Below are 57671 nucleotides of genomic sequence, written 5' to 3'. Positions count from 1 at the left end.
CATGCCAAGCCCCATGTTCGAATCGGTGAAGTGCTCATCCACGAACTGATCCATGTCCTGCAGAAGCTGGGCGCTGTGGCCGCTCTTGTCCGCAACCATGCTCTCCGCCAAAATTTCATACAGCCGCTTCATCCGTTTGTGCATTCCTTCGGCCGTTTCATATGAGAAGATGTCCTTCACCAGATCGATATCGGGTCCGAGAATGTCATTCTGGTCCACGCCCGTGGCGTTCATAATTTTTAGATATGTACTGGTGATGTTAAAGAACAGGCATTTCCCGTATTCCGGCGTAATGCTGCCCGATTCGAAATTCATCGCGTAAATCGTGTCCAGCAGCTGTAGGGCGTGGTCGGCGTCGCCGCTCCTAACGAAATTAATCAGCTGTACCTCAATATCGACCGGGTAGTAATAATGGGAGTGCACATCCGTAATATCCTGAAAATAAATGATCGTCCCGCCGCCCTTAACAATCCGGAATTCTAGGGCAGACGCCGCTTCCGCATAGCTCTCGCTGATGCTCTTCGCACCGCTGTGAGGCAGGCCCACCGCCACGGTAACATCGATCTTGAAGCGTTCCTCGATCATGCCTTTGAGCGCTGTGGCCAGCTCACGGGTCACCCTCTCGCCGCCCTCGGCCTGTTCCGCGGCAAAGTTGCACACGATCGCCACCCGGTCCCGGTCCAGCTCAACGGCAAACGCCTTGTGCGGATACTCGATCAGATCCGTGCCGATATTGGATACGATAAAACGGGCAAGCGCCCACTGCTCCTCGCTCGGCTCTGCGTTGAACCTTGCGATGCTGTCCAATTGCACGACCATGACCGAGAAATCGTCACTGACGAACGTGATATCCATAAACCGCAGCGACTGGCCGCCTTCCCGGGACGCGTCGACATCCATCTGCCCACGGAGCAGGCGCAGCAGAAAGTTGGAGCGGATGACGGGCGTCTGCTGGGCGAGCAGGCTGCGTAAATTTTTTTCGGTATGCAGGGAGCCTTCAATGGACTGCAAAATCAGCTCGTATTCGTTGACCTGCGGCCTTCCGCTCCATTCATTGCCCCTGAGAATGGCATTGACCGTTTTACGCAGCGGACTGTAATTTCGGTAAGCGAAGATGAAGGCTGCGGTCAGTCCTACGGCCAGACAAAGGGCGAACAGGATCAGCGCCCACTGCTTGATTAGAATGATCTGCTGCATGAAGACGCTTTTGGGCGTAACGAGAACGTATTTCCATCCTTCTTTTTCGGATGAGGTGTACGATACCATTTTCTGATCGCCATTAATCGTTTGGTTGAACAACCCGCCGGTCCCGTTGATCCGGGACAATAATTCGCCCGGCAGCGGCTGGCGGTCCGTCGCCATGATTGTACGGCCGTCCGAATTCACGATGTAGATCGAGCTGTCACTCGCGGATTCAATCTGGGCAAACATTTCCTTAATCTGACTCTCGTCGATCAGAATGACGAAGGTCCCCGTAATATCGCGCCGGTCCCGCCCGGGAAGCGACTGGGCGAAGGTGATGACGTTCAGCGGCGTTTTCTCGATGCTCTGCATCGGATCATACTCGGCGGTCCGCAGCAGCGTGGCTGATGGAAGGTAATCCATCGTATGGAAGCTTGTGAGCATGCTTTCCCGCCAGCGGTCGTAGCTCATGCCCTGATAGCTGTAATACATATCGTAAAATTTGTGCGAATCGGTGAGAAGCCCGGGCCTCAGCACCAGATCGCTGTTGCGGAAATAGACATAGTAATCCAGGATAAAGTTCGTCAGGCTCCCCTGTCTTGACATCGTGTTCCTCATAAATTCGATGAACTGGTACCGGTCGGGACCGCCTGCATTCTGGTCCAGTTTGAGCAGGTACTCCAGCTTCGGATCGAAAATGATCTGTTGGGCCAGCTTTTCCACTTCGCTTAATTTGCTGTCCAGGGACAGCTTGAGCTGCTCCAGCATCGCTTGATTGGAACGGTTGGCACCGCTTTCCAAACTTGCTTCGACTTTGGTGTACAAGAAGGCTCCCATAGAGACCGGGATGAGCAGCAGAACCAGATTGGAAATCAGCATCGTCATCCACACGCTTCGCAGATGACCGATTCCAAGCGGACGAAGCAGCCGTTTCACCAAGCATTCCCCCTACCTTGTTCATGTATCGACCGACATGCGCATCAATGAAACTTGTATGTTCATTATAATGCAAGGGACAGGGCTCCGGGCAGTTTTTTATTCCTTGATGGCGCCGATCAGCACCCCTTTGACGAAATACTTCTGCAGGAATGGATACAGGCAGATAATCGGCAGGGTCGAGACGATGATGGTGGCGTATTTGATCGTTTCGCCGATCGCATACTTGTCGTCCGCAGCCACGCCGGTGGACATGGAATCGGTGGAATTGGCGATGAGGATTTCGCGCAAAACGAGCTGCAGCGGGTACATCGTCCGGTCACGCAAATACACCAGCGCCGGAAAATACGAGTTCCAGTGCCCAACCGCATACCAAAGAATCATGACCGCGATGACCGGCATCGAGAGCGGAATAACGATTCGGAACAGAATGGTCATCTCGCCGGCTCCGTCGATTTTGGCCGATTCTTCGAGCGACACGGGTACGCCCTGGAACGCCGTCCGCATAATGATCAGGTTAAACGTGGAGATCGCTCCCGGAATCAGCAGCGCCCAGGGCGTATTCATCATGCCGAGCTTGCCGACGAGGATGTACGTCGGAATCAGTCCGCCGCTGAACACCATCGTCAGGACGATCGCAAACATCATCAGGTTTTTAAAATACAGGTTCCGGCGCGACAGCACATAAGCCCCCAGAGCCGTCATAAACAGGTTAATGGCCGTTCCTGCGGCCACGTAAAACAGCGTATTCCGGTACCCGCTTGTGATCATCGGGTTCTTGAAGACGGCTTTGTAAGCATCAAAGTTAAATCCAAGCGGGCGCAGGAGGATGCCCCGGTGCTGTATAAAGCTCGCCGCGTCGCTCAAGGAAGCGAATAATACATATAGGAACGGGTACAGTGTAACGAAGCAGAGCAGCAGCATCAGCAGCGTATTGATCACGCCGAATACCTTTTCGCCGTTCGTTTGTGCAATCATCGGATGATTCCTCCTACCACAGTTTGTTTTCGGACACGCGTTTGCTAATGGCATTCGCCGACACGATCAGAATCAGGCTGATGACGGAATTGAACAGGCCGACCGCCGCGGTAAAGCTGTAGCTCGCCTCCAAAATCCCTTTTCGATATACATAAGTGGAAATAACATCGGCCGTTTCGTAAGTCAGCGGATTGTACAGAAGAAGCACCTTCTCGCTGCCCACAGACAGCATGTGTCCCATGTTCAGAATGAGCATGATGACAATCGTGGGCATAATGCCCGGAATGGTAATATGAAACGTTTGTCTCCAGCGGCTTGCACCGTCGATTTTGGCCGCCTCATACAATGTAGGATCGATATTGGCGATCGACGCTAAATAGATGATGGAGCCCCAGCCGATGCCCTGCCAAATGCCGGACGATACGAAGATGAAACGGAACCAGCCGGCCTCCTTCAGAAAATCGATCGGATCGACGCCGATGAACCCCAACAGCTGATTGATCAATCCGTCACGGCTTAGAAAGTCAAACATCATCCCCGCGACCACGACGATCGAAATGAAATGCGGCAAATAGGAGATCGTCTGCACGAATCGCTTGAACGCCATTTTGCGGATCTCGTTCAGGAGCAGCGCCAGCAGGATCGCCGCCGGAAAACCAAATAGCAGATCATAGAAATTAATCAGGACCGTATTGCGGATAAGCCTCCAGAAATAAATGCCGTTAAAAAAGCTGTCAAAATGCTTGAAGCCGACCCATGGGCTTCCCCAGATCCCTTGTGCCGGCGAGTAATCCTTAAAGGCGATCAGGAGACCGTACATCGGTCCGTAATGAAAGATCAAGTAATACGCAATGACGGGGAGCGCCATGAGATAAATGATCCAGTTGCGGCGGAGATCCTTACGGATGGTTTGCCCCGTGGTTAGATCGGTCCGGCTGCGCAGCGGGCGCTTCTTCATCAGTTTCTTATCGGTTACCTGCCACATGTAACCCCCTGCCTTTCCTGCGGAATGTGGTGTTGGAACAAGGGGCGAGCCGGGAAGCGGACATCCTCTGCCCGGCATCTTCGCCGCCTTATGCTTTTGGATTAACGCTTATTGAACCGGTCAAGGGCGGACTGCTGGATTTTGATCGCGTCGTTAATGCCCATCGCCTCGATTTTCTTCACGTACTTATCGAAGTTGTCGATCGGCTCCGCGCCCATGATGAATTTGAGGAACATCTCGTCCTTGTACGTGTTGATGTCCGTCATGATCGAAGCGAATTGGGAGCTCTCGTCCTTGGTCGGCGTCACGAGCGGCATTTTGCGTTCCCCGGTCGGCTGGGACCATACGGTCAAGGCATCCTTCTGGTTCGGGAGGGCCAAATACTGCATCTGGAATTCATCGCTCAGCACGAACGGAGCGCTCCACGTCGAACGGTTATGCTTTGCAAAGGATTGCTGGAGACTGACGCCGCTAGGCGGGTTCAGCACCTCTGGCAGGAAGACCGGCTTGCCGTCCTTCATCGTATACGCTTCTCCTTCTTTGCCGTAATTGAACAGGAGATTGCCCTGTTCTCCGTAGGCATAGTCCAGCCACTTGACCGTTTCGGTCGGGTTCGTATTGCTGGTCGAGATGGCGGCGCCGATGCCGTTCGTGGCGAAATCCTTTTGTCCCCAAATCGGCTTATCGCCTTTGTTCAGTACCGGATACGGAGCGGCCATCAGGTTGAATTTCGGATCCTTATCCTTCATCAGGTTGGCGTACTTGCCGATGCCGCCGCCATTATACGTTGGAGCGGCGCCCAGCTGGTTGCCGGTCATTTTGGCATCGAACAGCTTGTCGTTCGGAGCGGCGAAATCCTTGTCGAGCAGCCCTTCCTTATACCATTGGTTCATCGTGGCCAGGAATTCCTTGTACTCCGGCTGGATCGGTCCGTATTTGACGCTGTTGTCGATCTGGTAGAAGCCGTAGTTGATGCCCCATGCGCCAAGGAAAGGCGCATCCGTGCCGATATCGTCCTTCGTAAAATACAGCGGAATTTCGTCGGCTTTCCCGTTGCCGTTCGGATCCTTCTCCTTAATCGCCTTGAGCACTTCATGCCATTCGTCGATCGTCGTCGGCATCTGAAGGCCCAGCTTATCGAGCCAATCCTTGCGGATCGACGGGCCGTAGAAGACACGGACCTTATCGCCGCCGCGGAAGAACGGGAACATATAGAGGCTTCCGTCGTCGGTGGTCACCTGCTTTTTCCAGTCGGGATGCTCATCCAGCAGTTTTTTCAAATTCGGTGCATATTGGTCGATCAAATCGTTCAGCTTAATAATTTTGTTGTCCTGGATCGCTTTCTCCGGTCCCCCCGGATACCCGATCCATGAAGTTTCGATCACATCCGGCAGTTTCTCGGAGACCATCATGAGGTTGAACTGCTCCTGAGCCTGAGTGGAGTCGGTCGGCGGATGCTGGAAGTCCACTTTCACGCCAGTGATCCGTTCCAGTTCCTTATACATGCCCATTTCCGCGTACGTTTTCATTTGGGCGGCTGCAGCGGGGTGCATGCTGACCCAATAGGTCAGGTGGGTTAATTTTTCCGGTTCGGCTGTTTTTCCGCTAGTGGATGCCTCCCCTTTCGCCTGATCGTTTCCCGAGGTGCCGCCGCAGGCCGCAAGCGACAGAACCAGGGCGGCTGCAAGCACCGCAGTGCCCCATTTTTTAGCTGCTTTTTTTCTCATGTAAGCGCCTCCTTTTTGAAATCAATCCAGTTGACCGGACTCTGATTTAATGTGAAGCTGCCGGTACCCAAAGTATAGGGAACCTGCCTGTTCCTGCGATACTGCCGCTTTGAAAGGAGCGCAGTATTTTCGTAAGATGACGGACTGATCTTTTTAATGCTGCCTTAACTTTTCTTCATCCTGGCGGCTAATCCTGGACCCGCACAAGCCTTAGGGCACGCAGCTTTACCGCGTCGGCATGCCAGATTTCCGTGAATTTAGGAGACGGGTCCTTCAGTTTGGAAGAACGGAGCGTCAGCCTATGGATTCCCGGTTCCAGCCACGTCACTTGTCCCAATCGGGACTGTATCGGGATGTAGGGATGCTGGCATGATGGAGAATCCGGATCCTCCCCGTCTTCCGCCGGATCGGTAACCAGGCAGCTTCCATCCGTCTCCAAGACGACCGGTTCCGGATACAGCCCGGGCCAATCCTGATCGTGCCGCTTGAAGCTGATCAGCATCAGTTCATAGGTGCCCGGCTGAACGAGCTTGAAGGTCCACTCCGCCTGCCGCAGCGCCGGAATCCCCTCTGCCTCGTCTTCCTCACTGACAAGGGTTACGCTGGCTTGGGGGACATCCAGCTGCAGCCGGCCGCCGTCAAGCTGCGTTAACGTCCGGTCGAAATCAGGCTCTCCGGCCATTTCCAGGGCAATAACCGTCACATGCTCGTCAGCCGGTTCGGTTGGAAGCTCCACTTTGAGCACATGCAAATCGAGCCCCTCGTCAACCGATTGCCTAAACGCCAGTTCTTTTTTCTCCGGATCGGCCAGGCAGTATATACGCGATACCTCGCCGCGGATACCGTGCATCACCAAGCCGCCCGCAGGCCATTTGTCGTTATGAACGTGCACATACACTCGTCCCGGGCGGGTTGTCACCGCTCCAAATTCCAGCTCGGCCGGAAACGGACTGCCTTCGGTGCCGTAAACGGCGTCGCTGTTCCGCCGCGTCCATTCTCCGACCTCCCGCAGTCGCTCCGCGGACAGCTCCGGAATCGTTCCTTCCGGCGTTGGACCGACATTCAAGAGCAGGTTGCCGCCCTTGCCGATGACGTTTACCAGCTTCTTGATCACCGCCTCCGCCGTCTTCCAAACCTGGTCCCGGTCCGTGTAGCCCCATGACTGGTTCAGAGTCATCGGCGTTTCCCACGGCCGCTGGTCTTCACCGCTCATCCCGATCTCGTTATCGCCCTTGGAGACATAATCGCCCATGCCGATAAAGTGCGACACCCTGGAATTAATAAGGCAGTCCGGCTGCAGTCCTTTCACAAAGGCCACCATATCGCGGCTGTCCGCTTCCGATAACCCGCCTGCCGTATCAAACCAGAGCAGGCCGACCGGCCCGTAAGAAGTAAGCAGCTCCTTCAGCTGCGGCTTCGCCTTGCCTTCCCAGTATTCGGGAAAGTGCTTCTCCGCCAGATGGTAATCCCAGGTGTTGTTATGCTCTTTGTGCAGCGAATGGGGATGGTGCCAGTCAATCACATGCGAATAGTAAAAGCAGAGTACGATTCCCGCCGCGCGGCAAGCCTCGGCAAGCTCCTTCATCGGATCGCGCCCAAACGGTGTCGCGTCCACGATGTTGAAGGGATCGGCCTTGGAATGGAACATCGCAAACCCGTCATGATGCTTGGCCGTGATGACGATATATTTCATCCCTGCGTCTTTGGCCAGCTGTGCCCAGGTTGCCGCGTCAAACTGCTGCGGATTAAAATCCCCGGCCAGTTTCTCGTACTCGCGGACGGGGATCTTGTCGGCGTACATGACCCATTCGCCCTTGGCCAGCGCTGCGTACAGTCCCCAGTGGATGAACATGCCAAACCTCGCATCCGTCCACCATGCCGTGGCCGGATCGCTTCTCTTGTGCACTTCTTGCTCTCCCATACGTGTTGCCCCCTTCTACCAATACGGCTTCCAGTCCCGGGTTACGCGAACCAGCGCCTCGTACATGTAATAATCGCCCCAGATGCAGCACTCGTCGACGCCGTTTCCGCCCGGCTTGCTGTATACGGCATGCAGCAGAATGCCGTTCGACTCCGGCTCGTGCCAAGTCATATAATGATCGACCAGGAATTTCAAAATCCGCAGTGCGGCATTTTCGTACAGCCGTTTCAGCGGATCGGTCAGCGGCAGATGCGCCGCCGTCTCAATCAGACCGCAGACCGCAATGGCCGCCGCGGAGCTGTCCCGCTCCTCATCCCCTTCCGTAAATACAAGATCCCAGTAGCACACCTCGTCCTGCGGAAGCCGGTTCAGGAAGTAATTCGCCAGCCTGGCCGTCAGCTGCAGATACCTGTGATCGCCGGTATAGCGATAGGAGAGCGGAAAGCCGTAGATCCCCCACGCCTGTCCGCGCGACCAGCACGAATCGTCCGCATGCCCCTGCGCGGTGGAGCCGTACTTCGGCAGTCCCGTGGCGATATCCATATAAAAGGTATGATAACTGGACGCGTCCTCCCGAATGAGGTGTTCCGCCGATTTCCGGGCGTGAGACTCGGCCGCAGCCTTATATTTGGGGTTACCGGTCACGTCCGATGCCCAGTACAGCAGCGGCAGATTCATCAGGCAGTCAATGATGATCCTCCCCTGCTGCCTCGGATCCTGCAGGTTCCCCCAAGCCTGGATGATCCCCGCCTTGTCCCAGTAACGCTCCATCAGCAGATCGGCTGCCTGTACGGCGAGCGTCTTGGCATCCTCGTTGCCGGTCAGCTTGTAGGATGCGACGCAGGACAGCGTATAGAGGAATCCTAAATCATGTGTGTCCGTATAGCGCCGTTCCTCCACTCTCCTGCGGTAGCTGTCCAGCTGGCCTTCCGCGGCGGCGCGGTATTTGGCATCGCCGGTCGTTTCGTAAGCGAGCCACAGCATCCCGGTCCAGAATGCCGGCGTCCACTCCGTGTTTCCGGTCTGCCGGTATACCAGATTCGTGCTGGCCTCCGACGGAAACGTGTCTTGAAATGTCTGGAGATTCCGGTCCACCTGCCGCCGAATAAATTCCATAGCCTCCAGGCACCTTTCCCGCGTAAGCCCGGAGTCCTCCTTATACCTCCCTGAATTCTTGATGACCTCGTCCTTCACCTGCTTCATCGCTGCCACCCTCTCTGATTGTTGATATTGGCGTTCGTCATGAACTGAATTGTAACCAGGCCATGCTCCCTTCACAATCGCCGTTATTCGTGGTCGCACTGCCGTTTTTACTGGTTGCAGCAGGATATGAAAATTCGTCGGTCTCCGAAAAAAACGTCAGGAAGGTCATCAAGCCAGGATCGAAACCGGTGTCTACAAGGTCTACAAGCTTGCAGCGGCATCGAGCCGAGCACGAAAAAAAACGACCCGGCAGCGGCGGCTCGTTACTGAGCCGCAACACACGGATCGTTTGAAATTCAGGATCAAGGGATCTCGATATGAAAAGTCTCCCGCAGTCCGCGGACCCCCTCATCGGTAATGCGCAGCGCGCGCGTCCCTTCCATGCGCCGCAGCCATTGCAGCTCGAGCAGCCGCTCAAGCAAAGCGCTGCCCAGCGAGCCGGCCAAATGCGGCGTCCGCTCGCTCCAATCCAAGCATTTGCTGCAGAAGCTGCGCCGCTTTTTCCGGACCGCTCCCACGTCGATGCCCAGATGTTCGAAGAAGGCGGCCCCTTCCCCGGTAATCGCAAAGGCGTCTGCTTCCTCGCGGATGACGCCGCCCTCGATCATCGCGTCCCTCAGGCGGATGCCCAGGTCTCCGGCGACATGATCGTAACAGGTTCTCGCCCGCCGCAGGTGGCGGTTTTCCTCGGATTGCCTCAGCGACTTGATCTCAACCGGCGGCGCAAGCAATAGCAGCGTCTCTACGACGGCAGCCACGTCATGGCTTTTCAAGCCGTAATACCGGTGCCTTCCCTGCTTGTGCATGGCGACCATCCCCGCTTCTTCCAGCTTGGCCAGATGGTAACTCGCCGTCTGCGGCGTGATCCCCGCCATATAGGCAAGCTCGCTCGCCGGATGGAACCTTCCGTCCATCATGGCGGTCAGCATTGCCGCACGCGAAGGATCGCTGATCATGGCCGCGGGATGAGCCGCAATCGGTCCTGCCTTCATCCTGCCCCCTCCTTTGCATTCCACATTTCGATGAACATTGTAATATGAACCGGTTACAATGTTCAAGTACATCTCAACAAGGAGGCGTTTGCCAAATGACCGCAGCAGAACCGCAAACCCGTGCCATCACACCGAAGATTTTATATTATGGCATGCCTGTCATTCTGATCACCACGCGTAACGAAGACCACACATCCAATATCAGCCCGATCTCTTCTTCCTTTGCGCTGGGGGACAACATCATCCTCGGCATTTCAACGAGCAGCAAAGCCTATGACAATTTGACCCTTCACCCAGAGTGCGTCATCAATCTTCCTTCCGCCCCACTGTGGGAGAACGTGGAGCGAATCGCCCCCTATACTGGGAAGACCGTTGTCCCTGAGTTCAAAGAAGCCTTGGGGTTCACGCACGAAAAGAATAAGTTCGCCGCAGGCGGCTTCACCCCCCATCGATTCCGAGGCCGTGCAGCCATCGCGCATATCCGAATGCCCGATCCAGATTGAAGCACAGGTTCAGCGGATGACGGTGCCGGAATACGATCCGTTCTTCGCGATCGTGGAAACCCGTGCCGTCCGGGTCCATGCCCATAGCGACATCCTTATTGGAGAACATCATATCGACCCGCGGCGCTGGAATCCGCTCATTTACAATTTCCGTCACTACTTCGGTCTGGGAGATCCGTTGGGAGCGACTTTCCGATCGGAAACGTAAGCCCTTTTTGCCACCATGTTTATTCAACCGGATATCTCTAAACAAAAAAAGCCCTCAAAGACGCACTGTCTTTGAGGGCTTGCCGGCCGAAATTCTAACGTATGCCTGCGTTTATTGCTTATTTCCTATCAGCGGCAGCAATCGGAGCAGCATACCGCCGTCCCCGTCTGGCCCTGGCGGTTCTTCCGTCCCGGATCATCCTTGATGATATACAGCTGACGGAAGCCGACCCGTTTCAAGAATCGGGCCGCCTGTTTGCTCTGCCGACTGCTGCCGCCCAGAATCACAACCGGCTCGGAGGTGGACAGTTCCTTTTTCCAAAGATACGGCAGCCGGCCGAGCGAAATATTGACCGTGCCATTCTCATGCTCCCGCAAATAATCCACCGGATCTCTCACGTCCAGCATTTTGATGTCTTCCTGATCCCTGGCGATGACCTTCAAATCGTCGGGACGGATGGGCGTAAGACCATGGACAGGCAGGATATTCCGGAGCAGCCATACTCCAATGACGATAACGGCTGCCAGCAACAACCAAATCATCCGCTTTCCTCCCTGGTTATATTGTAGCGAGGGATCATGTCCTTAGCCGCTTCACAGCAGCATAGTGCTGCCATACAGCAAAATGATGCGAATCGGACATGCATCCATTAACATTTTCTATAAGCCATTAACAAATTTGATTATAACCCCGGGGAGGAAATTGTCAATGCAGGATATGAGCTAAACCAGTTTAGTTATGGCCCGTATACTTCAAATTCCCAAATGGAATAACCGTATTGTGTTGCCCTGGCGATGCCATACATCCTGACGTATCGCGCGTTTGTTTCCGCGAAGGGGATGGTTTCAAGACCTCCCTTTCCTTCGGTCGTGGAGTATACATCTCTCCAATTCGCTTCGGAGGACGGATCGTCGGCCACTTGGATTTTATAGCTCTTTCCATAGGCCGCTTCCCAATACAGCCTCACTTCATTGATCGCTTTGCGCGCTCCCAAGTCTACGTAGATCCAGCCCGGGTCCACCCCGCGTTTGGTTCCAAACCGAGTGGTCATGTTTCCGTCGGTAGCGTAAGGGGCCGTGTCCACCGTTCCATCGTTCGACGATCCGACAGCGGGCCGGCCCAGGGCCAGATTCGTCCGGGGGAGCGGCTCCTCATGCTGTACCGGCAAAATCGTCACATCGCTATAATAATCTTTGCTCAGAAAGTTCATTTCTTGAAGCGTGGCGGCGGGCGTGCCGCTTCCCGGCATATACACGTTATCGAACAGCAGGCCGGTAATCATGGCTCCATCCTGCCCGTTGATTTTGGCGAAGCTTTCGCCCGCGTCACGGACCGTAATGTCCTTGACAGTGACGCCGCTGATCGGCCCCACGCCAAGATTCCCTCCGTTAACAGTAAACATCGTCATCCATGCGCTATTATCCTCATTTTTGCCGCTGATATCCTCGACGTCCATCCGTTCAAACTTGACGTTCTCGACCATTCCCGTACCGTATTTATGGTGAATGGCAAAACCCACGGCCGCTTTATAGACGACACCGTCCCGGAAAGTGATGTTCCGCTGGTCCTGAAGAACGCCCTGGCCGATCTTGAATCCGTAGCATTTCGTCCAAGCCACGGCATCCTCGATTAAGACATTCTCAACGGGTTCGGGTTGGCCCGGCCAAGGCACCTTTCCCGATGCAATATCAGTATTCTCCGCCCACGCTTTCGTGGAGTAAGGGTCATCCAACGAGATGCCGATGGAATGGCGGACCACGACGTTTTGCGACTCCGTCACGTCAATACCGTCGTTTTCTCCCATATTCAGGCTGTTGAACATTTTTAAATTGGTAAAAGTCAGATCGTTGGAACGAACCGGTACCACCGCCCAGGCGGACGACTCCCGAATGAGTACCCCGTCCATCGAAAAGTGGGACGTTGCGATCGGAACGACCAGGTTATTGATCATTCCGGTGCCGTTTGTGCTCTTATCGTCATGGAGAGCCTGCCCGTTGCCGTCGATCGTACCCCGGCCGTAAATCCGGATGTTGGTCGAATGGAAGGCTGTTGAAATCCACCAGGTTGCGGGCCGGCCCATCGAATCTTTAAACCAGTGCTCGACATAATCTGCCGTCCTGCCCGTACCGACGAACGTTGCGCCTGGTTCCATGTATAGTGCCGTGTTGCTCTTCAGTGTAAGATTGCCTATATAATACGTACCGGCGGGAATGTAAACAATACCCTGTGCGCCGCCCCCTTGACAGGTCCCATACGCGCTTGCATCGTCGATGGCCTGCTGAATAGCAGCCGTTCTATCCGCAACTCCCGTGATCTGTCCGTCGGTAACCACTCCGTATGGAGCCTTTGAGATATTGAAGATCCCCTTCCCTTCCTTGTTAGGAACATCGGTTTCCGCCGGATCGGCCGCGATGACCATCCGGGTAGCCCGATTGTTCATCATAACGATTAGATACTCGTCGGTTTGTGCTGTGAAGGTCATCGTTGTTCCGACAACTTTATCCGCCGCAATGCCGAGTTTCTTCGGACTGATCGAGTATTCATGCACCTTGTCCGTATTCAGAATCGTAAGCTCATACGTAACCGGACCTTTGGACATGGAGAAATGGGCATAGTCATAATCTCCGTACCCCTTGACCACGGGAATCTCCACGCCGTTGGCTTTAAGCGTATAGTTGACCGATGCGGCATATCGCTCAGAGGGCGTATATTTATAGATCGTCGCTGGCGCCGTTACGCCAGTTTTAACCCTCTCCATATTTTTTTCCGCCCGGACATTCGTCCCCGTCATCCATAACGAAACAACCAACGTGAGCACCGATAAAGCGTAAAACCATTTCTTAATCTTGGCCACCGAAATTCGCCTCCTTCATTTGTCCGTGAACCCTTTCCATATGATGGACACATCTGTTTGCGGTTTGAGTGCTTCTGTTTGCCTGTTTATAAAGCCCTCAGCGTTTCCAGCACAATCTGCGGAACATCCGATAGCCCAAACCTGACAAAAGCATATCGCTGCGCATAAATCGAGGTGCTGGGATCGAGATCCTTGTCTGTCCATCCCGGTGTATTTTTAAAGCTGTCCGGTCCTACCTTATACACCTCGCCTTTGATATGGTGATGAGGACCCAGCACATTCCGGCAGCTGCCCGTAAGCTCCAATTCGATCCGATTCTCTCCTGGCTGCAAGTACGGTGTAATATCGGCCTCGTATGGCTCCCACACGAAAGCGCGGATCTCCTTCCCGTTGATGCTCAGACGGCTGACAATGGCATCCGGTGGTTGCCGGAACTGCCAAAGGGCCCGAATCCAATCGCTTTGCGGCAAAACGACGGTCTGCCCCAGCGTGACGGTGCCTGCGAAAAAAGGAAATCCCTGCCTGGTCAGGTCATCGGCATAAATCTGAACGGGCTGTTCGGCCAAGAAAAATGGCCCCTCGTTTAAAACGGCACGGCGTTCGCCGAACGTCCACGGTGATGCGGATTGAACCGAAAAATCCCCCAGCAAATAGATGCTCTCGAGCTCCGTCTCCAGCGTGAGCTTGTTGCCTTCGGTTTCGAATTGTTCTGCACGCTCCAACGCCCTGCTTACCTCAGCGGAATGAAGGAAGGTTGTTCTCAGACCGATTCGGTTGATCCCCTGTACCGTCAGGCCCCGGATATCCACCTTTTTAAAGGAGGTATCCATCCACCAGCCTGCAGCTGCAGGTTCAAGCGGTTGACCGTTGATCGTCATCTGAAACTGTTGGGGATTTTCTATGGCAAGATACAAGGGCTGATCTCCCGTTGGGCTTACCTGACTAAAGAATTCGAATTCCAGGTCAACCTGAACGGAACGCCCGATTTGAAGTACATGATCCTGAACATGAAACATCGGCACCGGATCGGACCAATCCCCGTTTTCGACCCGAAAACGGCATGTGTCCAGCGTCAGACAGTTCATGCCCGCTGCGGTGATCTTCCACGGCTCGTTTAGCCGGATAATTGCCTCTTCCACCGCTTCTCCCGCCGTCTTCACGGGCACCCGAAGCTGCTGCTTCTTTGCCGGGTCCAGCTTGATCACCAGCGATCCAGCCGCGTGCAGCGGCAAGGTCACCTGCACGCCGCCGTCCATGACCTCCCAGCTAACAGGCCGAACCTCCCCGCTTTCCAGATCGACCAAAGATAATTTACCAGTACGATAAATGCGGACTTTCACTTCACCATAGCTTTTCTCGTCCGAATTGACCAAATAAAACAAAGTGGAAGCGTCTAACTCCAATTCCTGAACGTTAATTCCATCGGATACAAAAGGCAAACCCGATAAATCTGTCAGGCCAATGCTCTGAGGTGTTATGCGGAATATATGCTGCGCCAACGCTTCCCGGTTCCAGGCAGGCTTCAGCGCCTGGGCGATCCACTTCCCGGCTTCCGGTCCGGGTTCTCCGCCGACCAGCCGCGGAAAAGGCTCGAAGGCCAGCACGGTGCCACCTTCCTGAACAAATCGCTGCAGAAGCTCTGACAAAGCCGGTCCGACGGTGACGGATGGCGGAACGATAACGACGCTGTATGCGGCTGCTCCTACCTTAAAGCGGCCTCCTTGGACCTCGCCATGACGCTCAATAATAAATTCGCTTCCGTAGTCGTGCCCGATCAGCGATTGGCACAGCCAGCGCGACAATTGCGCAAAGGCGTCGTGGTATGGATCGGTCGCGGAAGCATCCGTGCCCGTCTGAAGAACCCAAGCCGACCGGGCCGGATGAAGCAGCAGCACCTCCGCCTGCCGTTCGCCCTCCGACAGCAGCATGGACAGCCTTGCGAAATAGTCATTGAACAGCTGGTAATCAGGCCACCAGGGCTGCTGATAGAAGAGTGAAGGAGGGTAATCGCGTTTGCGCAGGCCTTGCAGTGAATAGCTCTGCAAATGCGGACACAAAAGGTTGATCCCGTGCACGAACTGCCATTCCCCGATCCGGCGAAGCTCCTCCAGGCTGACGTTCCAGCCAGAGCAGCCGAAGCTTTCCGTAATCGCTCGGCTTTTGCCCAGCTGCCTAGCGACCGAGCTCACCTGCTTCGGAACGACCGGGTCTTTGCCGACGAACCGTCCCAGCCAGTCACAGCCCGGAATTTGCAGGTATTCGTAGAAGGACATCGGATCGCCTACCGCGGTCACCTGATCCATTAGCGTCTGCTCATCGACGACATGTCCCGTAGCGGACCATCCCCTGCTCCCGCACCATTCGCCGATTTGCTTGGCATAAGCTTCCGTGAACATTTCCGTAACACAGAGCCAATAGTCGTATCGGACTTTACGGCAGCCTTCCGTTTCGATAAATAAGGCAGGCAGGTGGGCAAGAAGGGAGTAGTTGAACTTTTGCTCAAAACCAGCGGCCAGCTCGAACGACCACGGCAGGTGCCGGCGGGCGAACTGCGGTTCATCGGTAAATACACCTCGAATCACCGACCCGTACGATTCCCCGAACCGCTCCCAATATGCGTCATAAATCTCTCGTATAAAAGCGCCGACCGCCTGCTTGCTCAGCGTATCAATATAACAGGGATTCACTTCGTAATACGCGCGAGCGTCAGCTTTGTCGAGTTCATCCGAATCCAGAAGGTGGAATCCTTGATCCGTCCGCTTGTATAGCGCAATCGTGCCCTCGGTCCCGCGATCAAACGGAGCGTATTCAACAGCCAGTCTCTTTTGCTGGTACTCCACCCCCAGCGCGGGAATTTTGCCGTCTCCAAATCCGCTTGGCCAGCCGTTCTCGTCGTACAGCCAAGGCTCCATGCCGAGCTCTCGGCCCTTCTCAATGCAGATGCGGACCGCTTCCATCCATTCCTCCCCCATGTAAGGCGTCTGGAGGCCGCCCCGGGCATGCATGAAAAAACCTCCGATGCCGGCGCGATGCATCTCCTCGATCTGCCGAATGAGTTCCTCCTGATCCAGCTTGTCATTCCAGGACCAAAGCGGCACCGGACGATATCGGGACGGCGGACTCTCCAGGTGCTCCCATACTGTCACATTCCATCCCTCCCTTTTAGCTGTCCAGGCACAGTTTCAACAGTTCATCGATATGGGCGGAAGCCAGGCATTCTACCGTATCTGCCGCGCCGTAATATATTTTCACTTCGCCGTCATCCTCCAGCACCATGCCTCCCGGAAAAATAACGTTGTTGCGAAAACCGCCGTCGGTCTCATATTCGAGTTCGGGGGCGAGCAGCGGTTCGCTGTACATGCCGACGATCTTCCTTGGATTCTCTAAATCGAGCAGCATAAGTCCAGCCGTGTAGCGCTTCTTCCAAGCGTCCTCCCATCCGTTTTTGCCTCGCCCCGGATCGATGTCAACTGCATGAAATGTCGTAAGCCATCCTTTCGGCGTTTTGACCGGCGGGGCAGCCGGCCCAATCTTGTCGTTGGCGAACGGGACCTGCTCAACTGACATCAGCAGATCGGAATTGCCCCAATATTTGAGGTCTGGCGATTCGGAAATCCACATGTCGAACCGGTCGATTCCGCCCCGGCTGTACACGGTGAACGGCCGCTCCAATCGGACATAGTTGCCCCCGATTTTCTCCGGAAACAGCACCATGTTGCGCAGATCCGGCGTGGACAGGCTCAGGATTTCAAAATCGATAAAATCGTCCGTGACGGCGACCCCGCCGCGGATGCCGTGATGGGTATCGACAGCGAAGCACATGTAACAGCGCCCGTCGATCACCGTCAGACGCGGATCGTAGGCTCTCACGATTTCCTCATCGCGAAGTTTAAAGCACGGCTTCGGCTGCACTTCCCAATGGATGCCGTCACTGCTGAACGCGACGCCGAGATCCGTTGTGTGATGCGGCTCGAGCGTCTGCTCCTCCGGCGATCCGTAATCATTGCGGAATACCATTACGTACCGTCCATTAAACTTGGTCACGCCGGCATTAAAGACCAGCGCCGTCGGGTAGGGCACGCGCGCTGCATCCAGAATAGGATTCAGCGGGTGGCGCCGGATGACGGAACTGGATGAGAGCTTTCCTATAATCGGCATACGTAAACTCATATTGAATACAACCTCCTTGATTCAATTGGCGCCGTTATCCCTTCAGGGAGCCGGCGGTCATCTTCATAAACGACTTGTTGGCAAACAGATACACGACGAGGATCGGCAGGATCGACAAACAGGCTCCCGCCATCATATAGTGCGTTTGCGATGCCGCCGAGACGCCGTATTTCAGGTTCGCGAGTCCTACGGTCAGCGTTTGAAGCTCCGGCTTGCTCAGCGTAAACACGAACGGCAGGAGGTACTCATTCCAGGCCCCGCGGAAAGCGAACAGCGCGCAAACGCCCAGCCCTGGCGTAAGCAGGGGCAGGACGATCGTCCAGAACGTCCGCCCCCGCGAGCAGCCGTCGATCCGGGCCGCTTCATCCAGCTCGTTGGGGATGCCGGTCATAAAGCTCTGCAGGATGAAAAAGGCCGACGCGTGTGCGCTGATCAGGATCAGGACGACTCCCCACAGCGTATTGTGCAAGTGCAGCTTAATCATAAGCTCGAACTGCGGACGCAGAACCACCGCGCCGATGGCGACGAACATCGTAAACGCCTGCATGCCCACATAAGCTTTTTTACCTGGGAACTCCATCCGGTTGACGACGTAGGCGGCCATCGATGAAACGAACAAAATGCCAATGGTCGAAGTGACGGCAACGAAGAGGCTGTTCACCGTGTAGGTCGAAAAGTTGGCCTGCTTCCATGCTTCGGCATAATTGCTGAACTGCCAGATCGTCGGCATGACCGTAGCGCCTGCAGTCAGCTCGGCATTGGTCTTGAACGATCCCAATATCGTGATGAGCACCGGGAACAGCGTCAGGAACGCGACCAGCAGCAAAAACACCCACATCACGGCTCTCGATGCGATTTTCATAAACGCGTCCCTCCTATTCGTATTGGCTCATTCGCTTGGAGCCGTAGAAATAAAGAATCGTAATCAGGCCGACGATGACGGCCGTGACGAAAGCAACCGCACTGCCATACCCCATCTCCTGGATCTGGGTCGCGGCACCCGATCCGGCTGTAGGGAAGAACAGCTTATAAACGTACAGAAACATGACGTTGGTTTTTCCCACGGGGCCTCCGTCCGTCATGACCATAATGCTCTCGTAGCCTTTGAGCGCATTGATGATGGCCAGCATAATGATCATCTGCATGACCGGTCCAAGCATTGGAATGGTAATATAGCGAAACTGCTGGAGCTTACTCGCTCCATCCAGGGCGGAGCTTTCATACACGTCCTCGGGAATGTTCTGCAGCCCGGCCAGAAACAGGAGCATATAATTGCCGACGGCGCCCCATACCGCCACCAGGATGACCGTCAGCATCGAGTAGTCGACGCCCAGCCAGTCCACGGCGCTGCCAATCAGTTTATATTTCATCAGAAATTGGTTGAGGATGCCGTTATACGAATTAAAGATCGTGAAGAACACCACCGCCATGACGGCGGTACTGATAATCGTCGGCATAAATATAATGGCCCGAAGCACATTTCTGCCCCGAATTTTCTGATTTAACAGGACGGCCAGAATGAGTGCAAGCGGAATCGAAAGAACCAGCTTGCCGCCGGCATACACGAACGTATTCACGACGGAATTCCAGAACTCATGGTCCTTGAACACGCGCGTAAAATTATCGAGCCCGATGAATTTTTCGGCTCCGTAACCTTTGTAGTCATAGAACATATATCGCATGGCCCAGGCAATCGGATAGATGCCAAGAACAACCGTTAGAATAAAGCTTGGCAGGATATAGCTATAAGAAAAGGCGAGGTTCTTCGCTTTATTCATCTACTCTCACTCCTTGTGATCTATTCCGCCCGGATAGGAAAGGGATGGGGCTCCCCCCATCCCGCCGGACGTTTGTTTATTTGGTGTATTGTCCGGCCAACTTCGCAGGGTCGAAATCGGGCATCGGTTCGGCCTTGACTTCACCGCTGGCTTTGGCGGCATCGAGTGCCGAATTATACCGTTGATTCAGATCCGCTATGATCGCATTCAGGTCCCCTCCACTGACGATGTACTTAAAGAAGGCGTCGTCAGACTTGGTGCCTTGAACCGCTACAGTGGGAGCGACCGGCCACACGCCGTCATATTTGTTCGGGAGGAAACCTTCAATCCCTTTAACGCTCGGAGTAGCCGCAACTTCGCTTACGGACGGCACCATGGCGATGCCAAAGCCCTTCTCCTGATACTGCTTGAGCGTTGAATCGTTATACATGTACTGCATGAATTTCCAAGCCGCTTCCTTCTCTTGGGTCTTGGAACTGATGGCAAGCCACTGGCCGCCAAGGAAGCCGGAAGCGCCTTTGAAGCTGCCGTCGATAGATGGGGCGGGTGCAGCTGCCCAATCGATCTTCGCCGGGAACTGGGATTGGTAGACGCCGGCTTCAGCCGAGAATGACAGATACATGCCGATTTTCCCTTCGGCAAACTGTGCCCGCAGCGGGTCGATGTCCAAGGACTCGACGCCGGGCAGCATGCTGCCGTCATCCTTGATTTGCTTAAACGCCTCAATGATCGGCTTAAAGGGACCGAAGTCATAGCGCGCCGTCTTGAAGTCGTAACCGAAACCGCCATAACCGCTGACCTCGGCGATAACCCGTGCGGAGCGTCCCAGCGCACTGGCCGGGCTCTTGAAGTTCTGCGCGAAGCCGTAAGCTCCGCTGGCCTTGCCGACTTCAGTGATCTTCTTGGCGTCCGCGACGAGCTCATCCAGCGTGGTCGGCGGACTGGCGATACCCGCCTTTTCAAAGAGCTCCTTGTTATAGATCAGCCGCATCGTCGTCCCGTAGTTCGGCAGGCTGTAGCGTTTGCCGTCAAAGCTGTTCAGGTTATCCATAAGCGGAAACTTTTCTTTAAGCTCATCCGTCATGAACTCGTCAATCGGTGACAAAAAGCCTTTCTTGTAGAACGTCTGAATCGTGTTTTCCTTGACGCGGATCACGTCAGGCGCTTCCGAAGTCTGAAATGACATGTCCAGCGCCTGGTCGAAGTCATCGCCCTTGATGACCAGTTCCACTTCAATGTGATCCGGATTCGTTTTGTTAAATTCGTCAACCAGTTCCTTGATGTACTCGGAGTCGTGGCGGTCACCGGTCCAATAAGTAATTTTCGTCTTCGTACCGGAGGATCCGGATTCCGGATTGGCCGAATCCTTGCTTCCGCATGCCGTTATTCCTCCGATGATGGCCACGCACAACGCTGCGGTCCACAATTTTTTCTTCATGGTTTGACCTCCCTAATCTTCTGTCCGGACTGTTCTTCCTCATTATAAATTCATGCAAGTTCCTGCATAATGCGGGAAACCACACATTCAGGGCAGGTTTTTCCACACCCTCATCAGCACAGCAGCCCTGCTTTCGTCCATGACAAGAAAGCAGGGCTGCTCTTCAGTTAAATAGGTAAAATGAATGGTGGTCTAGGCCATATCCACTGGCGGTTCCATCTTCCCCGTGCTGTACAATTTAAACTCGGACGGGGTCATATTCGTATGCTTCTTGAAAATTTCACTGAAATACCGTCGGTGCTCGTAGCCCAGCGACTGCGCGATTTCCTGCACCTGATATCCGGCGACCAGCATTTCCTTGGCTTTTTCCATCCGCTGGTGAATCAGGAACTGCTGAAAGGAGATGCCGATCACTTTTTTAAACAGGTTGGAAAAATATCCGGAGCTGATATTAAACTGTTTCGAGCAGTGTTCCAGTGATAGATTCAGGTGGAGGTTGGCGCAGATATAATCCTTAGCCCGATAAACCAGCTTTGTCGGCTCGTCCGAGCGTTCCCGTTCGATCCAAGAGCACGCCTCCAGACAGATATCCTTCACCGAATCTTTCATGGTCTGGAAAGAAGACTGATCCGCATCCGAGACCGCATGCCACATATCTTCCAGCCGGCTTACCCGTTCCTGCGGAAACAGCTCCAGCATCGTCCGGCACATTTTCGATACGAGCTCAAAGCATAAATTTTGCACATGACGAGGTTCCGGCAGCGGATCACACTGCAGCAATCCATTGAAAATCTGCTCCAGGATCAAGCGGCATTTATCCGCGTTGCCCGACTGCAGGGCGAAAAGAAACTCCTGTTCCGTCGCTGCGGAATAGTTCGGCAGAACCTGCCTCTGCTCAGGCTGGGACAAGCGATTGTAGCTGCTGATGCCGTTTCCTTCGGTATAAAAGTGGTAGGCCAGGGCGCTGACTGCTTGATTGTAGGCCACCGGCAGCTCTTCAATTGCTGCCACGCCCTGCCCAAGCCCGATGGAAACCGTGGAGCGGGTGAATTGGAAAATATTATGACGGCAGGCTTCCGAAACCTGTTCGGCAAGCAAATGGTCCGAACCGTTGATCAGACAGACAAAGCGGTTTACCGCCTCACTGAACACCACGCCATTCGTGAATGAAAGAATCGTCTCCTCTAGAATATTCCGGAGGCTGAACCTAATCAGCTCTACCTCGCGTGCCGGCTGGGAACGGTACTTATTCATGAAATGGTCCAGTTCCACGATGAACAACTGAAAATGTGCCGGCTCCAAACGGATGCCCAGCCGGTCCCATTGACGCGAGGCTGCCTCCGTGCTTACAGGATGCTTAATCAGGAGCGACAAGTATTCCTGCTGCAGAACAGGAAGGCCTTTTCGCATATCCTGCTCCAGTTCCAGCCTTTTCGACTGCTCCAGCCGCTCCGTGTCCGAGGCCTCCTTGGCTTTCAGCACTACGCTCACGATCTCATCGATGGAAAACGGCTTCTTGACGAAGTCGAATGCGCCGAGGTGAATCGCCTGGCGGGTATAAGAAAAATCCGTATAGGCGCTTAAAATGACGATTTTCGTGGCAGGGGCGATTTCCAAAATCGCCCGGGTCATGGCCAGCCCATCCATTTTCGGCATCCGGATATCGGTCAGAACGATGTCGGGCTTCGTCTCCTTTACCATTCTTACGCCTTCTTCTCCGTCAAGGGCCGTCCCCGCCACTATGATTTGATGATCCGCCCACCTCGGCTTTTTTGAAATCATGTCAACGACGCTCTTGATATCGTCAATGATACACAGCTTGGTCATGATTTGCTCCCTCATTCAATCCACCTTCCCCTGATGTCATCGGTATCCACAAGTCGGTTCTAGAGCCCTTGCCAGGCGTGCTGGTCAGGACCATCCTTGCCTCTTCTCCGTAAAAAAGGCTCAGCCGGTGTTTAATGTTCTTCAGCGCATAGCCCTTCTTTGATGAAGGGGGCAGCAGCAGCGCCTGCTCCACCTTATCTACGTCCATCCCTTTGCCGTTATCTTCGATCGTCAGGTGAAGCCGTTCCCCATCCCTGCCCGCAGTGACCCGAATTTCCCCGCCGGAGGTGAAGTCCTCGAAGCCGTGCTGGATGCTGTTCTCAACGATAGGCTGAAGCAGGATTTTGGGGAGAGGGCACCTCAGAAGCTCTTCATCGGTGACGCTGGCTTCGTAACGAAACAGGCCTTCATAACATTTTTGTTGAATGGCGCAGTATTGCTGAACATGAGACAATTCCTCCTCAAGCGAATTCCAGTCCTTGCCCCCGCTTAAGCCGATCTGAAACATTTGGGATAAAGCCATGATCATGTCATTGACGTCGTCATTCTCGCCCAGGACCGATTTGCAATAAATCGTGTTTAGCGTGTTATATAGAAAATGCGGCTCCATCTGGGCCGTCAGCGCCCGCATCTCTGCTTTGAGCTTCCCTGCCTCGCTCTCTCTTACGTCATCGATCAGCCGGTTGATCTCGTCGAGCATCCGGTTGAATTGATAGCCGACTTGGGCGACCTCGTCATTAGAGCGGCTGGAGAACCGGACGTTCAGGCGATTGTCCTCCACTTCCCTCATCAGCCTTTGCAGCTTGAACAGCGGGAGCAGAAGCAGCGAGGTCAGTTTGCCCGACAGAAGCCAAGACAGCAGCAGGAAGACCACCATAATCAGTATGGTTGTCCGCTTGACGCCGTTCATTTGAGCCAGCAGCTTGTCCTTTTGCTGAATCCCGAACAGACGCCAGTCGGGAACCATGGAGGACTTCGTGTAATTGACCAGGTAATCGGTCCGGCCGAATTTGTGGAAAAAGAATCCTTGACTGCTCTCAGAAATGCTGCGCAGAAACGGCTCATCCTGATTCAGCGGATGCTGCAGCGACCAGGCCGTTTGAATGACCTCCTCCCCTCCCGAATCCACGATAAAATAATCGTCATCATCGTTTGCAGTGTGCTTGTTCACCGTGTTGATCAGGCCGTTCTCATTGACGTTGACCACAACAAAAACGTTCGTGCTGGTAACATTACCCTGCGTGCCTTTGGTCATGAAGGAGACGACCCTGCTGTTTCCCGTAAAGAACTTATCGGTATGCCCTTTAGCCCACAGGCCGCCGTCGTTGTCTTTGATATCGTAATAAAAATTGGATTCGTAGAAGGACTGGGTCTGGGAACGCCGCTGCGATACGGGGTAAAAATCCCCGATCGGCGTGGCGATCAGGATGCTTTCAATCAGCGGCTCGTTAAACGTGACCTGTGACAGCACGTACTGCAGTTCCGACAGATGCACGTAGTAATTCGCGATCGTATTACTCTGGACATCCAGCATCATCTGCTTAAAAGCATCGCTAAGCATCAGCGACCGCACCGAAGTCGAGATGCTGTAGAGCTTATCGTCCAGAATCTGGGCTGTTTTATTGACCGTCTCTTGGCTGGACGCAAACGCATTCTTCTGCAGCTCTCTTGCTGCAATCCCGTAGGCTGCGATACCGACCGTCCCAACTGCAAGCGTTATCATGACGATAAAAGCCAAACGGACCCTCTGTTTGAAGGAGATTCCGTACATCCTCCGTTTGATCCGATCCGTCCACTGGATAGTCATAGCTTGATCTCCTCTGCTTTCCATGAGTTCCAACCCTTAAATCTATGGATTCACATATATTAATATCAATTGGCCATGACGACAAGCATCCTGCTATTTTCCCTTTCTGTAATACAGAGGCGCATGTCCCGTAACCGATTTGAACACCCGGCCAAAGTGCGTAACGCTCCCGAAACCCACCTTCTTGGCGATCAAATGAACCTTCAACGTCGTCTGCTCGAGCAGATGCTTGGCTTCCTTGATCCTGACGCTGTTCACATACTCCACGAAGGTAAAGCCTGTAGCAACCTTAAAAAACCTGCTCAAATAATATGGGCTGGTATAAAATCTCTCCGCTAACCCATGAAGCGACAGATCCTGCATATAATGCTGGTTGATATAATGGACGACTTCCGAGATCCGTTCATGCATGGGGCTTGGCGCTTCCGGTCTCTCCGGAAGAGCTTGGCCCGCATGCCTGCAGCAAAGGATGAGCAGCTGCAGCACCAAGGCCTGTGCGTACATGTCGAAACCCGGTCGCTGGTCCTGCACTTCCTGGATAATGCCCCGTGAAATCGCCTCAACGGAGGAACGGCTATAGGGAGAGCATTTGACAATGACGTATTCCTGATCGAACAGCGGCTGCAATATGTCCTTATAGGCGCCGTTCAGTGCCATAAAGCATTCGTGAATGTTGACGATGAGACGTTCATGCCTGGGCATCGCCGCATTGGTCGTCCGATGCAGAATGTTGGGAGGAACGATGACGACATCCCCTTCACTGACCACCATCGTCCGATCCTTAATGAAAAATTCGCGACTGCCTGACATCAAATAATAAACTTCGTATGTACTGTGAAAATGGCTGGATGGCATATGATGGCTTAACGCCTTCCGGTAGGACACCGAGAAGGTACCCTCTGCGTTTTCATAGTTAACTTCACTCATTTAAATCCAACCCCCCACCGGTTTGCCTATATTATACGCCCCTTCCGAATTGGCGCAAGATATAAGAAGAATTTGCGTATTTCAGCAAAAACCGTACATTTTCCTGTGCTAATCTAGGCATAAGCACAAAGAGGAGGAATGAGACCGTGAACACGTCAGAACTTCAATCCAAGCAGCAGCTGCAGGAGGAAAGAACGCCCATTCAATGGGCCGAACAAGCCTGCGAAGCATTAATGGCTAAATTCGAACCCGAACAGCTTCCGCCGGACCGTTTCCATTATCACCAGGGGGTCTTTCTGTCGGGCATGGAGAAATGCTGGAGGCAAACCGGTAAAGATCAGTATTTTGACTACATTAAACGTTGGGTGGACAGTCAGATTCTCGCCGACGGCAGCATCAAAAAGTACAACCCCGATGAGCTCGATGACATCCAGCCTGGTGTGCTTCTTTTCAACCTGTTTGAACAAACGGGGGACGAACGCTACAAACAAGCGCTGCACACGCTTGTACCATTGCTGAAGTCATGGAGAACCAACCCGTCGGGCGGGTTCTGGCACAAGGGGCACTGCCCGAATCAAATGTGGCTGGACGGTTTATACATGGCTGGACCGATCGCCGTTCAGTTCGGCAGGACGTTCGGCGACAGCGAATACTTTGACATGATGGCTTATCAGGCGATCCTGATGTCGAAGCATACCAAGGACCCAGGCACCGGACTCATGTACCACGGTTGGGATGAAACCAAAGAAGCGTCCTGGGCCGATCCGGAAACGGGGCTCGCTCCGGAGTTCTGGGGACGCGCTATTGGCTGGTATCCTGTCGCCCTGCTGGAAATGTTCGAACACCTGCCAGAGAATCATAAAGACAAAGCTGCGCTAACCGTCATCCTGCAGGATCTGCTCGCGGCTTTGCCGAAATACCAGGATCCCGCCTCAGGCTTATGGTACCAGGTTGTCGACAAGGGCGACCGCCCGGACAACTGGCTGGAAAGTTCCTGTACCGCCCTGTATGTACACGCCATTGCCAAAGCGGTGCGGTGCGGTTATTTGGACGAAAGTTATCTTCAGTACGCCTGGAAAGGATACCAGGGCGTCATCGACACGCTGAAATTTGACGAGAACGGCCGCGTGATCATCGGCCAAATATGCATCGGCACAGGCATTGGGGACTACGCCCACTACATTGCCCGCCCTACGAGCGAGAACGACCTCCACGGCGCCGGCGCTTTTATTCTGATGTGCACGGAAATGAACTTGGCAAAGCAAGCAGACTGAGGGCTGACCAGGAGCAAGCCGATCCCGCGCCCAAATCGTTTGAGTCCGTTTACTTGGTACGGTCTTCAGCTCAGCCATGATTTTCCGGACTTCGTGTTTAAGAAAAAAACCGCCTCCACACCGGATGTACCGGAACGGAGACGGTTTTCTTAATTTTACACCATCACACGCTTGAGCTTGTGAACGTAACGCGAGCGTACGATCAGAAAGTACACCATCTGGACGATAACAAAAGCGATCGAAGCGATCAGAACGGACGAATTCACTTCCCCGACCCCGAAGTCCTTACGGACGGCATTCAGCACGACGAGTGTCTGTATGACCGACACCACGATCGGAACGAAGAACAGGGCGGCGATCTGCAGCGTTGCGGCACGGCTCATTTCCTGGATTTTCAAGCCGATTTTGGACATCGACTGGTACATCCGTTGATCCTGCGTCAACTCATGGTGGAGTTTGAAATACAGGAAGCTCGCGGAGGAAATGGACAGAACCGCTGTAATGAAAATACCGGCAAAGCTCATCATCGCGAAGGACTGCCTCAGCGAGTAGTAATCACCGCCCCGGGCGCTGATGATGTTTTCGGATTGGCCGCTCAATTCCCTGTCGATCCCCTCCTGCTTCAGCTTCATGCCAATGCTGATTTCTGGATCTCCCTCCGCAGGAATGGTGCCTGTCGACCATTCGGGAATCAAATAGACGACGCTGCCCTGGATCCGGTATGGCTCCGGTTCAGAGGACAAAAGCTTCTTGTGCGCCTGAAATTCCTCATCCGAAACGATCAGCATATCCGAGACGGTGGGCGACACGTTCACTTCAGGCTTGATCGTGCCGGTGATGTCCAGCTCGGCTTTCGTATCCCGCAGCGTAATCTTCCTGAGGTCGTACCAGTCCGGACGCTCTCGTGTAACCTCAGTGGCAGGGATGACATGCACCGCCTGATGCAGATGCAGTTCGCCGACCTTCGGTGCGCCGACGGCTTCTGCCAGCCGGTTGTACATGGACCGCGGCATCACGGAGACCGAGGAGGTTCTTTCTCCCACCACGGAAAAATATTGCTCCGAGCGAATTGTCTGATAGTTGATGCCTTGACTGCTCAGCGATTGGTCGATCAGCGCCAAATCACCCTTCACGCTAGTGTCGTCATACACCGAAAGCCGGATAGCATAGGGATTCGCCCTGTAATTATCTTTATTCGTCTCGTTGATGGACATGACGAACGCGACACTCATACAGGAAATAGCTGTGACGACCGTCACCATGAACAGCACTCTCGCATTATCTTTCATTTTATAGGCCATTTCCGAAATCCAGATCAGGTTTGTCCCCTTCCACACCCACCTGCGGCTGCGCTTCAAGAGACGCATGACGAGCACGGTAATTTGCGTGAAAAAGAAATACGTCCCCGCAATCCCGGTTACGGCGGCGAGAACGAGATTCACCCGGAGCGACATATAGCCGGCGGCCAGAAGGGCGATCCCGAATAAGGAAATCAGGATGGACGCCTTCGGCTCGGTTTTCGGACGATTCGACCCCTGCAGCAGATGCAGGACGTGATTGCGGCGGATCAGGATCAGCGTAAACGCCGAAATAGCGATGAACAGCAGGGCGAACGCGGCCACTGTCAGCAGCACCGCTTTGACCGGAAGGTACAGCCCCAGCTTCTCCATGCCCACTACCTTTGCGCTCAGCAGCAGAAACAGCTTGGACAGAATGAGGCCGCTGCCGATCCCGGTCACGATGGACGATGCGCCGATGATCATATTTTCGATGAAGACCAGCCGGCTGATCTGTCCCTGCTCCGCCCCCAGAATCGTCAGGATGCCGAATTCCTTGTTTCTTGCCTTCAGAAAAGCCCCGATCGAGTAGAGCACAAACAGAAATGAAAAAATGTAAATGATGTACTCCATAATCAGCATGACCAGCATCGTCGTGTGTCCGAGCTCGGTCTTGTTGATGTCCGGATGGAAAATAAACAAAGCATACGTAAAAAACACCATCACCATAAAGCTGCTGCTGAGGTAGTAAGCGAAATAAGCCCTGGCGTTGCGCTTCACGTTGTTAAACGCGAATTGAGGAAAGCTCATGTGCGTTACCTCCCAGGAAAGACAGCATCTCGATGATCTTTTGGAAAAAGGCCTGCCGGCTCTCTCCCCGGTGAATTTCTCCCGACAGCTCGCCGTCCTTGATGAAAACCACCCGGTGGCAGTAGCTTGCGGCCTGTGGGTCATGCGTTACCAGCATCATCGTCACGCGGTCGGCGACGTTCAGCTTCTCCATCGTCTCCATCACGTTGCGGGAGGATGCGGAATCCAGCGCCCCGGTCGGCTCATCGGCAAGCAGCAGGGACGGCGAAGGGATGATCGCCCGTGCGATGGCGGCACGCTGCCGCTGTCCGCCGGAAATCTCATAGGTGCGTTTGTTTAAAATATCGGTAATGCCAAGCTTGTCTGCAATCCGCGTTAGCCTCGCTTCAATATCCGGCAGCTTCACCCGGTCCAGCGTCAGCGGAAGCACGATATTTTCGGCCACGGTAAGGGTATCCAGCAGGTTGAAGTCCTGAAAAACAAAGCCCAGCTGGCGCCGGCGGAATCCCGCCAGTTCCTTTTTTTTCAGCTTGTGGGGATTCTGCCCGTTGATCAGCACCTCCCCGGAGCTTGGCGCATCGATCGTGGAGACCATGTTCAGCAGCGTCGTTTTGCCGCTTCCCGAGGGCCCCATAATGCCGACAAATTCGCCTTGCTTGATCGTCAGCTGAATATTCGTTAATGCGCGGGTGGTTACTTTGCCCGGATAGACTTTGCTCAAGCCGGTCACTTTCAAAATATCCGTCACAGGAATGCTCCTTTCTTGTCTGTCTTCTGTGATACCTCTACTGTAAAGCATAACCCGCAGCCGAAACTATGGATTCGTCTTACGCCAATCTTAAACCTTCGTAAGGATATGTTCGGGTCCCTCGCCGCAAAAAAGGACGCCATGACATTTCATCAAAGCGCCCTCTCTCCCTCTGCAATTGTTAGACAGATGGCCGTAACGGCCGCGCATCAAAAACGAACCTTACCGTCGTCCCCTGTTCGGGAGCCGAATCGATTTCTACGCGGTGACCGAGCCGGCTGCACACCTCGCGGACCAGATACAGACCCATCCCCGTCGATTCGTGGTAGTTCCGGCCCGTACTTCCCGTGTAATAAGGCTCAAATACCCGCCCCAAATCCTCGGGCCGGATGCCCACGCCTTGATCCGTGATTTCCAGCACCGTTTCGGCTTCGCGGCGGCTGGCCGCAAACACTACTCGCTCACCGCGGCCGGCCGAATACATGACAGCATTCGTGATCACTTGACCCAGCATGAAATGAAGCCACTTGGCGTCCGAGTAGACGGCCAGCTCCCCATCGATCCGGATGTCCGGAACAAGACGATTGCGGATGAACCAGCGCCGGTTGTCGGCCACAGCCTCCTGGACGGCGGACCGGAGCGGAATGGCATCGACCCGAAAGTCATGCTCAAACCGGTCCAGCCGGGATGTATACAGTGCCATCTCCAATCCCTTGCGCAGCTTGTCCAGCTCCTCCTGAAGGCTGCCCTCCACCTCGTCGTCCAAATCCATATCCTGCAGCGTCAGCTGGATGACCGAGAGCGGCGTCTTCATTTGATGCACCCACCGGTTGATAAAAGCGGTGTGAAGCGCAAGCCGCTGCCTCGTATCATAGAGCTCATTCTGATACAGCTGAAATTGATTCTCCAGCAGCTCATGCAGCGCATCGGCCAGTGGGGTCTCCCCGATTTCGTTCTGGGACTGGTCCAGCGTCCCGGCCGGCTCCGACAACCGCTGGTATAAGCGGCGGTGGCTCAAATACCTGTAGGTTAAATAAACGAATAATAGAACCGTAATCAGGACGGCGCTGTACAGGGAGATAGAAACGGAATGCGTATCCGATCCCAGCCAAAACAGCGTTCCGACCAAGATGATCTGCACGAGGTATACGATCAGAAGCGGGATGTGCTCTTTCAAAAACAGCCTCACGGCGTCTCCTCTCCCATGGTACGGAGCACATAGCCGGCTCCGCGTACCGTTTCGATCCGCTCCTCCATGTCCAGCTCTTTCAGCTTCTTGCGCAGCCGGGTCATATAGACGTTCAGCGTGTTGTCATCGACAAAGTGATGATCTTCCCACAGCAGGTCCAGCAGGCGGTTGCGGCTGACGACACGGCCGGCCCGGTTCATCAGCGCTTCAATAAGCATCGATTCCTTCTGTGTCAGCTCCACACTGGCGCCGGCCGATGACAGAATAAACCGTTCCGGATACAGCGTCAGTCCGCCCGGCTCCTCTACTTTGCGCTCCTCCTGCCTGCCGGAGTAAGAGCCGTAGGCACGGCGAAGGCTGCTGCGGATTTTGGCCATCACTACTTCATAAGCAAAAGGCTTCGTTATATAATCGTCCGCCCCGTTCTCCAGCGCCATCACCTGGTCCATTTCACTGTCGCGCGCCGAAATGAACAGCACCGGGCATGTGGACACATGCCGGATCTGCCGGCACCAATAAAAGCCGTCAAACTTCGGAAGATTGACGTCCAGCAGAACGAGATGCGGCTGGAAAGATTCAAACCGTTCCATCACCCGGTCGAAATCCTCCAGCACCGCCGCCTCATACCCATATTTCTCCACATGCGCCTTCAGCATGGAGGAGATTTTGGCGTCATCTTCGATAATGAATATACGAAACAAAACAATACCTCATTTCCTTTCCGCCGATGGCGGAAGATTCAGGGCGGGCTCGGATGCCGGCTCAGGCAGTTCCCCTGCCTGAGCGTCTTCGCCGATGCGCAGCTGTTGCATGGCAAACTCGCGGTACATGGCATGCGATTCGAACAGCTCCTGGTGCGTCCCGCTACCTGTAATGCGGCCCTTCTCGATGAACAGGATCTGATCCGCATCAACGACGGTCGACAGCCGGTGGGCGATAACCAGCGTCGTCCGGCCCTTCATCAAGTTGTCGAGCGCCTTTTGGACGAACACCTCCGACTTGCTGTCGAGACTCGAAGTCGCCTCGTCCATCATCAAAATTTGCGGGTTCCGCAGCAGCGCCCGGGCGATCGAAATCCGCTGGCGCTGGCCGCCGGACAGCTTCACCCCGCGTTCACCGACTTCCGTGTCATATCCTTCCGGCAGCTCATGAATAAAAATATCGGCATACGCCATATGCGCCGCCCGTTCCACTTCCGCGTCCGTCACTTTCCGGTCCAGCCCGTAACAAATATTGTCGCGGATCGTACCGGAAATGATCGGGCTCTCCTGCGGTACATATCCGATCCGGCTGCGCCAAGAATGCAGCGAGAAGGATTCAATGTCTTCCCCGCCGATACGGATGGTGCCTCCGGTCGGCTTGTAGAAGCGCTCGATCAGGGAAAACAGCGTCGTTTTCCCGCCCCCGCTCGGTCCGACCACTGCCGTCACCTTGCCGGGTTCAAGCGTGAAGTTAAGTCCATGCAGCACGCCCTCGCCATCGCCGCTGTAGGCAAACGTCAAGTTTTCCGCTTCGATGGCCTGAGCCGCATCGGTCAGCGAGCGGCCCTGCAGGACGTCCTCCTGCTCGTCTTCCAAAATGGATACGATGCGTTCGGTCGCCCCCACGGATTTTTGCAGCTGCGTGAAAAAAGCTGTAATCTGGTTCACCGGCATGACAATCTGGAACAAGTACAGGATAAATGCCACGAGCTCCCCGGCGGTTAACGCCCCGCTGGATACGCGCATGCCGCCGTATCCGATAATGACGACCAGCAGGCCCATCATGACCAGCGAAATGACCGGCCCGATGAACGCCTGCACTTTGCCTTCGCGGATGCCGAGCGACAGCAGGCTCTCAATGGAACTCCGCCCGACCCGCTCTTCGCGGTCTTCAGCATTCGAGGCTTTGACCAGCCTGATCTCGGACAGCACCTGGTTCAGCACCGCTGTGAATGAGGCGGTTTCATCCTGCATTTTCCGTGAAATGTTCAGCATTGTCCGGCCGAGCGGCACCAGCACCGCCGAAGCCACCGGGATGGCGGCGAGCATGATCAGAGTCATCTGCCAGTCCATCAGCAGCAGGATGATGATCGAACCGATCATGGAGATGATGCCGTTAAAAAAACCGGTCACATGCTCGGATACGAGCGATTTCAGCACCGCGGTATCATTGGTCATCCGGCTCACGGTATCTCCGGTCCGGTTATTGTCATAGTAGGGGATGGTGAGCGTCAGCAGCTTCTTCCACAGCCTGTCGCGGAGCTTGGCCACCACCTCCTGCCCCAGCCGGTTCAGCAGGTAGATCGAGACGCCGCCGGCAATCGCCTGCAGGACAAACGTCACGACCAGCAGCACGATCTGCTCCGGACGGATCGACTCCACAGAGAAGCTGTCCACCAGATTTTTCGTAAAATACGGGACGATCAGGCTGACCAGCGTGGAAATGACGCTCAGCACTGAAGCCACGGCGAGCAGCCATTTCGACGGCCTCGTCTGCATGACGAGGCGGATGAACGCCTTCCAGTCTCCTTTGGGGGCGGCCGCTTCTTTCGAAGCCCCGCCGATTGCAGATTGATGTTCCGTCATCGTAACACCGCTTCCTTTAAATGATATGGTCCAGATCCATTTCCTATAGTTATACCGCCCGGATCGTTCTTGTCAAATTCAGGCGCGTCCACCCGTGTATACGTTACTCTCCCCTTACGGGTTTCGCTCCTCCCGCCCGCGCTTCATCGGCGAGCCAGCTCCGGGCGCAATCGATCATTTTCCGCGTGGCCGGAGAGACGTTCCTCGTGGCGTTCAGGGCGATCCCCAGCGACCGGCAGCTTCCGTCCTCCAGCTCCAGCGCTACCACCTCGTTGCGTCTTCCCCGCAGGATCATTTCCGGTAAAATGCTGATGCCAAGTCCGTTCTCCACCATGGCCACGATCGCATAATCGTCGGCTGCCCGGAACTTGACCGGCGGTTTGACCCTTCCTTTGCGCAGTACCCGCCGAACGTCGTAATCGCTGCCTTCCTTCGGCATGATGAAGGGCTCGTTGGCAATGTCGCCATACCGTATGCAGGGCTCTTTTTCCAGGCGATGGCCCGGGGGAAGGATGCACAGCATCCGGTCCAGCTTTAACGGGATGACCTCAAACGAATCGAGGGTGGGCATCGACACAAACCCGAAGTCAATTTCGCCGCTGAGCAGCCATTCCTCGATCTCATGGTAGTCCCCTTCATACAAGTTCACTTCGATCCGGGGATGGCTGGCCAGGAACTCGCGGATAATCCCCGGGAGCCACTGCACCGAAATACTGGTAAAGGTTCCGATCCGGATCGTGCCGGTTTCCAGCCCGTTAATGGCCGCCACTTCCTGCTTCAGCCGCTCCTGCACCTGCAGCATCTCCCGTACGAATGCAAGCACGCGTTCCCCGTTATCGGTCAGACGGACGCCGGAACGGTTTCGCGTAAGGATCGAGAAGCCGAACTCCGTTTCCAGACTGTGAACGGCATGACTTACGCCGGACTGGGTCAAACCGAGCGCCTCGGAAGCTCTTGTCAGGCTGCCAAGCTCTACCACTTTATAAAACACTTCATACTTAAACAGGCTCACCTTCGCCACCCTTTTTCATTAATTTCATTCATACTTCGCATTCAAAACATTCAATTTTCTTATTTAAAGATACCACGTATACTGGATCAGGCGAAAGCTGTTGTTTAAGTTTGATCGTGTAAAGGCAGGGTCTCCTATTTCATGAAACCTTTTAAAGCAAATGTCGTGATTATGATCGTCACCCTTTTTTGGGGCTCTTCCTATTTGTTTATGAAAATGGGGCTGGATTCGGTTCAGCCCTTCAATCTGATCGCCCTCCGGTTCGGGCTGGCGTTCATCGCCGCCGGCGGCCTCTTCGCAGGCCGGCTTCGCCGCAATACGGACGTCTCTGTATTGAAACATGCCGCGCTTCTTGGCTTCATCCTGTTCGGCGTGTTTGCCTCCATTATGCTTGGGCTTCAAGGAACGTCCACATCCAATGCGGGCTTTTTGATGAGCCTGACGGTCATCTTCGTGCCGGTTCTCTCGGCCGTATTCGGCAAAAGCATGCCAAGCAAGCGGCTCGTCCTGGGCGTCCTGCTGGCGATGACCGGGATCGGTCTGCTCACGCTGCGGCCCCAGTCCGGCATCGGCTTCGGAGACCTGTGGTGCATCCTTGGGGCCTTGCTGTTCGCCGTCCACATGATTCTGACGGGCCTTGCAGCCAAAAAATCGCCGGATCCGCTCTGCATCGGCATTTGGCAGCTCGGCTTTGCCGGCGTGTTCGGGCTCGTCTTCACGGTGCTGTGGGAGACCCCGCGCCTGCCCGGCAGCATCTCAGGCTGGGTGGCGGTGCTGGCGCTCAGCCTCGTGTGCAGCGCGCTTGGCTTTATCCTGCAGACCATGGCCCAGCAGTATACGACCGCAACCCAAGCAGGCCTCATTTTTGCGCTGGAGCCGGTCGTGGCCGCCGTCATCGGACTGCTGTTCATGAACGAAACGTTGTCCGTCCAAGGATATGCAGGCGCCGGTCTCGTTCTGCTCGGCGTAGCCCTGTCTGAGCTCAACGTCGGCAGACTGCTGGGCCGGAAGAAGCAGCCGCGCCGCGAGGCTGCCGGATGAAATGTCCGTACATACCGCACCATAATAAAAACATCGATCGACGTACCTTCAAAGAAGACAGACCGCGTTTAAAGGTAATATCAGGAAGCCTTGGCTCTGGTGTTTATACTTTCTGATATTTTAAAAAAAAGCGCCCCTCTCATCAGAGGCGGCGCCTTTTTCATTTCGACTTGGACCCGGTCCAAATCCACTCCGGTCAGCTTATATGTCAGTTTTACGTACGCATCAGCGCAAGCGTAGGCGTTCCGCTCGAAACGTCAACGAAGAGCACGTAGTTGTTACCGTCCGTGCCCTTGAGCACAAGGCCGGGCTGGCTGGCCATGACTCCCGCATAGAGATGGACCTGCTGCAGGGTGGGACTACCCATCGGCACGGTCGGTTGGGCTTGCGCGACCACTCGGAATGCCGCGCTCACCGTACTGCCGGCGCCGATATTAACGGATACCGTCTGGCTGCCATTGACCTGCTGGGACCCGGCAATGGTTTGGTTGCCGTTGATCTGGGAGGACCCGGTTATCGTCTGGTTCCCCACCACGTTGAAATTTTGCATGATCGTCTCATTGCCGTTGACTTGAAGGTCCTGGCCTATGGTAGCGTTCCCTGTCACCTGGATGCTATCAAATGTTGGCATATCTCTCATTCCTTTCCTTGGAGATAGAATAGTATATGCCAAGCTTGTCATCCAGCCCCGTGCTATTGTCTTAACAATTCTTCGACCCGTGACACAGCTGCTCAAGCCTCTTCTTTTCCTAGCATGCGATGATTGACTCTATTTCAAACCGTATTTGCCCAACAAGCTGCGGGCGTCCTTGTTGATCCGGTCCACATCCGGCCCATTTACCGGTTTGTCGGTAAGTCCAAAAGCCCTCTTCAGCTTAAGAATGGCGTATACCCGGTCATTGAGCACCTCTTCGGATATCGTCCCGTTTTTTACCGCGTCCGTCAGTGCCTGGATGGCCTCCTTCTCCTTGGCGTAATCATGCCCGATGAGAATGATGTTTCCGCCCGCAAGGATGGCCCCGACCGATGCCTTGCCGATGCTGTAATTTTTATCGATCGCCCCCATCGTCATGTCGTCCGAGATGACGACCCCTTTGAATCCAAGCTCATTGCGGAGCAGGTCCGTAATGACGGCTTTGGAGAAGGAGGCCGGGTGGTCCGGATCCAGCTTCGGCATCAGCAGATGCGCGATCATGACGACATCCGCCTGGTCTTTCACCGCAGCCTGGAACGGCACGAGCTCGAGCTTCCGCAATCTCGCCAGGTCATGGTTCACGACAGGCAGACCGATGTGGGAGTCCACGGATGTATCGCCATGCCCCGGGAAATGCTTCACGACCGGCACCACATGCTCCTCACGGATTCCCTCCATCGTAGCTTTGCCTAGCCGGGCAACCCGTTCGGCGTCATTGCCGAAGGAGCGGTCCCCAATCACGGGATTGTCCGGATTGCTGTTGACGTCCAGCACCGGCGCAAAATCCATGTTCAGCCCGAATCCGGCCAGCTCCCGGCCGAGGATCTGCCCGATGCCATGGGATAACTCCGTGCTGTTCTTCCTTCCAATGGCGAGGTTTGTCGGCATGTCGACGAATTTATCCGGCATCCGGGACACCCGTCCCCCTTCCTCGTCCACGCTCATCCACAGCGGCACGGGATTGTCCTGGTTGTCTTTTTTGAGGCCGTTGAACAGGCTCAGTGCCTGCTTCGTGCTGTCGATATTATTTTTGTAGAAAATAAATCCGCCGACATAATACTTCTGCACGAGCTCGCGGGTCTCTGCACTTGTGGCGGTCCCGTCCATACCCACGAGTACGAGCTGGCCGATTTTCTCTTCGGTCGTCAGCTGGTTCAGCTGCTTAAGGACCGGATCGTCCGCTGTTGTATTTGTGCCACCCGGATGCGATCCGTCTGGACCCGTATCCTGGCCGCTGCCTCCGTCCCCATTTGACGTGCCCTCTGGAGTATTGGACGTATCTCCGCCTTGATTTGCAGAAGAATTCGGCTCACCCTTCCCTCCGGCGGTACCCTCTTGCCCCGTTGCGTCATGTTGACCATTTGCACCCGTTTGTCCAGATGCGTTATTTCCTCCGTGATTTAAGGAACAGCCGGTTGCGAGCATGATCGACATCACGCATGCCAAGCTGATTCGAAGCAGTCTATGCAAAGCCTTCACACCCTTCTTATTCTCGGTATGCTCTTCCTGTTTGTTCATCTTTGACCTCGGGCACAGAAATATACATGCTTAGGATTCACCTTATATGCCTGCTGTAATAATGCCCCACCAAATTTTTACGGCGGTGGCTGCGATCAGGACGGCAAGGGCGATTCTCAACGATTTGACGTTGAGGTGTCGGCTGACCATCGTCCCCACCGGTGCGCCAAGGATACTCCCGAGCACGGTAAACAAGGTGGGCCACAGCGGGATATGCCCGCCGGCGATTTTCCCGGACACGCCGCCGATGGCCGAGATAAACACAATCGCCAGCGAGGAAGCCACCGTCACCCGCACCGGAATCCGCAGCATCGTCAGCATGATCGGAATCAGAATAAAGGAACCTCCGGCACCGACAATCCCGGAGACAACGCCCACCATCAAGGCGGAAACCGCGGATATCCAAGGGTTATACTGCACCGATGCCAGCTGCACTTCCTCCTGGGTGCCACGGCCGGGAATCATCATCAAGACGGCTGCAATCACGGCCAGCACCCCGTAAATAATATTGATGCTTGCGCTGGGCAGATAAGCCGAGCCCAGGCTGCCTGCCAAGCTGCCGATTAGAATACTCGCCCCCATATTCATGATCAGCCCTTTGTGCATCAGCGGCTTTTCTTTTTTGCTCTGTCTGAGAAAAGCCAGCATGCCCGCCAGGGAAGAGAAAAATACCTGGATCATGCTGATCGAGGAAACCTGCCGCGGACTGAACGTCTCTACGCCAAAGAGTCCCGGCACATAGAGCAGCAGCGGATAATTGATAATGGCTCCGCCGATGCCCAGCAGACCTGAAAAAAAGGAACCTGCCAGTCCGATGAAAAACATAACGATATGTCCTGCTAAATCCATCTACTACACACCTCTGGATGACTGAATAGTTCGCAGCAAAAAACTCAAAATTAACACTATACGAATGAAACATTAACGTTTATAATAAACCCAAGTAAATCAATGGGAATAGGATGGTGAATAAGCTTGTTTGCGAAATTAAAAAGCTTGTTTGTAGACCGCTGCCCTTCATGCTCCGAGCCCTTGGTTTCGAGCAAGGATCACCTGCGCGTCATCAAGAGCTGTCCGAATGACCATTATACGGAAGAGATTTACACCCATCTCCATGTGAGAATCGTTTACCATAAATGAGGATTGCCCACATTTCAGGCTCTAATGATGACGGCTGGATATCTCCCCTTGTGGGGCGACCCGGCCGTTTTTTTATTTTGCGGGGGCTTGTCCGCAGCGCGTTTATCATAACACACTTGACCTTGCCGAAGAAACCGATTGGAGAGACAACCCCCCGCCCCGCTGGTATAATAGAACAATATTCCATTCAAGATATTATCATTGAATTAAGGCGGTGTTTTTATTGAGCGTACTAGTGAATAAAGCTTGGGTGCTTGCCCGGATGTACGAGCCCGACGTGACGATCGTCGACTGCCGTTTCATGTTGGGACAGCCCGATGCCGGAAGGATTTCCTATGAGGAGAGCCATATTCCGGGAGCGGTATTCCTTGACTTGGAGAAGGATTTGTCTTCCTCTGTCAGTGAGCATGGCGGGCGGCATCCCCTGCCTGATACCGGCCAGCTTGCCGCAAAGCTGGGGAAAGTCGGCATCAACCGGGAAACCCGGGTCATCGCTTATGACGATCAAGGCGGACTGTACGCTTCACGTCTGTGGTGGCTGCTGAGCTACATGGGTCATGAGACGGTATTCGTCATGAACGAAGGCTTCAGCGCATGGAAGGATGCAGGTTACCCCGTCAGCAAGGACCAGCCGGTTCGGGTCCCTACCACCTTTACGGCTGATGTGCATCCTGAAATGCTCGTAAACCTGGAAGACGTCCGCCAGGCGATGAAGGACCCATTGATCGTCATCCTGGATTCGCGTGAATCCTCCCGCTACCTGGGTCTGAACGAGACGATCGACCATACCGCTGGCCATATTCCCGGCGCCAAGAACAAGTTTTGGAAGGGCGTCCTGCAGGACAACGGGGAATGGAAATCCCTCGATGAGCTCAAAGAGTACTATAAGGACGTGCCGAAGGACCATGAAATTATCGTCTACTGCGGTTCAGGCGTATCGGCCTGCCCGAATGTCCTTGCCTTGACCGAGCTTGGATACCCGGATGTCCGGCTGTACGCCGGCAGCTGGAGCGACTGGATTTCGTACAGCGAAAATCCGATTGCGACAGGGGAAGAGTAATCTCGGGGAGACCGCATCTAGCGCTGAATTGTGGGCTGTGACAAGTTGCTGGTGAGCGACCTGTTGCAGCCCTCTTTGGCGTTCTCCGGCAGCAGGCGTGATCCATAGGCCGGGCTAAGATTTAAAAAAACTCTTTACTACCCCGTATCTTATTATGGATATTTATCGTTAATAGATTGAAAATCAGGTTAAAGGAGAGTGCTCATCTATGGAAAAAATCATCGCTTATGTATCCGGCATTTTTATTCCGGTGACCGACATTACACGTTCAGAGGAATGGTACGTTCGAATGTTCGATTTGGAGACGATTGAAAAGACTGATGATCGGGTCGGGCTCGCCTTCCCTAACGGCCAAACCTTGGTTTTGTTATGGAAAGTGGAGAAACCGCAGCCTGTCCAATTTGATACCGGTAAAGAAATGATGCCTTACTTCAATTTCACTTCGTATGATATTAACCATTCGTATAGCCAGCTTAAGGCGAAAGGAGCGGAATTAAGCGAAATCCACGAAGAGGATGGGTACAGGTTTTTCAAAGCATTCGATCTGGACGGAAATCCCGTGGATATTGTGGAAGAAACGGGACAAACGCCGTATTTTACTCACAAGAATAATATAAGGAAGCAGCAATAGTGACGCAGGAAGATCACTTAACAGACGCAGGATATGAGACATTTGCTAAGATGACGCTTCCGCTGCAAAGCGATCTGAAACGATATTGTCTGGCTAAGGCCGGTTCGGCGTGGGATGCGGACGATTTGCTCCAAGAGTCGCTTATTAAAGCTTATCGTTGGCATACTCGGTTCCCGAATAGAGAAATAACGAAGCCATTTTTGTTTCGAATTGCTGCCAACGCTTGGGTGGATATATGCCGCAGCCGCAAATGGGAGCCGCAGGTCGGACCACTCGAAGAGCATTTAATCGGTTCCTATGATGAATGGAGTAAGTGGGATGTCCGTGAGGCGCTCGAACTGCTGTCCGATCGGCTCGAACCCAAACAGGTCGTTCTGATTTTGCTGATCGACGTATTTCACTTTACCGCGAAGGAAACGGGAAGGCTGTTCGGACAATCCGAGGGTTCGGTGAAGGCGGCTCTAAGGCGGGCGAGGACGAGGCTGAAAAAGACCGTTGAAAGCCATCCCGAATATTGGGATGATTCCGTACTCGTAGCTCCGCGTGGCGGACTCAGTATCGAGGTGTTCGAAGCGCTGGTCGAAGGTTTTCGCCGTGCGGACCCCTATGCGATATTCTGCTCGTACCAGACTTTGATTGACGATGGCGCGGTGGTGGACCGGATCGAGCTGCGCGGCAATACGCTCTATTTTACGATCATCGATCCCGACGGCAACGTATTGACGATCACTGAGAAATTGAAATGGCAAGACGATAAGTATCATTTGAAATCCTAGAGGTGATTGCGTTGCTCGAAATGCTGCAGCAACAATACGATTGGATCCGATCCGTTAGACAAAACATGTTTGCGTTCTTGGAAGAGCTGCCTCCTCAAATCTTGCATCAACCCGCTCCCGAATTTGGGCGTGGAACGATCATTCGAACCCATCTTCATGTCGTTGACTGCTATCGGTGGTGGTTGGGATCTTTCGCGTTTATGAAGAGAAACGAGCATAGGGATATTTCCATAAAAGAAATTGAACAGGCCGATGTGAAGTACGTCCGTGAACGATTTACGGAAGCGGATGAACTCGTGCAGCGGTTCATAAGTGAATATCGCGATCGCTGGAATGAACCGATCAAGCAGGACGAGAGCTGGCGGGGTTACCCGAAGGCTCCTACTCCTTTGCTGCTGTTAACTCATACGGAGACTCACGAATTTCATCACAAAGGCCAAATCGTATTCATGGCAAGACAACTGGGCTGCCCGCCTCCAGCCGATGACCGCTTAGGCGGACTTTTCATCTGAATCGAAAAACCTTTTACGAAGCTGCGACCGTTTTTCGGTATTCACCGGGGAACGGTCGTTTTAGTTTCTTCGTTTAGTTTTCTTCGCGATCCGGATCATCAACTTTCAGGCGGTTTGAAACTGTTTTATATTCACCATTTCTTGTTGAAATTTGGTAAAATGACAGGAAGAGGTGAAATGCAATGAAAAGCAGAAGATTTATGCAGCCGCTGACTTCCCCGATTCACTTCCATACCGCGATGATTGAGCAGACGCCTGTTGCCGTTTTTTTGGGCCAGGAGATGATCGGCAGCGGGAAGATCGTTCAAATCACCGATTACATCGTGAAAATCGGTAACGAATTTTATGTGCGCGATGCCTGCACGTTTAAATATGCGGTCTAATCCATGCGAAGAACCTTAAGGGCTAACATCTAATAAAACGTTTCTCACGTAACGTTGTCCATGCATTACCAATAAATCGTGAGCAATCATAGAATAGCTTGTTGAAAGGATGTATTGATTTGATCAAACTTAAAAATCTTTCCGTATCTCTTGTCCTGAGCGCTGCACTGTCAACTGCGGCTATCTGGCCCATCTCTCCTTCGGTACAAGCAGCGCCGGCCAAAGAATGGCTGCAAATTTCGGATACAACCACCTATTACGGTGAAGTCAGCGGTGGCAAGCCTAACGGCCGGGGAACCATGAAGTGGGGCGACAGCAAACAATATTCCGGGGAGTTCGTGAACGGCCAGCGCGAAGGCAAAGGGAAGTACATCAACGAGTACGCCGCCGACGGCGAAAGCCACAAAGTCGTATATAACGGGGAGTGGAAGCTGGACCGGATGAACGGCACCGGCACGCTGACCCACAAAGTAATCCAGGAAGATGGTGCGGTCCGCTCGAATGAAATCCAAACGGGTGCTTTCGGCAGCGGCGTGCAGACGAGCGGATATGATGTCATTCATGCCCTGGCCGATCCGGACTTCTACTTCGCGTACAAATCGCCGCAGGAACAGCTCGTCATCATGGGAAGCGCTGACCATCTCAAAGCGTCGTTGAAAAGCGGCAGCCTGTTCAGCGCGGAGTACCGCAGCGGCACGATCCACAAGAGCTACTCGATCTTCCCTGCGGATACGGCGGCAGAACAGCGTATAAACGAGGCTAGCCTCAAATATTTGCAAAGTATTCAGCCAAAGCTGAACCCGCATCTGGAGCAATTCGAGCGGTTGGCCGGGCAGGTTCCCCTGAAATAAGGATGACCAAATAAACGTCATTGCGGTTCAAATCTGCATGACCAGGCATGGATTCGATAAGGAGAGGTATATGAAATATATTAAAGATTGTCCCGAACCCGGTATGGGCACCTGGTATTTCGAGATTGACCAGCAGGGTGTTGCTTACCGCCAGCTCGTCATCGAGGATGACGGCAAGTGCATCGCTTCGAACCGGAAAGACGGAGACTATCATTTTATGCTGGCCGAGCAGCCGATCGATACATCTGAAGCTGGGTTGATTTTTATCACCCAGGAAGAATTCGAGGAGGTTTGGTCCGCTTCCCTTAAGTCAACGGGCGAGCTGTGGCAGCGCCAGAAGTCGCTGCACCCCGTAGGACAAAGGGTCGAGGGCGCCATCGAAGCCTTTTTCCCACAGGGAACGCTCATTACGCTTGCGAACACCGTAGCAGTAGGATTAGCTGACACTGGGGAGCTGGAGTTGTCCGGAAAGCCGCAATGGATGTACCCGCGGCATGTCGTTCAAGCCGTTGTGAAGGGATATGACGAAGTTAACCAGTGGATTGAGCTTGATCAAGCAGCCGTACTGGAACGGAGAACCGATCGAAATCCAAAATAACCGCTAAATTTAAGAGGAGAGCCCGCGGCTCTCCTTTTTATAAGGTATAAACACTGTAAAAACAGCTATAAATAAGGACCGAAGAAATACTCCAGTTTCTCCCGAGAATACCCGTCTTCCCCGCGCCAGCAGGCAACGGCATTGAAATCGGTGCCCCGTCCCCGTTCTTTGCGGTAAAAATCTTTGGTTTCCAAAATGCCTGCGTAACCCCAGATCTCCATGACCTGGTCCCGTTCATGCGAATTGGAGGGGAACACGTCCTTCCACCTTTTCTCGAGTTGCCGGGCGGCATCCTTATCACCACACGCCTCAATCCCGTGGATCATCCCCTTCAGCATATCCACGTCTTCTTCCCGCACCGGGAACGGATCCTCCTCACGGCTCAGGCATAACAGATCCAGCCAGCAGTAAACAAGCCAATTGTGGCGGACGCCTCCCCATTTGATCCGTTCGAAATTAAGCACGTTCAGGTCCTCGCCGGCATATTCCTCTTGAGACATCAGCATGCCGTCATCGCAGAAAAAGCACTCACTGTACCGGGGGATATCGGCGGCACGCATACGGAATGTATGAGAGGGTAAATGGCGGGTCAACGTCCAGCTTGATAAAGCGCTGCGCAGATGAACTTTCCGGGTGGAAAGGCTGTGCAAAAACGCAGCAGCCACCCGCTCCTTCGTCACGTTATGCTCATGCAGATGAATTATCCGCCGGATCAGCTCATCATGCGACACGGTGAGCGGATCGAACATCAGCCCCTTGCTTTTGGCGTACTCAAAATCCTCAGCCGATAACATAAAACTTCCGCGTCTCCAGCCTCCCGATTGCCAGTACGTATTCGTTAATATTTTTTTTGCTTTCGCATCCATGCGGGCGGATACCCCTCCTGTTCAGTAACAAATTCAGCCCGAACTCCTCGCAGCCTGCCAGGCCTCCGTTACAGGCACTGGTGCCTTGCTGCTCGATTCGCCGCTGCCTTCATGCACCCAGAGCGGCGGGTAATAAGCGAAAACCTTGCCGTCTCCCAGCCGGCTCATTTCTTCTTGCCAGCCTTCCCAGCGGAACGACTGATAGAACAGCCCCAAATCGCCTTCGGCAAGCCAGTTCAAAAAACCGGAATAGGCAAGCTCAGTAGATTCCCACTCCAGTGTATCGGGCGCAAAATAATATACATGTCCGGTTTGCCCGAAGCGCCCCGTGTCCAGCGCAAAAAAGCCTCCGGCTGCATCGTATGCGACAATGAGCATTCCTTCAAGAGCGGTCCGGTCGCTGCCGTCCTTGTGCCCGTTCCAATCCGTCAGGCTGCCGTGGATCCCGGCACCTCCCGAGCCGAGCAGCCTGATCCAACCGTGGTCAAACAGGATGCCTCCGGTCCGATACGCGACGGTACCCAAATATGACCGGGTGCTGACCTGTAAACGGTACAGCGTGTCATCCGCCGCTCCCGGGTCGCGGGATACGATGCTGTATTCATTACAGCCGTCAGCCAACAGCTGCTGAACTTCGTCCCAAGCGTCCCGTGCGGAACCGGCCAGCTCCTGAACCGTTACCTTGTCCATCATTCTCCTCCTATCGTTAGCCTTCTGTGCCAGCGAAATCTCTTCAAGCCTGGGTCCCACCCCAAAAATCAAATCAGCTTCGCGCCTACTTTCCTTTTCAGGCTTTCGGCAAGCCAGCGCCATTTCCGTCCTTCTTCCGATGCTGCCGCATCGGCTTCATCCATGCCAAGCCAGTAATCGGCATCCAGCAGCTCATACATATCCAGCATTGTGATCTCGGCGCACTCCGGATTTTCCAGGGCAGCGATCATCGGATCGGGCCCATCGTCCCAGTTGTAGCCATCCACCACGGCATGAAGCAGCACCGGCGAGGACAACCCGCGGATCCGGCAGGTGACCTCATCCAGCGACTCCTCATACAAAATACCGTCGATGATCCTCTGCTCCTCATCGTTCAACGTGAGGCGGACCGCCCCGTCCGTATCAGCAAGCAAATCGGCCATGACCTTGTCCCTTCTTGCCGCCTGCCAGGCCGTCCCCAGGATGCCGTGCGGGGAATTCAACTGAGCGCCATTCGCGATCAGCAGCTTGACCGTCTCCGGCTGCTTGAACTTCACTGCTTTTTTGAGCGCCGTATCGCCCAGCGTGTCTTCCGCTTCCAGGTCGACGTTTTTCTCGAGCAGCAGCTTAATGCCGTCCACAGGCATCCGGTTAGTGATAAAAAGCATCAGCGGCGTTCTTCCGCGGGCGTCCCGCTCGTTCGGGTCAAGCTGATCCACCGCCGCCCGGACCATCTCCAGCTCCTTGCTCTTGCTGGCCTCCGTCCATTCCAAATGATCGTCCCCCTTTCTAAGGTATTGACTGGACTCACGGATACCATGCCAGCAACCGCTCCAGCTTTTCTTTCATCGGAGGAGTCTCTTTTCTCGCGGACTGCGCCAGCTTGGCGCGTGTTCCGAAAATCCGGTACAGCACCGTTTCACGCTCATAATCCTCTTTGGACTCCAGCTCACTCAGCAGAGCGTCCGCCAGATCCGGTGTATCGATAACGAAGGTTTTCACCGGCTTGGCTGAATCGTTTCCTCCAAGCAGAATCGCCACAAGCACCGGCATCCGATCGGGGGTCAGCCCGTGTGCTTCGATAAAAGCTTCGGCATACCCGTCCTGAGCGGATTGGTGCTCCGTATCAACTATTTCCATGTACCGGCACAGCAGCGGAAAATATTCCGTGCTCACGAGGCCTAATCCCAGAACGGCATAGGTTCCCGGCATGACCGACTTCTCCCCGGGTTCCACATCCTTATACCAAGCAAATTCCTCCATGGCTGTCTCGGCGTACTCAGCAATCAGCGGATGCAGCCCGCGATACCGCAGCGCGCTGGCAAAAAAACGGTGCAGCTGCGATTTAGCCAGCTTATTCAGCGGCAGATAGTGCTTGTCCTTTGATGGGCTCCTCAGGTTTAGTTTGTACTCTTTGGGAAACCCTTCTGAGAGCAGGCCCGTTATATACGTCAGCGCTTCCCGGTATGCGGCCTCTTCCTCCGCATGCAGGCGGATGTCGATCGTTTCCGTAACGTCATTGGCCGCTGCCTGGATCGCTGTGCCTTCGAACCTGTGCTGGAAGCGCCCGCTGCCGTTTTTTATATAGCCGACCGCCTTCTCCGAACCCAACTGGACGGCTAATTCCAGATAGCGCGCCCGGAGCTCGGGCTCCCGGCGGCCGACCTTCAGCGCGGCATAGACGAAAAAGTCGAGCTCGTCCGCATTCACAACCACCCCGTCCGCTGCATCTTTGCGCTTCCAGTCTTGGCCGAAGCTCCCGCTCCGCTCAAAATAACGGACCAAATAACGCTCCTCCGCCCATTCCCGAAAGGCTGAAGTATATTGAGAGACCCACCCAAGCAGCCGGTCCGGGTTCGAACGGTGCTTCTCCTCCAGCCGCCCAATCAGCGGCTCTAATTGTGCCTCTCGCTGTTCAAACAGATCGGGATTGAGCAGATGACGGGCAAAGAAGAACTCATCCAACTCCTTGGGACGTACCGGCAGATCCCGCAAAACTTTGGACTGGATAAAGGCATCGAGCTCCCGCCTCTGACCCGCGAGCTTGTCCTCATCGATCAAAACTTCGGTGAACGTTCTTAATCCCTCTTCACGTTCCATTTCGAGCACAATCTCGAAGCGGTAATCGAAAAACCTGGGGCCGTAAGTCCCGGCGCTCATCGCTTCCGAAAGCCGTGTCCGCAATGCGGGAAGCCACTCGCCGGTAATCAGGTCGTCGGTGATATCGCATATGTAAGGCCCGGCATTCAGCCGGTACGAGGAGTCGGTCCAATCAAAGGGCCGGTCCAGGTCGATGCTGATTACGCCGTATCCGTCGCCGGCTTTGCGGGTGCTCCAAACCACGCCAAGATAATCCTTGATGCCCGCCTGGAGCCTGCTGACTTCCTTGATCTCACGGATGCGCTTGCTTTCTTTCTCATACATCTCGCTGATCAGGGTCCATACCTCATCCAAAAACTGCTGTACGCTCGCGTTCAATCGTTTCCCCTCCCGAATTTCTTAAGCCATGCCATAAGAAAAACGTCTATCGACGTACTTTCAAAGAAGACAGACCGCGTCTAAAGGTAATTTTTCTTGCAATATTAGGAAGCAATCGCTCTGGAGTTTATACTTTCTAATATTATAAACAAGCCCCGCGCGGACGGAGTCTGCTTAACCGATGACTTTGACTACATTGCCTTCGCTGTCCTTGATCTGCGTCTTCACGATCTGGATAGCGGCCCCCTTTACAGAAGGCAGCGGAACGACGCTTTCCTTCGGTGCCAGCGAACGGCTCAGCTCAGAAGCGGCTTGATCGTCCAGGGCAATTCGTACCTCGCCTCCTTCGGCTTGCAGCTCCGGCTTCTGCCCGGGCTCAAAGACGACGCGGGTGTCCGGTCCGACAAGCGTGAGCGAACGGCCCTTTAAAATCCGGCCTAGCAGCAGTTTGGCAATAATTCCGGCCTGCTTGGCTCCCATTTTCACGACCGAAGGCGACTTGCTGAACCAACCGCTCTTCCCCGGTTCCCAAGCCAGCTGATCTACAAACAAAAATCCGGTGCTGGAACCTTCCGCTTCCGCGCCCTGCCGGATTTTCTCCGCGACGGGTGGAATGCGCAGCAGGGAGCCGCGGGTTAAATCCGTTATGTAATAGGGAATATGCTCCTCGGCAGCCCCGAGAACGCCGAGCGTATTCCAGGTTTGCATCGCTTCAAGCTCATCTCCCGTAATGCCGGTCATCTCCAAAAACTCGACCTGCCCATTCGGCGTCTGGATCGCGGGCAGCTCCGGATCTTCAGCAAAAGCCAAGGCCGTCAGCTGCGTGTCGGCTCCGAGGCAGATCGGCCCGTTGGCATCCAGATAATCGCCCGAACGGAACACGTTCCCGCTGCCAAACACGTACCTGCCCATATTTTGCAGCAGGTTCAATGCCCACGCCGGCGGCTCCTCCTCATCGGCATCCCGCTGCAGCCGGAATGTCAGCTCAAAGCCGAATCCGCTGACCTCTTGGTCCTCCGACTCTTTTTCATACAATTCCGAGAAGCCGTACGTGACAAAATGCCAATGCGGGATCGGCGATTCCGCTTTGTAGGCACTGATTCCGTCGAGCGGATCCTGGCCGCCGAGCGCATACGAAATGAGCGTTCCGTAATGCTTTGGCTCCTGACTGCCGTATAATCTTTCAAGCTCCTGGTCGATGGCGTCCCAACCCGGTGCGCCGATTTCTTCGTTCATCATCCTGTCCCCTTCCCATGTGTGCCGAAGCATTTCCTTATGTTATTTATTCGAATACTGCGTCATTGAAACGCTGGATTCCCTTACGATGAGACGCGGCTCAAACTCCACCCGCTCATAATCCGGCGGATTGTGCGACTGGATCCGCTTCAGCAGCAGCTCTGCCGCCAGCCGGCCGACTTCGCTGCCCATGATGGACACCGAGCTGATTTGCGGAGTGGTTACAGTCGCCCACAAGTTGTTGTCGATGCCGACCACCGCCACATCCTGCGGTACCCGGATACCAAGCTCCTTAAAGCGGTTGACGATCCCGATCGCCACCATGTCGTTGACGGCGTAAATCGCGTCCGGCATATGTTTCAGGCTGTAAAAATAATCGGCCGCCTGGCGTCCGGTCTCAAACGAAAAATCTTCCCCGAAATAAACCAGCGAAGCATCGACATGCCTAAGCGACTGTTCGTATGCCAGGTACCGTTCTTCAATTTTGTCCTTGGGCGCGCCTGCGTAAGCAATCCGTGCCCGTCCGATCTGAAGCAGATGCTCCATGACCAGCCTACCTTCCTGGCGGGCGAGCCCAACGATATCCGCTTGTAGATCCGGGCTGAGCTTCTTGCCGTAATTGATGACGGATACCGGGATGCTGGCCTGGTTGATCAGGCTTTCCAGCTGTTTGGGATACGCCAGCGGCATCAGGACGAGGCCGTCCACATGAAGCTTCTTGATCTCCCGCAGCGTCTCCAGCTCCAGACGGGCGTTGCCAAGCGTATTAATCTGCACCACCCGATATCCATGCTGCTTGGCGGCTTGCTCTACCGACCAGGCGATATCCGGAATGATCGCGTTGCGGATGTCCGGCACAGCAAGCGCGATCTGGTGGGTTTGGCGGATTTTGAGGCTTTGGGCCGACGTATTGGGGACAAAGCCCATTTCATCGATCACCTGCATGATCCTAGCCTTCGTCTTTTCGCTGATTCCCCCGCTGTTGTTGAGCGCCCTGGAGACGGTAGCGATGCCGACGCCTGCCTGCTTGGCGACGTCCTCAATGGTCACCTTTTTCTTGTTGGACATGCGAATTAATCCCTCTCACTTCGGAATCGTTTCCTAACCGGAAGACATTTTTTTCTTTTTCAGTATATATTATAGCATACCCCGCCATACCGATGCCTCAGCTTAGCCGCCAGTCGCTGCAATCAACTCATAACCTCAGCTTATTTCTATACATAGACATGTAAATCTTCCATTCACACCATGGGTAAAAACACCCGCTATAGCCCTAAAAAATGATTTGACACAAAGAATAGAATGTGACATCATATGGATCGGAAACGTTTCCTATTTTTCGATATATCGCTCACCATATTATTTACTGCCTGATAGGGAGATGACGGATTCATGCAAGCATTGAGATGGCATGGCGTGAAAGATTTGCGCGTGGAAACGATTGAGGAGCCTTCGGCCCTCCAAGGTAAGGTCAAAATCAAGGTGGAATGGTGCGGCATCTGCGGAAGCGACCTGCATGAATACGCCGCCGGGCCGATATTCATTCCGGAGGGTGCGCCTCATCCATTAACCGGTGAGAAAGCCCCGGTCGTAATGGGACATGAATTTTCCGGCCAGGTTGTGGAAGTCGGCGAAGGCGTGACCCGCTTCAAAGCCGGCGACCGAGTCGTCGTGGAGCCAGTGTTCGCCTGCGGACACTGTACTGCCTGCAAGCAGGGAAAATATAACCTTTGCGAAAAAATGGGCTTCTTGGGACTCGCCGGCGGCGGGGGCGGCTTCTCCGAATACGTGGCGGCCGATGAGCATATGGTTCATCATATTCCGGACAGCGTCTCCTACGAGCAGGGTGCTTTGGTCGAGCCGTCGGCAGTTGCGCTGTACGCCGTCCGTTCCAGCCGCTTCAAGGTGGGCGACCGCGCGATCGTATTCGGGGCGGGGCCGATCGGCCTGCTTGTCATCGAAGCGCTGAAAGCGTCGGGTGCTGCGGAAATCTACGCCGTGGAACTATCGCCTGAGCGGCGGAGCAAGGCGCAGGAGCTGGGGGCTATCGCGCTCAACCCTGCAGACGTGGACGTCGTCCAAGAAATCCATCGCCTTACCGAAGGCGGAGCAGATGTTGCCTATGAAGTTACAGGTGTCCCGGCTGTCCTGAACCAAGCGATTCAATCGACGAAAATCAGCGGTCAAATTATGATTGTCAGCATTTTCGAACGGGAAGCCCCGATCCATCCGAACCAGATCGTCATGCAGGAACGCAATATCGCCGGCATCATAGGTTACCGGGACGTGTTCCCGGCTGTAATCAGCCTGATGCAGCAGGGCTATTTCGCGGCCGATAAGCTCGTTACGAAGCGCATTGCTTTAAGCGAGATCGTCGAACAGGGCTTTGAGGCGCTGCTGAAAGAGAAAAGCCAAGTCAAAATTTTGGTATCGCCACAATCGTCCAAATAACCGACTGCGAATATTACCGCACCTTAGGTGCTTTTCATAACGAATAAGAAAAACGTCTATCGACGTACCTTCAAAGAAGACAGACCGCGTCTAAAGGAAGTTTTTCTTGCGAGATCAGTAAGTGGAGCCTCCGAAACTTATACTTTCTGATCTCTTCAAAAAAGATCCCTTTGCCGAACATACGGCAGGGGATCTTTGTTATGTTAGCCTTATTGCCGGAGAGCAGCCTGCGTCTCTTGGCTCTTCTCCCGCCGCTGATGCAGCATCATCAGAAGAACGGCGCCGGCGAACGCAGCCGCCACAAGCCAGACGGGAATCCGCGGATCGAGCTTGTACGCCCAACCGCCGATAATGCCTGCCGGAGATGTAAGCAGCAGGATCAGCACGGACAGCATGGAGAACACTTTTGCCCGTTTGTCATCATCGATCGCGTTCTGAACGGCAGCCTCCAAATAGGGCGAACTGATCATCAGCCCTACGGCGGCCAAAATCGTGCTGAGCCCGATCCAGACCAGGTTGGACGTAGGCCACAGCACCAGCATGACGTTTGAAGCGACCGACAGCATGAAACCGGCCATCATCGAGCGGTTCGCCGCGTGCTCCGGAATTTTTGGCATCAGCAGCCACAGCGTCAGCAGCATAATGACGGAGGACACCGCCGGGAACAGGGAAATCAGCCCGCTGCCCACATGCAGATAATCCGCCATGTACAGCGACAGATACGTCGTTTTCATCGTGGCCTGGAAGTTGAACAAAATGTATACGCTAAAGATCAGCATGAGCGACTTGCTCGTTATAATGTCGCGAATCGCCCCGCCATAATCGATCAGGCTTTCCTTCAGCCCGAGATCGCGGGTCTCCCGCATTTTTCTCTGGCCGATTTCGGTTTCGCGCGTCGACAGATGCCGCCCCACGAACTGAAACGTCATCATCAGGAACGCAAGCACGTACATGATGCGCGTGCCGGACACAAGGCCGTAATGATCCACCAGCAGTCCGCCGAGCGGAGCGAACAGGCCCCCGATCACGCTGATAATCTGCAGCAGCGTAAAGACGTAAGTCCGGTCAGCGGGCTTCGTATCCTCGACGATCAAGCAGTAAAACGCGGTATGCGGCACGCGCTGAAACCCGTTGACAAGCGCCGCCGTGAGGAAGAACCACACATTGTGCGAAACCGCCCACAGGATGGTGGCCAGACTCCAGCTGAACAGGTCAAAATACAGGATGGCCGATTTGCGGCCCATCCGGTCGGTCAAATAACCGCTGATAAACGATGAAAACACCTGAACGATCAGGCCGATCGTAGTGATCCAGCCGATGCTGGTTTCGGCGATGCCAAGCTCGTACATATACAGCGTCGCATAGGTGCTCACCATGCTGTATGGAATAAGAAAAAAAGGCTCAAAGGCGAGACAACCCCTGCTGTTTCCTTTTAAGCGCGGGAATAAAGGTCGTGACATACCATCCTCCGGGTCTTGATGAAATGTAAATGAGTGTGATCGATGCGATTAAGGCAGCTTGCGCCGCGGTTTCTTCGACTGCTGGGGCTGCCAGGCGATCAAGGCACCCGCCTCTCCACAGATTTGATTCACCTGTTCAAGTTTCGCGGGGTCGACTTCCCACATCCACCGTTCTTCGCCCACCCGGTAAAGTATACCATGATCATGGCTGCTCTTTATCCAGTTTTCCAGATTCGTCCCCGCAATCCCGATGTTGAGATGCTCGCCGTTCAGTACATTGGCTTGGTAAACCATTCTCAGCTTGCTGCCGGTATAGCGGGCTTGTCCGCCGTATAAGCCGGGGGTCTCCTTGTTGAAAGCAAACGCTTTTTCATAAGGGAATGCGGTTTTTCCGTTGTCCCCTGCGGCGTAGCTCATCGCATCCGTCATTTTTCTCGCCTCGTATATGATTGCATAAGGAAAGGTGAACTGTTCTGCCATATGGCGCAGCCATTCTTTAAGAACGGAATATGTGTCTTCCGGAGGGCTGTCGCAAAAAGCGGCGATATGCGGGAAACTGCCGTATCCGCTCGTATGATAAGTAAAAGCGGCGTCCCATGGCAAAGTTCCGCGCTGCTGGCTGTACATCCAGAAGGCTTCAGCCTCTCCAGTGCCGATTTTCGCCCGTAATTGCTCCGGGGAGGTTTCCACCAGATCGTGATCGCCTTCATGATCTCCGTACTCCAAAAGCTCATAGTAACTCGTCCCTGTTACAGCCGTGTCGATCTTCCCGAAAAAAGCCTCCCCGGCGGCAAAAGCCTGCATCGCCCCAATCCGTTCCGTATGATACAGTGCAACTCCTGTACATCCCGGCATACCGTTCCCTCCATGATAGAATGTTCGCATTTTTTACTCATTCTAAATCTTCTATTATGTATTCAAAGCTAAAGCTTAAAAAAATATAGTTTCAACCTCGTCAATCTCCTCCGATGTGGGTACTTCTGCTTTAGAATTACATGACCAACACCACCTTCCATACCATTTCATCTTTCTATGAACAATAAATATAGCTCCTAAACTGCAATCCACTAAAGAATTCTAGATCTTGCTTAGACTCTGTACATAAAGCTCCTCAGCTTACATTGTCGGACTCCCCTGCTTCAGCAGCTTCACGGCTGGAGTCCGTTCGGCTCGACCGGTCTGCTGAGCCAGTGCTCATCCGTTTGGACATGATTGTTCCGCACGAATTTGGCCAGGCTTTGCCTGAACTGCTCGTAAGGGAAAGACGATGCCAGCCTCACCACATACCCTTCCTGTTCCCCGCCGCAGCAGGACTTTTTCGTATAGCACCGTTTGGCTGCTTCTTCATCCCAAATGCCTCTGTACAGCAGCGGCACCGTAGGTATTCCAAGCCGATCTGCCCAGATTTCCGTCTCATCCCAGGAAAGGCACAGGTTCTGCTCATTCCAAACCGAGAACAGCATAAAGTATCCAGGCAGCGCATCGTAAGCGAGCGAATGCTTGGCGTACACATTTTCCCCGCAGAGACGATACCCTTCTGGAATCAAGTATCTGATGCCGCCGTGCAGCGTCTTGACATAATGCCGGGACGGATGATCCTTGCTGTCCAGCGATCTCGCATGAATGAAATCCGGGTACATCGTGGTGTTCTCGCCGTCCATTTTCTCGGTGATCACCACTTCTTTTCCCACGAAATGGTCCGTGCTGCGCAAAATTTTGTCATCATCGGTGTATCCTCGTGACCAGGGAAGATGCATCGTTTTCGGATATTTGATTTTCATGAAACCACCTCTTTATTTGCCGTTCGTGTCCGCTTCCGCGAAAAAATACAACCGGGCCAGCAGATCCCCGCCAAGCAAATGATAAATGTTTGACGCTCCTGCGTCTCCCCCGTGAAGAATTTCCATATGAAAGCTGACCATATGCACAACCTTCAACACAAATGCCTCATCATATCCGAGCTCCTTCAGTACATGACAGGCAATGGCCGCAGAGACATGCTCGTGGCCGAAATAGGAGTAATAGCCGCGGGTTTCCTTCCAGACCTTACAGAACGGTTTGCCCGCATCGTGAAACAGCGCCGCATACTGCATCGCCAGCAGGTCATCCCCTTCGTACTGCGCATTGATATAGGTAAGCACAGCGTAGGTGTGCTCAGACAGAGTTTTGGAGTGATAGGGATTCTCCTGGTCGTACCCAAGCATGACGGAAAAATGCGGGGAGGCACTTAAATAGGCAAAAAGCTCATCGTGACCTGGACGTTCTGCGAGCAGTTTTTCCAATTGGTTTCTGTCCAGCTTCACATCCTCTGAGCTGTGCACGATATGCAGCGCTTGGAACCCTTCGGCCATGACCGGAAACTCGAAGTTTTTGGCAAATTTCGTCAGCACTGCTTCGTCGATCCGGCGTTTGCGCGTCCCCGCCCGCTGCCTGGCCGTCGCATACGGCGTATCGCACACATGGCCTTCGACAGGCACATCCTTGAATTTCTTCAGAAACTTTACGCGGCGGTCGCGGCTCACGTTGGTTGCGTCAAATACGACACTGCGACCCTCCCCAAGCAGACGGTCTATTTCGGCAAATGCCTCGTCAAACACCAGATACGAATTTTTTTGCCTTGACTCGCTGCCGAACAGCCGCTCCCGGATGGAGTCGGTCGAAACCGCCACAGCCCCCTCACGCTTGCACAAATTTTTGGCATAGAAGCTTTTTCCGCTTCCTGGAATGCCGACCAGCATGTGAATCGTACTCATCGTTATCACCTCCCTTCCATAAATGGTTGATTTCCTTCACCATCCTCTTGATAGTCACCTTCCATTCAACGCCGGACATCCCTTTGATCCCGTATGAAGCTTGCTTGTTGACTTTTACCCGATGGACCGTGGACCATGAATGCAACAAAAAAAGCCCTTCCCCGAAAACCAGCCGGGTTCCTGATGAAGGAGGCGCTCTCTTCAATTATATGGGATCCTGCCTTCAAAGCACACGGGACCTTGGACGCATCCGGATAACAGGTCTTTATGCCCGGCACTGGGTATTCGATCTCGCGGGGATGCCGGCTGAGATTTGATCGCCCAGGGCCAACAAGCGGCCAAAACGTAAAGCTTGCATAAAAAAACATGACACTTCCATTTATTTGATATATAGTAGGAACATAGGTTCTTATTCCGGGTTTCATCCATTATTATATTTGAGGGGGATAACCATCCATGGGAAATCATATGGCGGGTTCACAAGTACAGATCAGGCCCTGGTCGGGAGACCATTTGCATTTGGAGCTGCTCTATCGTTTGAATGTTCCAGAGATGCTGGAACATCTGGGCGGCCCGGAAAGTGACGAGCAGGTTGAGAAGCGCCATAAGCGATATGTTGAGGTTCAGTCCCTCGGGAACGGCTGCATGTATAGCATATGGCTGGCAGATCATCCGGTGCCAATAGGCAATGCGGGATTTTGGGAGAGTGGTTGGCAAGGATCTACCATCTATGAGATCGGCTGGGGCGTCCTGCCTTCCTTTCAGCAGCGGGGCATTGCATCGGCCGCGACAGCAGCCGTGATCGAGCAGGCGAAACAGCAGAAGAAGCACCGATATATGCACGCTTTTCCATCCGTGGATAACCCGGGTTCCAATGCGATTTGCCGGAAGCTTGGCTTCGCTTTCATGGGTGAATGTGATTTTGAATACCCGAAAGGCAGCTTTATGCACTGCAATGACTGGCGCTTGGATCTGGAATCGGGCGTCTGATACGGGCAGCATGAAAGCGGCCATCGCCCTTCCTTTGAAGGATGTAGGCCGCCTTCTTGCTAACGTCCGTTGTATTCGTTATGCGCTGCTTCGATTCCTGTCAGCAGTTGGGCCAGTTCATTCTGGAGCGGCTGGGATATGCGTGTCATCGGCAGCCGAAGGTGATCTGAAGCAATCACACCCTGATTAGCCAGCACCCATTTGATCGGAGCGGGATTCGGTTCCTGGAACAGTTTGCGAATGAGCGGGACAACACGGTCAAAAGATCGTTTGCCTTCCATGACCATCCCGTTTTGCACCAGGTCATGGACCTCAATAAAGATATCTGTGTACAAGTTGGCCGAAGCCAGAATTCCCCCGCTCGCCCCTTGGCTGAGCTTGGCATGGTAGTACAGGTCGTCACCGCATAATACCGCCCCCGCATCTTGACGAGTCAACTCCGTAACCAGTTCCAGGCCGTCGGAGCTGTCTTTCATTCCGATCACACCTTCCATCTCCATAATGGTTTTGGCCGTATGCATCGTTAAGCGGACCCCGGTACGGGCAGGGATCTCATAAGCTATAACCGGTACCCCGACTTCCGTCACCCGGCGAAAATGCTCGATGATCCCTTCTTGCGACGGTTTACTGTAATAGGGAACCACAACGAGGACGGCATCCGCCCCCAAGGCGGCAGCCTGCTCCGTCCGCTGCACGGTCGTCAACGTGTCGTTGGTTCCCGTTCCGATGATCACCGGGGTGCTTCGCTGCTTTTCTTTCAAAATCTGCTGCGTGACCCGGGTGAGCTGTACGACTTCGTCCCAGCGTACCGTCGGGGCCTCTCCAGTCGTCCCGTTTATGATCAAGCCATTGATATGATGCTCAGCCAGCTTTTCCACGTAACGGGTGTATGATGCTAAATCAAGCTCTCCGCTTGGCAAAAATGGCGTGACCACAGGAACCAAAACGCCATGCAGTTCATCTCTTCCGATCATTTTTGATGACCTCCTCTATAGGTTGTGCCTCTAATTTAGCATAGGAATTATTATCAGTGTTATCTATAATAGTTGATGAGCATCATCGATAATATTGATACCATGGAGATGAATAGCATGGACCTAACGTACTTTCATACCTTTCGCGAGGTCGCGCACCGCAAAAGCTTTACCCGGGCGGCCGAAGAGCTGGGATATGCGCAGTCGAGTGTAACGGCGCAAATACAGAAGCTGGAGAAAGCATACGATACGCAGC

Annotated in this window: 49 protein-coding genes and 1 pseudogene (2 of these 50 cut by a window edge); 13 read left to right on the top strand and 37 right to left on the bottom strand. The window is 54.1% G+C overall.

What is annotated here, in order from left to right:
- From ABIE48_RS10925 to ABIE48_RS10895, 7 genes are all read right to left on the bottom strand, one after another.
- Positions 1-2118 carry the 5' portion of a helix-turn-helix domain-containing protein gene (locus ABIE48_RS10925; protein ID WP_260869206.1) on the bottom strand. Its footprint begins 273 nt before the window's first position, so the window shows 2118 of its 2391 coding nt (coding positions 1-2118); it begins with the start codon at positions 2116-2118; the stop codon falls past the left edge of the window.
- A gap of 99 nt (positions 2119-2217) precedes the next feature.
- Positions 2218-3096, bottom strand: a complete 879-nt coding sequence (locus ABIE48_RS10920) for a carbohydrate ABC transporter permease (RefSeq protein ID WP_145021122.1) — start codon at positions 3094-3096, stop codon at positions 2218-2220.
- Positions 3097-3109: 13 nt separating this feature from the next.
- Complete coding sequence (locus tag ABIE48_RS10915) at positions 3110-4054, bottom strand: ABC transporter permease (protein ID WP_116231734.1); 945 nt, start codon at positions 4052-4054, stop codon at positions 3110-3112.
- A gap of 128 nt (positions 4055-4182) precedes the next feature.
- Positions 4183-5808 (bottom strand): type 2 periplasmic-binding domain-containing protein, encoded by a 1626-nt coding sequence (locus ABIE48_RS10910; protein WP_192714575.1) that lies wholly within the window; start codon positions 5806-5808, stop codon positions 4183-4185.
- Between the two features lie 187 nt (positions 5809-5995).
- A complete protein-coding gene (locus tag ABIE48_RS10905; protein ID WP_192714576.1) occupies positions 5996-7729 on the bottom strand; it encodes an alpha-L-fucosidase in 1734 nt (577 codons plus the stop codon).
- A 15-nt stretch (positions 7730-7744) separates the two neighbouring features.
- A complete protein-coding gene (locus ABIE48_RS10900; protein ID WP_192714577.1) occupies positions 7745-8932 on the bottom strand; it encodes a glycoside hydrolase family 88 protein in 1188 nt (395 codons plus the stop codon).
- 302 nt (positions 8933-9234) lie between these two features.
- Entirely contained in the window at positions 9235-9924 is a 690-nt protein-coding gene (locus ABIE48_RS10895; RefSeq protein ID WP_192714578.1) for an ArsR/SmtB family transcription factor, read from the bottom strand.
- A 95-nt stretch (positions 9925-10019) separates the two neighbouring features.
- On the opposite strand from ABIE48_RS10895, the pseudogene ABIE48_RS10890 reads away from it, so the two are divergent.
- A pseudogene (locus tag ABIE48_RS10890) lies at positions 10020-10635 on the top strand (flavin reductase family protein).
- A gap of 128 nt (positions 10636-10763) precedes the next feature.
- Here the strand turns inward: ABIE48_RS10890 and ABIE48_RS10885 are convergent.
- The 10 genes from ABIE48_RS10885 to ABIE48_RS10840 all read right to left on the bottom strand — a co-directional run bounded on the left by ABIE48_RS10885 (position 10764) and on the right by ABIE48_RS10840 (position 25436).
- Positions 10764-11177, bottom strand: coding sequence for a rhodanese-like domain-containing protein (locus ABIE48_RS10885; RefSeq protein WP_192714580.1), 414 nt, complete (start codon positions 11175-11177; stop codon positions 10764-10766).
- 194 nt (positions 11178-11371) lie between these two features.
- The gene (locus ABIE48_RS10880; RefSeq protein WP_260869207.1) at positions 11372-13489 is read right to left on the bottom strand and encodes a galactose-binding domain-containing protein; all 2118 of its coding nucleotides are present in this window, start codon (positions 13487-13489) and stop codon (positions 11372-11374) included.
- 86 nt (positions 13490-13575) lie between these two features.
- A complete protein-coding gene (locus ABIE48_RS10875) occupies positions 13576-16635 on the bottom strand; it encodes a glycosyl hydrolase (protein WP_192714581.1) in 3060 nt (1019 codons plus the stop codon).
- A 16-nt stretch (positions 16636-16651) separates the two neighbouring features.
- Positions 16652-17659 carry a glycoside hydrolase family 130 protein gene (locus ABIE48_RS10870; RefSeq protein WP_145021146.1) on the bottom strand — a complete coding sequence of 336 codons (1008 nt, stop codon included), beginning with the start codon at positions 17657-17659 and terminating at the stop codon, positions 16652-16654.
- Between the two features lie 34 nt (positions 17660-17693).
- On the bottom strand, positions 17694-18521 hold the full coding sequence (locus tag ABIE48_RS10865; protein WP_145021149.1) for a carbohydrate ABC transporter permease: 828 nt from the start codon (positions 18519-18521) through the stop codon (positions 17694-17696).
- Positions 18522-18534: 13 nt separating this feature from the next.
- A complete protein-coding gene (locus ABIE48_RS10860; protein ID WP_145021152.1) occupies positions 18535-19437 on the bottom strand; it encodes a carbohydrate ABC transporter permease in 903 nt (300 codons plus the stop codon).
- Between the two features lie 76 nt (positions 19438-19513).
- Entirely contained in the window at positions 19514-20875 is a 1362-nt protein-coding gene (locus tag ABIE48_RS10855; protein ID WP_145021155.1) for an ABC transporter substrate-binding protein, read from the bottom strand.
- Positions 20876-21067: 192 nt separating this feature from the next.
- Positions 21068-22717 carry a response regulator gene (locus ABIE48_RS10850; RefSeq protein WP_145021158.1) on the bottom strand — a complete coding sequence of 550 codons (1650 nt, stop codon included), beginning with the start codon at positions 22715-22717 and terminating at the stop codon, positions 21068-21070.
- Positions 22680-24509: a cache domain-containing sensor histidine kinase gene (locus ABIE48_RS10845; RefSeq protein WP_192714582.1), complete on the bottom strand. Its 1830-nt coding sequence runs from the start codon at positions 24507-24509 to the stop codon at positions 22680-22682. The genes ABIE48_RS10850 and ABIE48_RS10845 overlap by 38 nt, the downstream gene beginning before the upstream one ends.
- A gap of 93 nt (positions 24510-24602) precedes the next feature.
- On the bottom strand, positions 24603-25436 hold the full coding sequence (locus ABIE48_RS10840; RefSeq protein ID WP_192714583.1) for an AraC family transcriptional regulator: 834 nt from the start codon (positions 25434-25436) through the stop codon (positions 24603-24605).
- A 146-nt stretch (positions 25437-25582) separates the two neighbouring features.
- On the opposite strand from ABIE48_RS10840, the gene ABIE48_RS10835 reads away from it, so the two are divergent.
- Positions 25583-26710, top strand: a complete 1128-nt coding sequence (locus ABIE48_RS10835) for a glycoside hydrolase family 88/105 protein (protein ID WP_192714584.1) — start codon at positions 25583-25585, stop codon at positions 26708-26710.
- A gap of 155 nt (positions 26711-26865) precedes the next feature.
- Here the strand turns inward: ABIE48_RS10835 and ABIE48_RS10830 are convergent, their stop codons facing one another.
- The 6 genes from ABIE48_RS10830 to ABIE48_RS10805 all read right to left on the bottom strand — a co-directional run bounded on the left by ABIE48_RS10830 (position 26866) and on the right by ABIE48_RS10805 (position 34313).
- On the bottom strand, positions 26866-28797 hold the full coding sequence (locus tag ABIE48_RS10830; protein ID WP_192714585.1) for an FtsX-like permease family protein: 1932 nt from the start codon (positions 28795-28797) through the stop codon (positions 26866-26868).
- The gene (locus tag ABIE48_RS10825; protein WP_374954648.1) at positions 28772-29545 is read right to left on the bottom strand and encodes an ABC transporter ATP-binding protein; all 774 of its coding nucleotides are present in this window, start codon (positions 29543-29545) and stop codon (positions 28772-28774) included. Before ABIE48_RS10825 ends, ABIE48_RS10830 begins: the two co-directional genes overlap by 26 nt.
- Positions 29546-29726: 181 nt before the next feature.
- The gene (locus ABIE48_RS10820; protein WP_145021171.1) at positions 29727-30734 is read right to left on the bottom strand and encodes a sensor histidine kinase; all 1008 of its coding nucleotides are present in this window, start codon (positions 30732-30734) and stop codon (positions 29727-29729) included.
- The gene (locus ABIE48_RS10815; protein ID WP_089546733.1) at positions 30731-31435 is read right to left on the bottom strand and encodes a response regulator transcription factor; all 705 of its coding nucleotides are present in this window, start codon (positions 31433-31435) and stop codon (positions 30731-30733) included. Before ABIE48_RS10815 ends, ABIE48_RS10820 begins: the two co-directional genes overlap by 4 nt.
- A 9-nt stretch (positions 31436-31444) precedes the next feature.
- The gene (locus ABIE48_RS10810; protein ID WP_192714586.1) at positions 31445-33301 is read right to left on the bottom strand and encodes an ABC transporter ATP-binding protein; all 1857 of its coding nucleotides are present in this window, start codon (positions 33299-33301) and stop codon (positions 31445-31447) included.
- A gap of 103 nt (positions 33302-33404) precedes the next feature.
- Entirely contained in the window at positions 33405-34313 is a 909-nt protein-coding gene (locus ABIE48_RS10805) for a LysR family transcriptional regulator (protein WP_192714587.1), read from the bottom strand.
- Between the two features lie 141 nt (positions 34314-34454).
- Here ABIE48_RS10805 and ABIE48_RS10800 point away from each other — a divergent pair, with 141 nt between their 5' ends.
- Entirely contained in the window at positions 34455-35354 is a 900-nt protein-coding gene (locus ABIE48_RS10800) for a DMT family transporter (RefSeq protein ID WP_192714588.1), read from the top strand.
- A gap of 214 nt (positions 35355-35568) precedes the next feature.
- On the opposite strand, the gene ABIE48_RS10795 is transcribed toward ABIE48_RS10800, so the two are convergent.
- The 3 genes from ABIE48_RS10795 to ABIE48_RS10785 form a co-directional block, all read right to left on the bottom strand.
- On the bottom strand, positions 35569-35985 hold the full coding sequence (locus ABIE48_RS10795) for a hypothetical protein (RefSeq protein ID WP_145021183.1): 417 nt from the start codon (positions 35983-35985) through the stop codon (positions 35569-35571).
- Positions 35986-36123: 138 nt separating this feature from the next.
- A complete protein-coding gene (gene nagZ, locus ABIE48_RS10790) occupies positions 36124-37566 on the bottom strand; it encodes a beta-N-acetylhexosaminidase (RefSeq protein ID WP_354518851.1) in 1443 nt (480 codons plus the stop codon).
- Between the two features lie 42 nt (positions 37567-37608).
- Positions 37609-38415, bottom strand: a complete 807-nt coding sequence (locus tag ABIE48_RS10785) for a sulfite exporter TauE/SafE family protein (protein ID WP_076167444.1) — start codon at positions 38413-38415, stop codon at positions 37609-37611.
- Between the two features lie 514 nt (positions 38416-38929).
- On the opposite strand from ABIE48_RS10785, the gene ABIE48_RS10780 reads away from it, so the two are divergent.
- The 7 genes from ABIE48_RS10780 to ABIE48_RS10750 all read left to right on the top strand — a co-directional run bounded on the left by ABIE48_RS10780 (position 38930) and on the right by ABIE48_RS10750 (position 43517).
- Positions 38930-39766 carry a sulfurtransferase gene (locus ABIE48_RS10780; RefSeq protein WP_145021185.1) on the top strand — a complete coding sequence of 279 codons (837 nt, stop codon included), beginning with the start codon at positions 38930-38932 and terminating at the stop codon, positions 39764-39766.
- A gap of 208 nt (positions 39767-39974) precedes the next feature.
- Positions 39975-40397 carry a VOC family protein gene (locus ABIE48_RS10775; protein WP_145021188.1) on the top strand — a complete coding sequence of 141 codons (423 nt, stop codon included), beginning with the start codon at positions 39975-39977 and terminating at the stop codon, positions 40395-40397.
- A complete protein-coding gene (locus ABIE48_RS10770) occupies positions 40397-41173 on the top strand; it encodes an RNA polymerase sigma factor (protein WP_186325882.1) in 777 nt (258 codons plus the stop codon). The genes ABIE48_RS10775 and ABIE48_RS10770 overlap by 1 nt, the downstream gene beginning before the upstream one ends.
- An 11-nt stretch (positions 41174-41184) precedes the next feature.
- Positions 41185-41685 carry a DinB family protein gene (locus tag ABIE48_RS10765; RefSeq protein ID WP_192715316.1) on the top strand — a complete coding sequence of 167 codons (501 nt, stop codon included), beginning with the start codon at positions 41185-41187 and terminating at the stop codon, positions 41683-41685.
- 182 nt (positions 41686-41867) lie between these two features.
- Positions 41868-42068, top strand: coding sequence for a hypothetical protein (locus tag ABIE48_RS10760; RefSeq protein WP_234489624.1), 201 nt, complete (start codon positions 41868-41870; stop codon positions 42066-42068).
- A gap of 119 nt (positions 42069-42187) precedes the next feature.
- Positions 42188-42919, top strand: coding sequence for an MORN repeat-containing protein (locus tag ABIE48_RS10755; RefSeq protein WP_145021197.1), 732 nt, complete (start codon positions 42188-42190; stop codon positions 42917-42919).
- A 70-nt stretch (positions 42920-42989) separates the two neighbouring features.
- A complete protein-coding gene (locus tag ABIE48_RS10750) occupies positions 42990-43517 on the top strand; it encodes a hypothetical protein (RefSeq protein WP_145021199.1) in 528 nt (175 codons plus the stop codon).
- 65 nt (positions 43518-43582) lie between these two features.
- On the opposite strand, the gene ABIE48_RS10745 is transcribed toward ABIE48_RS10750, so the two are convergent.
- The 6 genes from ABIE48_RS10745 to ABIE48_RS10720 form a co-directional block, all read right to left on the bottom strand.
- Entirely contained in the window at positions 43583-44383 is an 801-nt protein-coding gene (locus tag ABIE48_RS10745) for a hypothetical protein (protein ID WP_145021202.1), read from the bottom strand.
- A gap of 33 nt (positions 44384-44416) precedes the next feature.
- A complete protein-coding gene (locus tag ABIE48_RS10740; RefSeq protein ID WP_192714589.1) occupies positions 44417-45073 on the bottom strand; it encodes a DUF2625 family protein in 657 nt (218 codons plus the stop codon).
- A gap of 68 nt (positions 45074-45141) precedes the next feature.
- Positions 45142-45846, bottom strand: coding sequence for a DUF4274 domain-containing protein (locus ABIE48_RS10735; protein ID WP_192714590.1), 705 nt, complete (start codon positions 45844-45846; stop codon positions 45142-45144).
- A 34-nt stretch (positions 45847-45880) separates the two neighbouring features.
- Complete coding sequence (locus tag ABIE48_RS10730; protein ID WP_192714591.1) at positions 45881-47551, bottom strand: DUF6138 family protein; 1671 nt, start codon at positions 47549-47551, stop codon at positions 45881-45883.
- A 174-nt stretch (positions 47552-47725) separates the two neighbouring features.
- Complete coding sequence (locus ABIE48_RS10725) at positions 47726-48787, bottom strand: suppressor of fused domain protein (RefSeq protein WP_145021213.1); 1062 nt, start codon at positions 48785-48787, stop codon at positions 47726-47728.
- A gap of 42 nt (positions 48788-48829) precedes the next feature.
- Positions 48830-49855, bottom strand: coding sequence for a LacI family DNA-binding transcriptional regulator (locus ABIE48_RS10720; protein ID WP_145021216.1), 1026 nt, complete (start codon positions 49853-49855; stop codon positions 48830-48832).
- Positions 49856-50179: 324 nt separating this feature from the next.
- Here ABIE48_RS10720 and ABIE48_RS10715 point away from each other — a divergent pair, with 324 nt between their 5' ends.
- On the top strand, positions 50180-51238 hold the full coding sequence (locus ABIE48_RS10715; protein ID WP_145021220.1) for a 2,3-butanediol dehydrogenase: 1059 nt from the start codon (positions 50180-50182) through the stop codon (positions 51236-51238).
- Between the two features lie 209 nt (positions 51239-51447).
- Here ABIE48_RS10715 and ABIE48_RS10710 read toward each other — a convergent pair whose 3' ends face one another.
- The 4 genes from ABIE48_RS10710 to ABIE48_RS10695 form a co-directional block, all read right to left on the bottom strand.
- Positions 51448-52698: an MFS transporter gene (locus tag ABIE48_RS10710; RefSeq protein WP_192714592.1), complete on the bottom strand. Its 1251-nt coding sequence runs from the start codon at positions 52696-52698 to the stop codon at positions 51448-51450.
- A 48-nt stretch (positions 52699-52746) separates the two neighbouring features.
- Positions 52747-53553: a hypothetical protein gene (locus ABIE48_RS10705; protein ID WP_145021226.1), complete on the bottom strand. Its 807-nt coding sequence runs from the start codon at positions 53551-53553 to the stop codon at positions 52747-52749.
- 293 nt (positions 53554-53846) lie between these two features.
- Complete coding sequence (locus ABIE48_RS10700; protein ID WP_105443449.1) at positions 53847-54479, bottom strand: RNA ligase family protein; 633 nt, start codon at positions 54477-54479, stop codon at positions 53847-53849.
- Positions 54480-54491: 12 nt separating this feature from the next.
- The gene (locus ABIE48_RS10695; RefSeq protein WP_192714593.1) at positions 54492-55451 is read right to left on the bottom strand and encodes an AAA family ATPase; all 960 of its coding nucleotides are present in this window, start codon (positions 55449-55451) and stop codon (positions 54492-54494) included.
- 456 nt (positions 55452-55907) lie between these two features.
- On the opposite strand from ABIE48_RS10695, the gene ABIE48_RS10690 reads away from it, so the two are divergent.
- Positions 55908-56441 carry a GNAT family N-acetyltransferase gene (locus ABIE48_RS10690; protein ID WP_260869209.1) on the top strand — a complete coding sequence of 178 codons (534 nt, stop codon included), beginning with the start codon at positions 55908-55910 and terminating at the stop codon, positions 56439-56441.
- A gap of 59 nt (positions 56442-56500) precedes the next feature.
- Here the strand turns inward: ABIE48_RS10690 and dapA are convergent, their stop codons facing one another.
- Positions 56501-57415, bottom strand: a complete 915-nt coding sequence (dapA, locus tag ABIE48_RS10685) for a 4-hydroxy-tetrahydrodipicolinate synthase (RefSeq protein WP_192714594.1) — start codon at positions 57413-57415, stop codon at positions 56501-56503.
- Positions 57416-57532: 117 nt separating this feature from the next.
- Here dapA and ABIE48_RS10680 point away from each other — a divergent pair, with 117 nt between their 5' ends.
- On the top strand, positions 57533-57671 hold the beginning of the coding sequence (locus tag ABIE48_RS10680) for a LysR family transcriptional regulator (protein ID WP_145023087.1). The gene runs 737 nt beyond the window's last position; only the first 139 of its 876 coding nucleotides appear in the window; it begins with the start codon at positions 57533-57535; its stop codon lies off the right edge, out of view.

The sequence above is a fragment of the Paenibacillus sp. OAE614 genome (assembly GCF_040546645.1).
In the GTDB taxonomy this organism is placed as follows: domain Bacteria; phylum Bacillota; class Bacilli; order Paenibacillales; family Paenibacillaceae; genus Paenibacillus_AQ; species Paenibacillus_AQ favisporus.
This window is presented reverse-complemented; position numbering and strand designations above follow the sequence as displayed.

What these genes read in the sequence shown, in the direction of transcription:
- ABIE48_RS10920 (WP_145021122.1), bottom strand. Translation starts at nt 3,096, where the DNA reads ATGATTGCACAAACGAACGGCGAAAAGGTATTCGGCGTGATCAATACG.
- ABIE48_RS10795 (WP_145021183.1), bottom strand. Translation starts at nt 35,985, where the DNA reads ATGCCAACATTTGATAGCATCCAGGTGACAGGGAACGCTACCATAGGC.
- ABIE48_RS10695 (WP_192714593.1), bottom strand. Translation starts at nt 55,451, where the DNA reads ATGAGTACGATTCACATGCTGGTCGGCATTCCAGGAAGCGGAAAAAGC.
- ABIE48_RS10915 (WP_116231734.1), bottom strand. Translation starts at nt 4,054, where the DNA reads ATGAAGAAGCGCCCGCTGCGCAGCCGGACCGATCTAACCACGGGGCAA.
- ABIE48_RS10900 (WP_192714577.1), bottom strand. Translation starts at nt 8,932, where the DNA reads ATGAAGCAGGTGAAGGACGAGGTCATCAAGAATTCAGGGAGGTATAAG.
- dapA (WP_192714594.1), bottom strand. Translation starts at nt 57,415, where the DNA reads ATGATCGGAAGAGATGAACTGCATGGCGTTTTGGTTCCTGTGGTCACG.
- ABIE48_RS10860 (WP_145021152.1), bottom strand. Translation starts at nt 19,437, where the DNA reads ATGAATAAAGCGAAGAACCTCGCCTTTTCTTATAGCTATATCCTGCCA.
- ABIE48_RS10895 (WP_192714578.1), bottom strand. Translation starts at nt 9,924, where the DNA reads ATGAAGGCAGGACCGATTGCGGCTCATCCCGCGGCCATGATCAGCGAT.
- ABIE48_RS10750 (WP_145021199.1), top strand. Translation starts at nt 42,990, where the DNA reads ATGAAATATATTAAAGATTGTCCCGAACCCGGTATGGGCACCTGGTAT.
- ABIE48_RS10745 (WP_145021202.1), bottom strand. Translation starts at nt 44,383, where the DNA reads ATGGATGCGAAAGCAAAAAAAATATTAACGAATACGTACTGGCAATCG.
- nagZ (WP_354518851.1), bottom strand. Translation starts at nt 37,566, where the DNA reads ATGAACAAACAGGAAGAGCATACCGAGAATAAGAAGGGTGTGAAGGCT.
- ABIE48_RS10830 (WP_192714585.1), bottom strand. Translation starts at nt 28,797, where the DNA reads ATGAGCTTTCCTCAATTCGCGTTTAACAACGTGAAGCGCAACGCCAGG.
- ABIE48_RS10725 (WP_145021213.1), bottom strand. Translation starts at nt 48,787, where the DNA reads ATGAACGAAGAAATCGGCGCACCGGGTTGGGACGCCATCGACCAGGAG.
- ABIE48_RS10760 (WP_234489624.1), top strand. Translation starts at nt 41,868, where the DNA reads ATGAAAAGCAGAAGATTTATGCAGCCGCTGACTTCCCCGATTCACTTC.
- ABIE48_RS10800 (WP_192714588.1), top strand. Translation starts at nt 34,455, where the DNA reads ATGAAACCTTTTAAAGCAAATGTCGTGATTATGATCGTCACCCTTTTT.
- ABIE48_RS10910 (WP_192714575.1), bottom strand. Translation starts at nt 5,808, where the DNA reads ATGAGAAAAAAAGCAGCTAAAAAATGGGGCACTGCGGTGCTTGCAGCC.
- ABIE48_RS10855 (WP_145021155.1), bottom strand. Translation starts at nt 20,875, where the DNA reads ATGAAGAAAAAATTGTGGACCGCAGCGTTGTGCGTGGCCATCATCGGA.
- ABIE48_RS10740 (WP_192714589.1), bottom strand. Translation starts at nt 45,073, where the DNA reads ATGGACAAGGTAACGGTTCAGGAGCTGGCCGGTTCCGCACGGGACGCT.
- ABIE48_RS10705 (WP_145021226.1), bottom strand. Translation starts at nt 53,553, where the DNA reads ATGCCGGGATGTACAGGAGTTGCACTGTATCATACGGAACGGATTGGG.
- ABIE48_RS10785 (WP_076167444.1), bottom strand. Translation starts at nt 38,415, where the DNA reads ATGGATTTAGCAGGACATATCGTTATGTTTTTCATCGGACTGGCAGGT.
- ABIE48_RS10700 (WP_105443449.1), bottom strand. Translation starts at nt 54,479, where the DNA reads ATGAAAATCAAATATCCGAAAACGATGCATCTTCCCTGGTCACGAGGA.
- ABIE48_RS10720 (WP_145021216.1), bottom strand. Translation starts at nt 49,855, where the DNA reads ATGTCCAACAAGAAAAAGGTGACCATTGAGGACGTCGCCAAGCAGGCA.
- ABIE48_RS10715 (WP_145021220.1), top strand. Translation starts at nt 50,180, where the DNA reads ATGCAAGCATTGAGATGGCATGGCGTGAAAGATTTGCGCGTGGAAACG.
- ABIE48_RS10870 (WP_145021146.1), bottom strand. Translation starts at nt 17,659, where the DNA reads ATGAGTTTACGTATGCCGATTATAGGAAAGCTCTCATCCAGTTCCGTC.
- ABIE48_RS10865 (WP_145021149.1), bottom strand. Translation starts at nt 18,521, where the DNA reads ATGAAAATCGCATCGAGAGCCGTGATGTGGGTGTTTTTGCTGCTGGTC.
- ABIE48_RS10710 (WP_192714592.1), bottom strand. Translation starts at nt 52,698, where the DNA reads ATGTCACGACCTTTATTCCCGCGCTTAAAAGGAAACAGCAGGGGTTGT.
- ABIE48_RS10905 (WP_192714576.1), bottom strand. Translation starts at nt 7,729, where the DNA reads ATGGGAGAGCAAGAAGTGCACAAGAGAAGCGATCCGGCCACGGCATGG.
- ABIE48_RS10840 (WP_192714583.1), bottom strand. Translation starts at nt 25,436, where the DNA reads ATGAGTGAAGTTAACTATGAAAACGCAGAGGGTACCTTCTCGGTGTCC.
- ABIE48_RS10810 (WP_192714586.1), bottom strand. Translation starts at nt 33,301, where the DNA reads ATGACGGAACATCAATCTGCAATCGGCGGGGCTTCGAAAGAAGCGGCC.
- ABIE48_RS10885 (WP_192714580.1), bottom strand. Translation starts at nt 11,177, where the DNA reads ATGATTTGGTTGTTGCTGGCAGCCGTTATCGTCATTGGAGTATGGCTG.
- ABIE48_RS10845 (WP_192714582.1), bottom strand. Translation starts at nt 24,509, where the DNA reads ATGACTATCCAGTGGACGGATCGGATCAAACGGAGGATGTACGGAATC.
- ABIE48_RS10690 (WP_260869209.1), top strand. Translation starts at nt 55,908, where the DNA reads ATGGGAAATCATATGGCGGGTTCACAAGTACAGATCAGGCCCTGGTCG.
- ABIE48_RS10850 (WP_145021158.1), bottom strand. Translation starts at nt 22,717, where the DNA reads ATGAGGGAGCAAATCATGACCAAGCTGTGTATCATTGACGATATCAAG.
- ABIE48_RS10775 (WP_145021188.1), top strand. Translation starts at nt 39,975, where the DNA reads ATGGAAAAAATCATCGCTTATGTATCCGGCATTTTTATTCCGGTGACC.